The organism is Vreelandella lionensis, assembly GCF_044543515.1.
Classification (GTDB): Bacteria; Pseudomonadota; Gammaproteobacteria; order Pseudomonadales; family Halomonadaceae; genus Vreelandella; species Vreelandella lionensis.
The window spans coordinates 1-56,123 of record NZ_JBITWC010000003.1; the positions used below are offsets into that span (position 1 = coordinate 1).

Genomic DNA, 56,123 nt, shown 5'->3' on the forward strand with positions numbered 1-56,123 from the left:
TGTCCGATAGAAGTGATGAGCGAGCTGATGGCCAAGTACCATGAAAGCCCATCAACCATCCAATGAGTGTGTTGCACTCAGAGTCTGCATCCGCCCGGGTATTTGATGCCTGCGGCGTCAAGCTCCTGGTGCAAATATTGAAGGAAGGCGCTGATAGTGGAGTTTTGGGGGGCTATCAAGCCAGCATGAATTCCACCTGGATAGTGCAAGTCAATTCGTATCGCGAATAAGCGGTTACAGTCCTGACGTGATTGGTTCATGACAAACAGTAATTTCTCCAGATAGTTTTTAATCAATGGTCCCTTCCGACTTTGGAGCAGCATATTTTGATAATAAATATCCCACCATAGCTTTAAAGCAGGATTATCTTGATGGCGTTTACGTCGACGCTGACCAACGTTGTATAGAGCAGTGTTCATGATGATACTCCTAACGCTCACCCACGCGGATGCCCACGGCGTTTAGGCCGTGTTCATGCTCGTAGAGAGGATAAAATGTTGAAAGATGGGCAATGCCGCGTTTAGTGACGCGGCTAGCTTGCCATAACAGGAAATGCCCTAATGGGCGACGATGAGCAACTTAACTATATGGCTAATGCACAGCATTGGTTGAACGCACTATATGAATGTTCCTAGTACGTAAGGCCGTCGGCTTGTAGGCCTCCTCCCCTAAATACTATTCCCTCCCTTAAGTAAGGACATAATAATATTACCGTCACTCAACTATGCCTGAGACCCATTATCATTAAGTGCCTGAACCTGCTTTGCTTGCAGCCTGGAGACAGGCCATGCCTTTGCTGTAAGTTACTCATTTTAATAAAAATAATTCCATTTTTATCAATAAGATAACCAAGAGCCTTGTAGGCTCGGCATCTGCTCAGATAATCATACCGGCCAGTATTTTCTTTCTTAAATAACACTTCCCTGGCATGACCAGCACAAAAAAGCGTGTCAGGCTTACCTAACGATCAATAACTCGTTCCACTGGGTAGTGTATCGCGGGGTACGTCGCTCACTGCGCAGCACCCAGGCATTGCCTTTACGGGGTAGACCCAGCTGTACCGTTCCTTTACCTAGCTCACGATTGAGCTTATCCATCGTCGCCATCAGGCGTTCACTGCGCTTAGCTTCTTCATCGGTTTGCGGGGTTTCGGTGAGGGTGAGCTGTCGGTTAGCCTTGGGTGAAAGGTCGAGCAGCGTCAGACCTGCTTTATGATAGGCATAACCTTTGCGCCATAGACGCCTTAAGCCTTGTATCGCCGCTGCGATGATGTTGCGGCTGTCATCGGTGGGCTTCTCTAGGGAGACGACCACACGCTGTTGATATTGCGGTAAGTCGGTACGGAATGGGTTGGTGCGTACAAACACCATCACCGCACTGGTTACACTTTGCTGTTTGCGCAACTTTTCGGCCGCCCTAGCAGCATGCTGTCTTAAGGCTTCTCGCAAGTCGTGGGGATTGTTGGTTAGCCTACCGAACGAGCGCGACACCATTATCTGTTGCTTGGGTAAACTCATGTCATCAAGCTGGATGGCGGACTGCCCGCGTAGCTCCCATACGATGCGTTCCTGCACCACACTAAAGCGCTGCCTAATACACTTAGGGTCTGCCTCGCGTAGATCCCATGCGGTCTCAATACCCATCACTCTTAAACGTTCACCGGTACGGCGTGCCACCCCCCACAGCTCTGTCACCGGCAACTGCTTTAACAGTGCCTTGGTCGCTTCACTTTCGGCGGTTAGCTTACACACGCCCTGCTGCTTATAAGCGGGGTGTTTCTTAGCCGATTGGTTCGCCACTTTGGCCAATACACGGGTAGGTGCAAACCCCACGCACACGGGAATGCCCGTCCACTGCCGAACGGTATCGCGCATGGCTTGGCCCCGTGCCTCCAGCGTCTCAGGGTCGAAGCCCTGAAACCCGACAAAGCTTTCATCAATGGAATACACCTCCACATGCGGCGAAAACTCGCCTAGCACCTCGGTCACCCGCTGGGACATATCGCCGTATAACGCATAGTTACTGGATAACAGAACAGCTTGGCGTCGTATCGCGAGCGGTAATAAGTGTATGGCCGTTCCCATCTCAACGCCCAGGGCTTTTAGCTCGTTACTGCGGGCGACGACACACCCATCGTTATTCGATAGCACTCCTACCGGTCGCCCTTCCAGCGCTGGAGCAAAGACGCGCTCACAGCTGACATAAAAATTGTTGCAGTCAACGAGTGCAATCACGGTAGTGTCCTCAAGAGGTTGTGAATCACATCGGTCACTACACCCCACACTTGGGATTCGCGTCCATCAAGGGGTATTGGCTTGAAATTAGGGTTGCTTGCTTTGAGGTAGGTACGCTGGCCTACGCGCTCCAGACGCTTGACGGTCATTTCGCCATCGACGCAAATCACCACAATCCGACCAGGCAGCGCTTCTAGACTGCGATCCACCACCAATAAGTCCCCAGGGTGAATGCTGTCCCCGATCATTGAATACCCTTCCGCACGCGCAAAATAGGTCGAGGCTGGGCGTTTAACCACGTAGCGGTGCAGATCAAGCTCGGTATCCAGGTGATCATCGGCGGGCGAAGGAAATCCCGCGCGCACGGCGGTTGAATAGAGCGGCAAGGGTAGTGACGAGGCCATGGTGTCTGCGCGGCCCAGAAGTGAAACGTTCAATGACATAATAGGCTCCCTTTTTTACTGTATTTATGAGGCTATGCTGGCATCTGCTGTTGGTCAGCGCCTATCGCCGCACGAAGCCACGCTTCCTCGGCTGGCCTTGTAGTTTCAAATAACCGTCGCCATGCCAAGTAATTAGGTAAGTACGCTGTCCCCACCCCATGAAAGCGCCCCATCCACCCCTTCAAGCGGCTCATATAGCTGTTCACGTTCTGAATGTGGTATTCCTTGCCGATCACTCGCTGATTTATCGAATACGATGAGTCGATGATGGGCAATGCCGTAGTCGCGAGAGAAGGTTTTATACCAGCTGTGTCCGTCAGAGCATAAAATCGAGTCGCGATCGATGATCGGCGCCAGAAACTCATGAACAGTCGATTTTTGGAGCGCCGGATCAACCAAATCACTGACCTTTCCATTACGGTCTCGCGCAATAAGTACCTGAATTTTTTGTTCTTTTTCTTAACATTGCCTTGTCCCCCACGCTTGCGAGGTTTGCGGTGAGTAATCTGACGCTTTCCTTTGCAGGACTCCAGGAAGAAGGTTTCGTCTACCTCAATGATGCCGGATAGTGGGGTGGCATTGTCTTGAGCACTCGTTTTCAGGAAACGATGACGCCATCGGAAAGCCGTCTTCAAATCAATACCCACTCGGGCCGCTGAGGCGCGCAACGTCAAGCTGCCTCGCATGCAGCGCAGGTAGTCGAACCATTTATCTCGATGTTGCAGCTTGGCTAAGGGCTTGCCTGTAAGGGCGTTGAATGTTTTGTGACACTCGGGATTCCGGCATCGATACCGCTGTAGGCCACCGCTGCGTCCCCACTTAACAGCGTGCTCGCCGCCACAATGTGGGCATGGAAAGTGATGACTTAAGGTATCAATCAGAGTGTCTGCCTGTGAGCTGATTTGCCCAAGAAGTCGTTCCGCTATGTATTTCTTGCGCTCAACAGGAAGGCTGGAAAGTGCCCTCTCAAGGATTTTGAAGTCTGCTTGCTTCATGACGCTCTCCACACGAAGGCTACACATACAGTATTTTATACAGTATATTTAAAGCACATCAACAGAAGATGACAACATAGCCATTTATGAACAGTATCAGTAAAGAGGCTTAATGAAGCAACCACTCATAGGTCAAAGCCAAAAAATTACAGACCTATATCACTCCTATGAATCCTGCACACGGGATCACTTTGACACCTATAGGAGTGTTGTTTATGTCCCCGCCTTGCCTACGCTGTGCAGCCCCATGCACGCTTAACCTTGAAACCGCCCAACGCATCGGCACGGTGGGCAGCAGTCTTGTGGGTGGAGCCATTGGTGCGTGGCGTGCTTCCTCTCAACTAACGTCCCCTTTAACGGTGGCTACCTCCCGCTTCCCGTTAGCCAAACTGCCCGCTGCCGTGATGGGGGCTGTTTCCGGCAGTCAAGCAGGCTCGCGTGCCGCAGAATTGTTTTTCACGCAGAAGCTACCGCCCGGTGAAGGAACGCCCTGGCTGTGCGTATCGTGCGGTCATACCTTCCGGCACTTACCCCGTTCCTTCACCGCACCTCGCTAATCCGTACCCACTAAGCGACATACCCCTTACTTTCCAACCATAAAGCGCTGGCGATTAACGTCAGCGTTTTTTATTGCTAGGAGTTTTCCCATGGCTCATCTCATTGAACAAATGGCTTACGTCGGCGCTACCCCCTGGCACGGCCTGGGGCAACAGTTAACCCGTCAACAACCGCTAGAAGTCTGGCAGCAACAGGCCGGAATGAACTGGCACATTGAAGAAGCCCCGGTGCGCTTTATTGCCGAGGGTGCCAGCCACCTGGGCAGTATCCACTCGTTCCCTGAACAGAAGGTGCTTTACCGCTCGGATACCAAGGCACCGCTATCGGTCGTATCCCAGCGTTATAAGGTGGTGCAACCCGAGGAGATTCTGGAGTTTTACCGCGACCTGACCGAATACGCAGGGTATGAGCTGGAAACTGCTGGCGTGCTGAAAGGCGGGCGTAAGTTCTGGGCCTTGGCACGCAGTGGTTTAAGCACATCGCTGAAAGGCCAGGATGAGGTCAACGACTACCTACTGTTGGCAACATCTTGTGACGGCACGCTAGCCACCATGGCGACACCCACCACGGTGCGTGTGGTGTGTAATAACACACTGCAGATTGCCGTGGATGGCACATCGCAGGCGGTGAAGGTACCCCACCGGTCGGAGTTCGATCCTCGTGCAGTAAAAAGCCAGCTGGGTATTTCTGTTTCTCAATGGAACGACTTCATGTACCGGATGAAGGCCTTAGCGGAACGTAAGATCGACCACCGTGAGGCACAGCAGTATTTTCAGTCGGTGCTCTGCGGTATCGATAAGCCGATAGACGATCCCTCCAAGCTGCCCAATTACCGGGCACTCAACAAGGTCCAGAAGCTCTACCACGGCGAAGGCCGCGGTTCCCACCTCGACACAGCCAAAGACACTGCGTGGGGCTTGCTCAATGCCGTTACCGAGTACGTGGATCACGACAAGCGTGCGCGTAGCAACGATACCCGGTTGGATTCTGCGTGGTTTGGCCAAGGGGCTCAGCTGAAGCAGGAGGCACTGCAAACAGCCCTTGCCCTGGTGAGCTGACATGCTGTTTCTCATCATTTTACTGCTAGTTTTCTTAGTATTTGTCTTACCCCTCAATGGATAGCACGATAAGCCCAGCCCCTAACAGGCTGGGCTTTTTGCTTTTACGTGGAGCACATCATGGCCTCTCTTAGCCCCGATTTAGATATCGCTTTAACCCAGTTGACGGAACGACTGCTCACCCAAGACCAAGCCTTTGCCCAGACCTACGTCATGGCAAAGGGCCAGCTGTATCGCACCGAGCTGCGCCTATGCCCCGTTCCCCCGCATGAACTTCCCGCCGATCTTTAACCCCAATTGAAGGAGCCTTGTCATGGCCACCAAAACTAATGCGGTAAATCACGAGACGTCTGCATCCTCTTTACAAGCCGTTCCTGCAGCACCCACCCCGCATCATGCGGAGAGCACGGCCATTATCCAAGTGATTGAGCGCGCGGCACTCAACCCGGACGTCGATATCGACAAAATGGAGCGCTTGCTACAGATGCAGGAACGGGTCATGGATCGCCAGGCCATGATGGCCTATAGCGCAGCCATGGCGGCCATGCAGACCGAACTCCCCAGCATTGAAGAACGCGGGCAAACCAATAACGGCTGTTACGCCACCTTGGAAGATATCGTCGATACCGTACGTCCCATCATGCAGAAACACGGCTTTGCTGTGAGCTTTCGTATTCAGACGCAGGAGCGCGGTATTGAGGTGACCGGTGTGCTGATGCATAAGGATGGCCACCGTGAAGAAACCAGCATGCTGCTGCCTGCGGATATGAGCGGTAACAAGAATGCAGTTCAGGCATTTGGATCGTCTACCAGCTACGGCAAGCGCTATGTGCTGTGCGCGTTGCTCAACATCACCACTCGGGGGCAAGACGATAACGGCCAGACCAGCACACGAGCAGTCGTGAAGAGGGTCACGGCCTTCCAGGCGGGACAGATTCAGCGTTTGATCAGCCAATGTCCAGCCACCACGCAAGAGTGGTTCAGCGGCAAATACGGCGCTGCGGTTCAGGTGCCTCAGGCAGATTTCGACAAACTCCGCGCATCCCTCACCAAACGAGCCGTGAAATAGCTGCTCAGCCCGATCTCTCATCGCCTAAAGGAGGCGTTATGAAGATACTCACCATGCCGCAAGGCTCGCCGGAGTGGCTGGCGGCGCGTCTTGGGCGCGTCACCATGTCGGAACTCAAGGCATTGCTGGTGAAGGGTAAAGGCCCCGGTGGGTTTGGTACCGGAGCCATCACCTACATGCACCAGTTGATCGGCGAGCGTATGACCGGTGAGCTGGCCGAGCCGTTTCAAGGCAATGCCCACACCAAGCGGGGGCAGGAGCTAGAGAGCGTCGCCCGCTCGCTGTATCGCGATATGACCGGCGCACCGAAACCCAAAGAAGTGGGCCTGATCCTCAACCACGACGTTGGCTATTCACCGGATAGTTTGATTGGGACAAACGGCCTGCTGGAGATCAAAACCAAGCTGCCTAAGTTCCAAATTGAGGTGCTGCTCAGCGGGGAAATACCCGACGAGCACGTGCCCCAATGCCATGGAGGGCTATGGGTCAGCGAACGAGAATGGATCGACTTTGTGAGCTACTGGCCCGGTATGCCGCTGTTTGTGAAACGCGCTTACCGAGACGAGGCTCTGATCCGCACAATTGCCGAGCGGGTTGAGGCCTTTCATGAAGAGATGGAGCGACGCATCAGCCAAGTGATGGCCGCGTGACTTATCCACTGAATCACAACACTTATTCACTACTAACGACATAGATGCCGGGGTCACCACCCCGGCATCTTTATTTTTTTGGAGGTCATCATGCCCCATAGCAAGCTCAAAGCCGGTGAAGTGGCGGGCACCTACTTAGTCACGTCACCGGTCACGGAAACTGACATCATCGCCATGGCCAAGCGCTTCGCACGCCGCAAGCTCGCCAAAGGCCGCAAGATATCCAAGCCCTCGCAAGCGTTTGAGCACCTGCAGCTCCTGCTTCAGGACTATGAGTACGAGGTGTTCAGCATGCTCTTCTTGGATAGCCAGCACCGTGTCATCCGCTTTGAAGAGCTGTTTCGCGGCACTATTGACTCAGCCAGCGTGTATCCACGGGAAGTGCTGAAAGCAGCATTGTCCTACAACGCAGCCGCTGTCATCCTCGTTCATAACCATCCCAGCGGTGATCCTGAGCCTAGTGATGCGGATCGGCGTATTACCGAGCGACTGAAGGAAGCGCTTGGCTTGATGGATATACGGGTGATTGATCATGTGGTGGTGGGTAGTGATGGGTGTAAGTCATTTGCGGAAATGGGGTATTTGTAAGTGGATGCTGAAATAAAATGGAGCTGCCTTTAGGCAGCTCCAGAAATGATGTAAGCTTTATTTTTTTGTTTAAGACGACAAACGGCCAAGACCCGCCCCTACTTAGACTCTGCAATACTTTACGGCGAGTTCAGGGAAGTATCGTTTACGCTTCCTTAGCAGTCAGAGACCTTTCTTAACTAACCATATCAGCCTCCAGGGATTCAAAGCCCTAAGGACGTAACCATACTCTTTTCGTCCACAGGTTCCGGGGTCACCACCGCATCCTTAATCATCAGCTTACCGCTCAGTAGCCGATCAAGATGTACATCGAAGGAATCGAACTGTGGATGTAGCGCTGCTGGCAAATGAACATATACGTCCTTTGTCTGCCCGATCCTGTACACACGATCAGTTGCTTGGGCTTCTTTTGCTGGGTTCCAGTGCCGCTCAACATGGATAACGTGGTTAGCTCCTACCACTGTCAAACCCACACCTGCAGCAACCGGTGACATGATAATAATATTGAACCCAGTAGCTGCTTCGAATTGTTCGATTATCTTCTTACGGGTAAGAACGTCCCGCTTTTTTTGCACAGCTGCGGTATCGCCGTTAATGATGTGAATGTCCAGGTCGTAAATTTGGCTCAGCCAAAGCTTAAGCGTTATTTGTAGCTGCTTGGTGACCATAAAGAGAATCACCTTCTCGCCCTTAGCCTTGATGCGATCAAGCTGTTCTAGGACCACCGACAATTTCGCTGACTCTGCAATCGCCTTGCGCGCCGCTTTTGCTCCGCTCACACGGAGCAGGTCCATGTCACCCATGCGCGGGTGCAGAGAAATAAGGCGCAACTGCTGCAACGCAGAAAGCGCCTGCCCACGCATATCTTCCTCAGCACACTGGCATCGGTAGTTATCCAGCACACTGTCATACGCTTGTAACTGAGTACCTTTCATTACTACGGCCAATTCGGGCGTCCTCTGAAGATTCTCAGCTTCGCTCTGAAGCAGCCCTGAGCGAATGTATTTATTCGGCAAACCTTTAAGCTGCTGCTCTTTGATCCGCCGCAGCATGAATGGGCCAACCGCTTCGCGCAGGGACGAGCCGATCTCAATGCGTATCTGGTCCCGGGCTTCGTCCGTAGCCTTGAAAATCGGAGTAATCCATTTACTCCGGAACTCTGCCCAGTTGCCGAGCAAACCCGGCTGTGCCGTATCCATCAGACACCAGAAATCACCCAGACTGTTTTCAACTGGGGTGCCGGTTGCAAGCAACTTGAAATCCGACTTGAGCCCTTTGGCTGCCCGGGTCTGCAACGTATTAGGATTCTTGATATTCTGCGCTTCATCAAAAATCACAACACCCCAATCAATGACACAGAGCGAAAACTGGTAATCGCGCAAAGTCTGGTAAGTAGTCAACACTACCCGGCTATCCATATCGAGCCGATGAATACCTGCTTCCCGTCCAATCTGCAGTGAGTAACGGATATCCGCCTCGCTCATCGCATCGCTTTCATCTAGCAAATCAGCCAATTGAAGGGACTCTCGTGGGGCATCTTTGATTCGGAACTCCGACAGATCCCTACCGGCTTGCAATACCTTTACATCCCGGAACGGAGAGGACTTGAAGGTTTTGCCTATCTCGTCTTCCCAGTTTTCTAGCAAACTGAGCGGCGCTACCACCAGTATAGGCTTCTGTGTTCTGCCCGCCGCCGCCTGAATAGCCAAATACTCTGCGGCCATCACGAGAGTCATGAAGGTTTTGCCCAGGCCCATATCGTCAGCCAGCAAAGCTCCTTGCAATCGATACATATTGTTATGATCGTCAGCCAAAGCTTTAAGCAACAGATCAAGCATCCAACTGATCCCTTCAGCCTGATGCGGGTAGGGAGAGCGACGCAGCTTGGAAGCATCGACTATCGGCGTTCTGCCCTGCTGCTGCGCCTTGGTCAACAGTTCACGGTTGAGTTCGTCCGCATCTCTTAACAGGAGCGTGACCCGCTCGGTTTCGGGCTGGTCGTCACCTCCCTGTTCCTGTTTTACAGGTTTATGCTCAAAGCCTGCTTCTATGCTCCTAAGGACACTGATGACATTGGCAGGCTCACTGATATCAAACTGCTCCCCTTCAAACTCAACGCTCTGGGCACCTTGTTGCTGGGCTGCGTGTAAACGTTCCTGAAAGGCATCGAGATCTTCCGTACAAGTAATATATTTATGCAACGCTTCAAGAGGCTGAGGGCGCGTTGAGGTCGCAAACCAATCCCGTTTTTTATCATCCAGCGGGCCGAAGTCCATATGCTGCATTTTACCAATGCCTAGTACGCGAACTGAAAACCCCAAATCCAGGTTGACCAGAGACGCATCAATAAAGGCAGAGGGTGTCTTGATAAATTCTTCCACCTTGCCAGCCGGTATGCGCCGGCTACCCAACACCTCACGTACCGCAGCGATCTTTTCAGGTTCTAATAGAACCAACCTTTCCTCTATTCGCAGCACGCCACCATCACGGGTTAGGTCCAACTGGCTCCAGCGCTTATCGAGTTGATCCGGGGTCGAACCATCACCCAGAGAAGGACAAAGCTCAAGGCTGCCATCCGGCATCCGCGTTGCCACAACACCAATACCTTCAGGCACAACCACGTTGAGATTGCTAAATGAGCCAAGCTCAAGATCCATGCCACTGCGCCGTGCTGCTTGCAGTTGCGCCATCAAACGTAAGTTTGCCGCTTCTCCAGCCTCATCAGAAGGCAGGTTGCCATGTACTTCAAGCGCCGAAAATGCGGACAATTCAGCTGGAGTCAAACGGTACGGCTGACTTTGGCCAATATAGAGATAAGGCCCCTTGATGAGGACGGGGTGCTCCTGACCATCAATAGAGGCAAAAATCTGTACTCTGAAACCAGAGTTGCGGGTATGCCCTTTCACATGAGCGACAAAACCATGGGTAAAGCGACTAGGTAAGTGGAGTAAATCTGCTTGTTCATCATCAAGCGCGGCAGCAACACGCGAACTCACTCGATAGCCGTTAGGCAAGGGCTCCGCATCGCCTTGCTCAAGCAACATTTGCAGCACAACCATTTGCAACTGTGCAACAGGCGAGCCTTTGCCTACCTTGAGTTCGGTAATGGTCTGGAGAGATTCAAAAAGTATTAGACCACTTGAGTCTGCTTGCACCTGCAGCGACGTACTCTCAATGTCACTGTCTCGGTCTTGCCGACCGAACATTAACGAATTGAACAGATCCCTGAGGTGGTTCTTCATATGTTCAGGCCACTCCTCGCCTTAATTTAACCGTGGTTACGTCCACCGCCTGCGTGATCGTTTCTTGGGCTGAAAGCTGACAACGGTTCAAGCCGCGTTTTCAGCGGCTTTACATAGGGAATACCAAACCGCCTTAAATAGTTTCTGTAGTCATCAGGGAACATCAACTGTTCAATATCAATAGACACCCCATGGTCGGCCAAAAAGCTGAAAAAACGGTTGTGCCACGTAGAAGGACTATGGGTGATGGCTTCGTATGGCGCATCTACACCGTAAAGTCCCTTATATCCACTTGGGGCACGTATCGTCAGTTCGGAATGTGATAGTTGTTTAGTATTGTAACTATACAATCTCTCCCACGGTGGCCGCAGGTATACCCACAGTTTGAAGTTATGGGAGCCTTCAATCAGACAAAAATCACCGCAATCAATATAGATAACCGCTTTGTCAGACATGCCGTTGGCATTGGAAAGTCTTACGAAGTTTGTTCTTAATTCATCACCAAGAATATTCTTCACCGCGGACGCGGCTTTGGCTCCAAGCATCAGGCGGGTTTTGCGTACCAACTTGAGTCTATCGAGCCCCTCAATAAACCGCTTACGAGCCGGAAACATGCGCTGCATGGCAGCATCACCGCTTTCCTTGCCAAACTGCTCCAACGCGCTAAGAAATAAACGCAAATCCTCCTTGTAAAGCCAGCGTCTCACCTTTTCAATTCGATCTTCGCCCAGCGGCTGCCACCATTCACGGTAGCTCTGTGCAGTACTTGTTATACGTGGATCACCCGCCAGATCCATAATGAAATTCTGCCACTCATCACCCGGTGCATCACCTGCCCGATCAATAAGAATTTCCAGAGCAACATGGCCGATACGCTTGCCGTCCTCAAAGGGAGCTTGGCTGACCGCTGGCTTGAGCAACTCAGCCAGCACTTCGTGATACTGACCAACCGGCAGCTCTCTCAAGGTATTCAAATAATAATGGGCCCGACAGATACTCGCATACCGGCCATCATCGAGCCCTCGTAGCTCGAAGTGCAAGAAGGCCCGGTCAAGCTCTAAACCTTCCTCATACACGTAATCCACTAAGTGTTTGGGCCCATTGATTGAAAGAAGCCATTTCGCTTCGGAATACAGAATGGTCAACAAGTCTCGCTGGTGACTAGAGGATCTGGAATTATGTGCAAAGCGTTTAGACAGCTGTTGCTCTAAGAGGTCTTGAAGTTCTTCTCTGAGGTTTTCCCCATGCTGATCTAGCTCGTCGAACATGCGGAAGTACAAAGCAATCAAGTTCTGCAGCGGAACCACACCTAACTGCCCAAGCTGTTGCTTCACCAAGATATCAAGGATTTTCGGGCTCAGCATTCTGCGGCGAAACTCGGCATCTTCCAACCAAAGCTGAGTAATGACCCTCGCTGTAATGCGTTTGCACATTAAGTCAGCAAGTACACGGCCATCCATGATCCTTGATAGCCGCCTCAAATGCTCGGATGTTTCGTAAAACAAATCGTTTTTGCCAGCAGCTCCGGCCACCCTCTTCAGGTGCTCTGTCAGTCTCGGCCAGCTCTCTAGAGCCCCCTCAGGCCAGTCTATTACTAACAGCTCAGGTGGCGGCAGATTCATTGAATAGCTTCCTCAAGGTTTTCACTAACCCTACGGTACTCTGCACTGCTCGGACGCCTGATGGTAAAGCGGATATCGATTCGTCGGTTCTGACTAAGCTCCTCTTCTGTATCCTGTCGGCTGGTAGCCGGCCGAGTTGGTCCATAGCCACTGACGGAGAAAAGCGGCTGATTATCTTTATTCTCTAGGTCATTTAACGAGAATTGCTCGGGCAGAAGCTCGCCCCATAGCTGCCAGAGCGAGATGGCTCGAAAAGCTGAGAGCCCCCAGTTTCCCTTGCCCATAAAGCCGTTCAGTGGGCGGTTGTCTGTATGGCCTTCAACAAAAATCGTATCTAGATAATCGACTCGATTATCCTTATTAATGACTTCACTAAGCACTCTGCCAATCTCTACAGCTGTGCCCTGATAGTCTGTCCCGATCTCATGCGCACCGGTCCCAAACCCCAGAATATCGTTAGGAATACTCAGTACAGTGTCATTTTCACTCACCGTTACGCGTATGCCTCGTTGTTGCAACAAATCAGCTGCCTCATGCAGGATAGTTCTACGTACCTGCTCCGCTTGCCGTAACTCCTGTATTTCCTGATTGAATTCCTGTTGCTGTTTTCTTAATTCTTCTTGAATTTCCATCAGTTGGATAATCAGCACAACCGACGCCAGGATGAATATGATCAGCAGCGCAGACATTACATCGGAAAAGGACATCCAATAGGGATTTTCCTCGTCCACATTAGCGGGACCCTTTTTTAAAAAGCGCATCAGACCTTCTGCTCCAGATCATCCACTATCCCACTGATCGCACTCACCGTACGCCGCATCTGATCAGCAAACTCCAGCGTGTTTTTGTTCCAGTGCTCCATCCTCTCGCCAACCTGAGTACGCACCTCAGTGGAGTAGCTGCGTAGCCACTCATCAGCCTGTTGCTCGATTCCGCCGACCTGCTCCTTGAGCGCCTGGCCAAGCCTTTGAAACTCAGTATTGATGCCGTCCAGGAACTGCTGTTGATGGTTGGCAAACACTTCAAAGCCTTGCTCGGCAGCCACTGCGGCCTTCTCGAAATGTTGGGTTGCCGTGATCAGTTCTGACTGTAATTGTCTGAGCGTATCCGACTGCAGGCTCACCTGCTCGGCTAGCTCGTGGTTCTGATCAGACGCTCCCGCCAGTGCTTCTGTTACAGTCTGCAAGCGTGCATCCAATACGTCCGCTGCCTGCTTAAGGTTAGCTGACAGCACACCCAACTGGGTGGAGCTGTTGTTCATATGCTGACTGCTGGCCTCAACCGAACGGCTAACCTCTCCCATTTCAGTCATTAACTGCTGGTGCTGTTTGGTCAGTTCAAGCATCTGCTGTTGCGTCTGCTGGACACTCTGAGTCACGGCAGACAGTAACTGCTGCTGTTCTGCCGCAAGCCGTTCGAGCTGGCTATTGAAGCGGGACTCGATAACGCTTTCCCGTTCACTGGCTGCTGCAGTATGACTGCTTATAAGTGTTTGCAGCCCATCCAGTGCCGATTCAAACGCCTGGCCCATTTCGCTCTGCTGTTTAGCCGAGGCTTCGCTAATAGCCTGAATCTGGCCGTTCGATGCGTTATTGAACTGCTCAAGTTGGCTCTGAAATCCGGCCACCATCTGCGTTTGTAATTGCTCTTGGGTGGCAGCTCGGTTGCGCTCATCCTCGGCTGCCTTGTCGAACTGCGCACTGACTTTATGTTCCATCTGCTCCATTAGCTGATTGAAACGTAGCTCCATCTGCTGCTGACGCTGTGCAGCATCTGCGCCCTGCTGTTCAAGCAGTTGTGCGAACTCTCTTGTGGTGCCCTCGGTCTGCTCCCTTGACCTGTTCTGCTGCTCGTCTAATTGCTTGAATAATACCTCCATGCGGTCGGCCATAACCGACACAGCCTGTTGGACTTCTTCAGCAGCATTCTTCATCAGATGACCCTGCTCTGAACCTGCCGTTTTCATACCATCCATAAAACCGGACACCAGCTTCTCCAGCACATCCGTAGACTGCTGATTGGTATTGTTTACCAAGGACTGAATGGCGGGCGCCATCACGGTGTTGATCGCATCTGTAAACGCTTGCTGCATGGAGTCACTCATACCAGATACAGTTTCCTGTAAACGATCGCCGATACGTTCATGCAGTTCCTGCAGGGCTTCCTTGCTTTCATCGGTGGCAGCTGCAATCTGAACCAGTGAATGCTCCGCTGGTAATCGTGGGTACAGAAAGTCGATACGTTGCTGCAGGTCACGGATTTTTGCCAGTGCCCCCCGTTCTACCAGCTTCTCAAACAGGTTAAGCAATAAGCTGAGGGCCACACCCCAAATCGAGGTCATGAAGGCAACAGCCGCACCGTTGATCATCACTGAAATGCCATCTTTAAGCGTTTCGACATCTCCGGCATTAATCTGCAAGCCCTTCAATCCAAGTGTCAGCCCAAGGAAGGTGCCTAGCACCCCGATAGCTGTTAGGAAGGCTGGCGCGGCCGCAAGCAAGCGGCTGGAAGTCAGACCATAGGCCAAGGTGTAATTGTTGAAGAAATGCTCGGCTTCCAGCGTATTGAAGAGTCGAGACTTGTCTGCTGAATACACTAGGCTTTCATCAAACTCCCGCCACAATGGACCAGTGACTTTAGAATCCTGGTCCTGCGCCTTTTGCAGCGTTGCCAAACGGTTATGAGCCAGACTGTCACGATCCTGTCCTTGGATTAGCTGTTGCACTCTTTTCAAACGCCGAGAGAAATGCAACCAATGCCGAATTACAGAGATCATTGATATGACCATGATTATCATCATGAGCAACCAGATCCAGACAGCAATTTCCTCCATTTCCAGACCTGGCGTGAGTATCAACGCGAACTGTGGCGATAAATGACTGATCAAATCGAACATATTTAACCCTATTCACTTTTTTATGCTGGAGCTCGTTGGGCGCCAAGTAATTAGTTCTGGTGGCGTAAGATCCTACACGCACATTTCAATGAGAGGCTCTACTCAGGCAGTGACAGTAGGACAAAACTCTATCCCTCAATGGCTTTCAAGCAACTAGGACAGAATTTATAAAGCGCTTTCTTCAATGATTGGTTGTACGCTTTCAAGACCAACGTAGTAACCACCTAGATACCATTTATACACGACCCCACCCCTCCTTTAAAACACTTAGGACCAATCATACTTTTGCACTATTCATTGGTTGAAACGCAAAAAGCTGCTTTTTAGAGTTTTCGTGACATCAATGACTTTTAACAGCTGCTTCGACAGTCAAATAACAAATGAAAACCTCATTATTATTAGGGTTAAAGAATCCTAAGGCAAGGGTCTATCATCCCTCGTGTAGGTAGATGCATGAAGGATCTGTTGGAGCAACCGAAGGGAAGCAACAAGAAGCCTGAGGAGAGGGGCTACGTCCAGAAAGGTTCAGCTTTGATCAATGGGAGCCAAAACCAAAGTATGGGCTGAGGTATGGGCTGGATAAATTTAAGACACAAAAAAGCCGCTGAAATCAGCGGCTTATTCGTAATACTTGGCGGAGGGACAGGGATTCGAACCCTGGATAGGCTATTAACCTATGCCGGTTTTCAAGACCAGAAAACCAGCCTCAATTTCCCTCTATAAAACAGCAGCTTAGAATACAGCAGTATAACGGTAAGCGGTTATACTCGTGTGTTTTAGCTCTGTTCCCACCTAAATCTATGCCTCTTCAGTTCCCCTATCTTACCACCTTGAGCCTGCCCTGCTAACCAAAATACAACGCGTGCGACATGCTGGAAGCGGCGTTAATGGCGTTGCATTGTCGAGCTTAGTGGCAGTGACGCGTGCCTGCTTTCGTATCCCGGTGGCAACCACTGCCATCAGTACGGCCACCATGCTCCACTACGTCACCGCTGCTAATAGCGGTGGCAGCCGTTACGTTTCCTGCACCTAGCAACATGCCAGCCAGCATTAGAGCTACCAGTACCTTTTTCATTATCGCTTCCTCATTTACGCTGGCTCATCGCCAGCCAAAAGAGATTAGCACTGTCCCTACTCAAGCAAAGCTGACTTTAGTCAAAAGCCTACTTAATTTTTATCAGCAGGTCGCATCAATTGCGAAATTTTATTAGTCTTCCCTCTCACTTGCAGGGATGACCCAAATGAAACAGCTTTCCTACCTTAGTGCCCTTCTAGTTGCCCTACTGCTGCCTGGCCAATCAGTCGCCGATGTGCCTTCTTCTTTCAATGCGGCAAAGCGCATCGCTGAAGAGCAGATTTACTATGATCAGGACACGTCTTTTTACTGCGGCTGCCAGTTCGACTTTGAAGCTGGCCCCAATCTGGACGCCTGCGGTTACGAGATTAGAAAGCAGCCTCGAAGAGCAAGCCGTATCGAGTGGGAGCATGTAATGCCAGCCTACGATTTTGGCCGGCAACGGCAGTGCTGGATAGATGATGGTAGGGATAACTGCCGCCGAACAGATGAGGTATTCAGACGCGCAGAGGCAGACTTGCATAATCTGGTACCGGCGATTGGCGAGGTCAACGGCGACCGGTCAAACATGCGTTTCGGCATGGTCAACACACCTGTTCACGAATACGGTGCTTGTAATGTGGCTGTCTCATTTGAAGAGCGCACCTTTCAGCCGCCACCGCACCGCCGCGGTGACATAGCGCGCACCTACTGGTACATGCGGGACACCTACGGCATTGAGATCAGCCGACAGCAACAGCAGCTATTTACAGCTTGGGCTAACCAAGATCCAGTCGACGAATGGGAGCAAGAGAGAAACCGCCGAATCGCTGCTGTTCAGGGCAATGCTAATCCCTATGTGGGAGATGTTGCTATTCAGCAGGCTGCAGAGCCTGAGCCGGTTAGATCTGCGCCTGCAATACCTCAGCGCTCAAGTAGCGCAGAATTTAGCTGTTCGACTCGAAAGAATTGCGGCGCAATGGCCACTTGTGAAGAAGCTCTGTTTCATTTGAACCAATGCGGAAATGGCCGCTTGGATGGAGATGGCGACGGCGTGCCTTGTGAGTCGATATGCCGATAAATGTAATATCAATAGCCTGCCAAAGTGCCTAAGAATGACTCGCTTTCTTCGCTATGACGCGCTAGCGTTAAGGCGAGTTAATCAAGCAAGGAAACCCATGAAACGTTTTGCTTTGGTGGGCATCGCCCTGTTGTTATCAGGCTGTGCGGCTACATCTACGACGAGTCAAGCGCCTTATTATGATGAAGGGCAAGAAGCCCTTATTGGTGAAGGGTATCCCGCGCCTCGGATAAAGCCACCGGGTAATTTCTCTCTAGTCAAAAGATACGACGATGCGCGAGCTCAGCCCGGGTCAAATGCAATCAACTCACGAGAAATTGGGGCTACTTGGGTAGATAGCGAAGACCTGACTTCTGTGGCCACTGCTTTGTACCAAGGGCTAGATGAAGGCTATCAGTGGGGGGCGGGTGACAATATTGAAGGCACTGAATTTGTTAGCGGCACGCGGTTTGAGTACGCAGCTGGCGATGGGCTTTATCAAGACGTAACTGGCGATATCGATTTTATTCCTAACGGTGCCCCTGAGTGCGCTCAAAGCATAGCGTTGGTTAGCTACTCCGAAGATCGCAGTATGCGCACGGTGCTGACTTATACAGAAGGCTTGGCTTTTTGCGAGAACCGTTTGGTACTCAATCAGCGAACAGGAGATGCGTTGCGTGAAAGAGCCTATCAGGCATTTGGGCTCAGGTAGCCACGCGATGGAATGGAGTAGTATTTTTGGATACTGAAACCCTGCTAGGCACAGCGTTTATCCTGCCGGTGCTTGGGCTGCTGGTGATGATCGGCATGCCCAAGCATTGGCAGAATGTGCAGGGCTGGTTAATGGTGAGCTACCTCGGGATACCGGGGTTGCTTGTCGTTATCGCCCTGCTGGTGAACGTCCCTGTCCTCCTGTTTGGTGCGCTGTTCCTGCTGGGAATTGCGGCAGTCAACCGCTAACGCGCCCTCGCCTCCTGCACCTGCTCGCCCAGCACCCGCTGAATCTGGTTTTTCACCGCGTTCAGCCGGTCAATGCGCTGGCGTTTCACCTCGCCGTCAAGGTTAGAGCGACGGATGATATCGACCTGCTGATTGATCGTATTCAAGCGCCGTTGGGCGCGGTTGAGCGGCAGCCGTAACGCCAGCATATCCCGCTTGCTGGTGGCCACCTCGGCCGCATCGGCCAAGCGCCCCATCTCCCGCAACTCATTGGCGTCTGAGTAAGCACGGTTCGCTTCGCGCAGTCCCTCGTAGAAGATGGTGCCGTACTTGGTGTAGCGGTCTTCGTCTCCCAGGTTGCGATAGAAGCGGCGCACCGGTTGGTATTCGTACCAGCGCTGCGCCGGATTCTCTACGCCAGTCGCTACCCGCCACGCAATATCCCCGCTTGACGCCGCCCATGTGCCGACCTGCCCGAAGTACCCCCCAATCAAATGATCCACTTGCACCGGTGATAGCGCTAACGGGTTTTTATCCGGGTCGCCAATCGCGCCAACGGTGTTATTTAGCGCGCCGGAGATCCACTCGGCGGCTTTGCTGGTGTTCGCCCGTCGGCGCAATTCTGGCGACAAGCGCTCCATGCCCATGCCTTCAATCGGTCGCCCGGTAAAGGCGTCGTAGTTGGCGTAGATATCGAGCGCGGGCTGCATCATCTGCGGCACCGGCGAAAAGCTGAACGTGTCGGTCATCATGTGGCCCAGGCGCTGCGCAAATAGCTTACCCGTAGCTTTATCGTCCACAAACTGCTCGGTCATACGCTCAGCTAGCGTAGCCATGGCGCCGACTTCAAACGGCTTGGGAATAAAGAAGGCTTGATCGCCAGCACGGAAGAACCAATAGGTATCCTTCTGCCAGTCCTCTAGCTTCTGGTATTCCTCATCGTCTTGGTTGTGCAGGTAGAGTGCGATGGTCGCCATCGTCACAGCACCGGTCACGGTCCAGAAGCGGGCGGCTGCCTGCTTGTCGGTGACGTTAGCTTTGCCTTTGCCGAACGCCCCTGCCAGCACGCTGGCCCCAGGCTTCACGCCTGAGCGGTAGATTTTATCCAGACCCTGAATACGTGCGTTAAGAAACGGCACGATATCAATCAGCACGCGAACGGCAGGCCATGCGCCGTGGGCGCTAAAGTCGATAAGGTCGCGGGATTCAAACGCGGCGCGCAGTCCACCCTTGTCTTTATTTTGCGAATAGATCGCCGCACGGTTGAGGTTTTCCGTCGTGTTGTTGACCTCATTCCACCACGACCAGCCAGCGCGCAGCACGTTCGGCACCATCGCAGGGCCATCGACCAGCTTGGCGTTGCGCATGTTACGGGTTAGCTGGGCGCGTAACTCGTCCGGGTTATTGCCGTATAAGTGGCCGAAGTTGAACGACGCACCACTGGCCAGCATTTGTGCCCGGATACGCTCGTCTTTATAGCTGCGCCCACCCTCAATCACGTTCTTAAAGGCGTTCTTGCTCACATCGCTGGTGGCTGATGCCTGCAAGCTGTCGCGAATTAAGTTGGCAATCATGAACTGCGGCGTGGTGGTGGTCAGGTTGGTGAATACACGCTTAAAGCCGCGCATTACTTTCATGGCCATGCTGTTCATGCCGGGGTGAGCGAGTGCCGTCAGCGCGGTGAATACCAGCGGGTCGTCAATCTCATAGTACGCCTTTTTGCCGTTTTCCATAACGAACGTGGAGCGCTTGGTGTCGCGGTTGCTTTCCGGCACTCGCTCGGCCATGCCTAGCTTCTTGGCGTTCTCAATCGCTTGCGTGGCCGCCTGGTTCTTCAAGCTGGCATCCAGTAGATGATGGAAGTTCATCATCGTGTTTTGCAGCAAGTCGTTCAGGTTCTGGCTACCGCCTTTCAGGCGCTTGTAGGCCTGCTGGCGTGATAGGCCGCTGGTGGCCATCATGCCGCTTACCTGCTGGTCATCTTCGGCTAGGCGATAGAACGGAACGTAGAACTCTTCGCCCCACATCTCCCGCTGCTCGCTGGTAATGATGCCACTCTGCTCGGCCACGGCTAGCACATCATCGCGGTACTGCTGGAACTCGTCGAACACTTCCTTATAAAGCTGCTGGCGGTTGCGGCCATCTTCAGTTTGTCCGCGATTCCATGCCTGCATGGCGTTAATGTCGCCTAAGTCGAACAGGTTTTCGCGCCCATCTTGGGCAAGGCGTGCCGCACGGTTACCGGCAATCCAGCCCATGAAGCGCTCGATCTCGGCAGCGCTGCCCAGGCGACCAAGCACCTCGCCCAGACCTTTGGCGTCGCCGTCTTGCATTTCAATAATGCGCTCCTGCTGGTTCAGCTTAATGCGGCCGTTGTGAAGCATGGCATGCAGGGCGCCGTTCGCCGCATTGCTCATACGGGCCAGTACCCAGCTTGAGCGCTGGATGTTCTCGCCCAGCGCCGATTCACCGTATAGGCGCTCGTCCATTTCTTTCAGCGAGGCATAGCGGTCCACCATGCCCTGGCGAATCTTGAGCCCAGCTCGGTCGGCCCTCTCTTTAAACCAAGCCATTGCCCGTTGTGGCGGCGTGCGGCTGCCAATTTTGGCAGCGGCAGCTCGGTCAGCGTCGGTGAAGTCGCTAAACGCATCCTCGAAGTTGGCGCGCTGTTTGGCGCGTAGGGCGTAGCGGATGTCGGGGTTGGTGGGGCCGTAGGCGCCTTGGTTGAATACTGACTTTACCTGAGTCGGCTCAATGACTGCGTAGCTAATACCCTGCTTGCCTTCCGAAGCAATAACGCCATCGTACCCTTGCGAGCGCAGCCAGTTTGCGCCTAATTTTTCCGCTTCCTGGTATGGAATCGGGTTTTCAGTAGAGCCGTAAGGATTCTCCATCTTTATATAAACAGGAATGATGTTCGAGCCCTGCTGGGCTTCTACGAAAACATCCTCGATCTTCTTGGCTATCTCATTAGGCGATGGGTCGGATTCTAGAAACGCCTCGTCAGTGATAACGCTTTGCCCGAAGTCTTCAATATCATCAGGGTCTGCAGCGCGATCCACTCTGCCCGTGTTTACATCCAAGACTCCCGGGTGGTCTTCTGCTGCAACCTGAATAGCAATGAAGCGCTCATTAAATCTTCCAAAGCTGTGAGCTCCGGTTGCAAACTCAGCGGCGACGCCTGTGCTTCCAGTAAAGTAAATCAGCCCGTTGGTTTCGCTTCCTGAGCGAAATTCATTAAAGCGACCATCAGTACCGTGGTAAGCCACCGTTGGCTCGCCATTACTATCCACCATCTTGCTATCGCCAAACCAGCGCTTGAAGTTGCGGCTACTGGTGTCGCCCGCCATAGCAAAGCGTGGTTCTGCTGGCTGCGCTTCCGCCTTCTGCTTCCGTAAATACTCGCGGCTACGCTCACCTAGGGCCAGCGCGTCGGTATACGTCCACGCCACCGAGGGGAATAGCTGACGCAGCAGCTCGCGGATTTTCGCCACAGCGCGCTGCCAAGCCTTGGGGCGATGGCCTTTCTCCAGCAGGTGGGCGACCATTTCCTCGGCAATGGTGATGCGGTCTTTGCGGCTCTCCGGGTCGAGGAACGGGTAGTCGCGGCGCACCTCGCGCAAAGCGTCGCGGCCTTCCTTGCTGTTGGGCAGGTTGCGGTAGAGGTTGAGCATCACGCGGTCGAGGTCGTCGCCCAGCACGGCACGCATACCCTTGTGGCCTACGGCTTCATGAACGGCGGTACGCACGCCCTCTTGTACGTCATCGACGTTGTCCGCAATCACATAGAGCTGATCGCCCACGAATAAGCCGCGCACGTCACGGGGATTCACGCCCTGCAAGGCCATCATCAGGATGGATTGCGGCGGCAGCTCGGTGGCGGACTGGATCACCGTTACATCGGATAGCTCGGGTGAGCTGGCTAACGCGTCGCGGATATCGTTGGCTTGCACTGCTGCCGTGTCGCTGCCGCCTAGGGCGTAGCGCGGGTCGCTTTGTAGGTCGCGGTTAATGGCTCGGCCATCAATGCCCACTATGTCGCCCGCTACGGCAATGCCGTTGGCGGTGAGCTTGCGCTGCCATGCCTTGTTTTTAGGGCTCCACCGAAAACCACGGCTCTTTAAGCGGCTGCGCATTTCATCACTAGGTACACCATCAAACACTAGTCGCACGCGCTGATCTTCTATCGCCAGCTCCATGCGGCCACCTTCAAACTCGTATTCGGTGGCGAGGTTGCCGGTTTTAGCCTCTTGCTCGTTAAGGGCAAGTTGCTCAAGCTCGGCCACGCGCTGGCGGGCTTGGCGGATCGCGGCGCTGTTGTTACGCAACTGGAAAGATGCAAAGCCGGTTTTGCCCATGTAGTCCGGCTCTAGTACGTCACGCGCTTGGCGCTCGGTTAAACCAGCTTCTTCTACCAGGCGGCGCTCTACGTCTTTGCCTGAGCGGATAATTTTATTGGCAGCCTTCATGCGCTCTTGGGCTTCTTCTGCCGCCTGCAAGCGTTGGCGTGCCTGCTCAAGCTCTGTGGCTTGCGTGCCGTCCTCTTTGGCGTTGCGCAGCTTCTTGCGCATGGCTTTCTGTGCGCGCTCATCAAACGCCTGTAAATCATCTAACGCCTTGCGCTCAGCCTCCATGCGCTTGCGGTTGCGCTCTACGGGGAAGTTCGCTGGCCCGGTTACCATGGGGCTCATGGTGCGGCCTTTGCGCTCTAGTGCGGATTTGGTGCGCTGCAAGTAGCCATCGCGGTAACGAGTAAACTCATCGTTGAGTATCTGCTTTTGTGCGTCTGTCTTGGCGTAGCGGGCCATGCTGTCGTAGACGCCTAGCAAATGGCTTACATCGCCATCCACGGTGTAGCGTGCTACGCGATCAGGGCGCATGTGCACACCGCTGGCGGCGCGTTCTGCAAACTCATAGCCGATCATTTCCGGCGTAATGGGCACCGGGTTGTTGCGTGCGCGTTCCAGCATGGCTTGATTGCGAACGTCGCGGATCATCTCGCTAGCGGCGTCCATGCTCAGGCCTGCTTTGCTTAATGCGCCCAGGTAGCTATCGGCGCTCGCAGCATCCTGCATTGCCCGCTGAACAGTCTCGTTATCGGCGTTCGGGTTTTCAGTCACCGCTTGCTCAATCGCTTGGCGCATAGCGGCTTCTGTCGTCCGCCCTTCGTCTGGGCGAATGCCGAGTTCTTCGCGGGCGCGTGAAACGGCTTGAGCGCGCACTTCTGGCCACTGGCTTTCAATGTCGCGGAGGAAGCGGTCAGACGCCACGTTGGTAACGGTCGCTTTATCCAATGCTTCGGCAATCTTGAGCGTGTTGGCTTCGTGGCTGGATTGGCGCTGAGCACTGCCGCTCAGATCTTTGGTGCGCTCAATGTCGGATAAAAGGCTGGCAGTTTCAGTGCCGCCCTGGCTGGTGGGCGTGGCGTCTTGCTCTACCTGCTCGGCGCTTTCGGGTTCACTGGTGCTGGCTTCTTGAATGGGTGCATCTGCCTCTAAACCTGGGGCTGCTTTCTTGGCTTCGCTGAGCGTTTCAAAGGTAGCGAGATTCGCGCCTGCATCAAATGCTGATTGATCGGCAAACACCATAAACATCGGCGTGCGAGTGCCGCCCATGCTAAAGCCCTGGTCAGCAATGACCATGCCGTTACTACCTTTCCATACCTTGCTGTTTTTGGCTCGGCGCTGCCACGTTATGCGCTCAGATTGCGGGGCGGCTGGCTCGCTGGCTTCTGAAGGCGCTACGTCTGACTGTTCGGCAATGCCGAGACGCTGCGCTGCCTCAATGGCACCTCCTGGCCCTGCCATCTGGCTAACGGCTTGACCATCAGAATTAATCACTTCGTAAAGGCTGTCGTTCACCTTAGCGATTCGGAAGTTGCCCACTTCCTGATAGCTGCGCACGCTGCGCTCTTCGCCTGAGTAGCCGGTGTATTGAAGTGGCTTGTTACGGCGCTTTGGCGTGGGCGGTTCGTAGGCTAAATCCTGCTGGACTTGGGCCGTAGGTGAATCAGTGTTCTGGCCGGCTGCAGGTGCTGGCGTGCTGGCCTGGAAGAGGCGATCGCCTTCATCTTGAAATCTAGGCGACTCGACTGCTCGCCTTAGTACCGTCTCGCCACCCTGAGATGAAGGCATTTCTACACTAAAAACAGCGCCTTCATCAGTTTCCCAGCTATATGATGTTGCTCGGTTGCCTTTATTCGTATTAGCGCCAATGTTGCGCAAGTAGGCGCGCAGGCGCTGTCGCTCATTCTGGCTAAGCGGCAGCGACGACTCAGAGTAAGCAGAGTAGCCGTCGTCGGTAGTGTCTTTCAGGCGCGCTTCGAGGCGGGAATAGATGTTAGCGCCTTTCTCTGCTAACTGCTGTTCAACGCTTGGCTTCTCGTTTGTGCGAGAATCGCTAGCTGGCTGTGCGCCAAAAATATCATTCTGCCCGCGTGATTCGGCAATATCGGCAGGCCGGTTGCTGCCGCTGAGTACAAAATCATCGGCTTCCCGGTCTGCCTGGGCGCGCTGTGCCTGCTCGCGTTGCTGGCTGGCCTCGGCTTCTTCGGCCTGCTGCTGGGCCTGCTCGCGCTCGGCTAGCTCTTGCTCGCTGTAGGTGCTGAGTAGCGGTTCGTCGTCTACTTCTTGGGCGGGTTCTGCTTGAGGCCGCTGGGCAGGTTCAGCTTGTCCTTGCCTTTCAGCTCCTTGTTCGCGTCGTTGAGCGCCTGGCTGAACATTCCCTTCAGGTGATCGTTGTTGGGTACGCTGATCTTGATTTTGCCCTTGGAAGCCTGCATCGAAAATGTCCTGGTTGGTGGTGTCGTCTGCGAATAGCGCGCCGTTGGCCTCGCCTTCTGCGCGGTTGCGCACTGCACTACCAATGTAGCGGAAAGCGGTGGTCATTGCTTGGCGGCTGCGCATGCTGTTGTTAATGGCAATGGCGAGTAGTGCGGTGGTTTCTGGCACTGCGTCGGTGAAGGCGTCGGTTTGGCGGGTCAGCTCGCGCACGCTAATGCCATCTTGGCGCGAGCGGCGCACTAGGCGCACAGCGTCGTTAATCGTCCCGATGGCGTCTAGCGCTTCACGGCTGCCGGTTTCTCGGGCTACCGCTAAATCAGCGGCGGCCGCCTGCAGCCCAGCGGCGAGGTTACGCATGTTTTCAGACTGCTCGGTGACCATTTCCACCATATCGGGGTCTTGGTACGCGGCAGCAAACACGGCGCGCTGCATCCGCTGGCCGAGTTCTGGCGTGGCTTGGCCGTCTCGCGTGGTGTAGCGGCTGGCCTCGTTGTTACCCAGGCGCTGCACAAAGCCGCGCTGAAAGCTTCGATTGCTGGCTGCCAGCGGGTCGCCGCTTTCGTCCGGCCCCCATGCCTGCAGGTCAGCTGCGGTTAAGCTGTCGGCGTCGGCTTGCGCCTGCTCGTAAGCGGTCATGCCTGCGACGGTGCTTTCATTGGCACGGCGGGCGAAGTCGGCGCGGTCTACGTTAGTGACGCGCTCTCGCACTAAGACCGGCTGCTGCATCTCGTCCACGGCGCTGGGGTCGATACCCTGGCGCTCCGCTTCGGCGCGCACAAACTCGCGGTAGCGCTGGGCCTGCGGGCTGTTCTGGCTGTAAGCGGTGGTAATGGCCATGGTGCGGCCGTTGCCGGATTCCACCACGCCATCACTGCCAATGATCGGCGCGCCGGTGCCAGCATCGTTGCTGCTGCCTAATCGCTCCGGGTTCAGGCGGGCGGCAATGTTGCGCACTTGCACCTGGCTGTTGGCATTGGTGCGGTCGCGGGGCTGTAGCTCCTGCGGGTAGCGCTGGTTCACGCGGCCATCGGGGGAGTTGGAGGCGGTCAGCTCTGATGCCTCTACCACACGGAAGCGGGTGCGAATCGGGGTGTTGTCGGGCAGGTACGTGGTTTGCCCACGGCCACGGGTGCGAGCCAGCTGCGCGGTGCGCTCGGCGCTAGCTTGCTGCTGGGCGCGCTGGCCTTCCATTGCATTACGTGCGCCCGTATCGGTGAAACGTGCGCGCTCGAAAGGCTGATCGAGGCCGGTGTTGGCGTTGCCTGCAGTGGGGCCATCACCGTAGATGATGCCGCTTTGTGGGATGCGCGGTGCCGTGTCTTGGCGTAGGCGCTCAGGGCGGCGGAAGATCTCTCCGTCCAGCGTTTCGCCCTGGCGGTTGGGGCGCCCGGGTAGCGGGTCTGGCCCTAGGTATTCGCCGTCTAGGCCGGTGTTGCGAGCGGTGCCGTATTGACGCTCAAACGCGGCGCGGCGGGCTTGCTCCTCTGCCTCAACATCGCGGGTCGGGCCTTCGCCGTAAATCACGTCATCACGGCCAATGCTACGGCGGTTGAGCGTGTCGGCTTGCTCCTGCTGGGTGCGCTGGCGGGCGTCAAATTGCGACGGTGATTCGCCGCGAATGCTGTCACCGGTACCGGGAGGGAGCTGGCCTTGGCGGCCTTGCAGCAAGCCTGCGATGGGTTCCGGCTGCTCTGGGTCGGCCAGCTCACCTTCCATGGGGCGCTCGCGGGTGCCTGCGGTGCGTAGGGCGGTGCGTAGGTTGTTGGCGATGTTTTCGGCGCGCTCCATGAGGCGACTGGCTTGCTCTATGTTGCCAGCCTCCAGCGCTGCCTCAGCTCGTTCGGTAATCATCCGCATGTTGCGCAAGCGGGTGCCGCCTTCAAAACTTGAGCCTCGCGCTAACGCTTGCAGGTCGTCAGCGTCGGCCATGCCGCGCTGAATGCGCAACCCTGCCTCGCTCGCCTGCTGCTGGCGTTGGGCGCGCACTTCAGGGGATTGCTCGGCGGCTTGCTGCTCGCTCTGGGCGCGCTGCTCGGCTTGTTGCGCGGCTTGCGTTTGGCCAAGCGGGTCGGCTCCTTGCGCAGCGGCTTCTTCACGCGCCCTGGCGGCTTCTGCGGCCGGGTCAGCTTGCGGTGCTGGCTGCGGTCGGCCCGCTACGGCGCCCATGCCGCCACCCATGACGCCACCAATCAACCCTTCGGATAGACCGGCAGCGGCCACGCCTTCCATCGGGTCGCGGGTAGGGTCTGCGCCGATATCTGCTACAGCGGTGTTAATGCTGTACTGTCCCATACCGCCTTGGCCGGTCTCAGTCACGCCTTGCACGCCTGCTTGGCGAATCGCTGCGCCCAAGCGGCCACTGCCTGCTTTGGTGCCTTTTGTTACCAAGTCATCCAGCACCTTGCCGCCATAACCGCCGAGTACGCCAGTGGTCAGCAGTAGCGCAGGGTCGCGCATCACAAGGCTTTTCGCGCCTTGACCAAGCTGCTCGCGGGCTTGCTGGCGAAGCTCGTCCACACTAGCATCGGGGTTTTCGTCGGCTAGCTGCCAGTACGTCTCTGCGAACGCCTGCGATTGATCCAGCTCCTCGTCGGGCATGGCGAGGATTTCTTGATAAGCACCGTCGGCAATCTGGCCGGTGTTCACGGCGGTTTCGACTGCGCCGTAGGTGCCAAGCTTTACGCCATCAGCCGTGCGTGAAGAGGCGAAGTCGCGCATTGCCTGCACGGCGGCGGCTTGCTGGCCTGCTTCGTCCAGCCCTTGGCGCGCTGCGTTGCGCCGTGCTGTGCGGCCAATCACTTTGCCGGTCAGGCTAAGGCCTACTCGTGAGCCACCGCCCGCCAAGCCGCCGGATGCTACCGCCTCACCTGCTAAGCTAGCGGTTTGTAGCGCAATGGTCAGCGGGTTGAAGCCTTCGCCCAGCTCAAAATCCCACAGGCCGGAGCCGGTGCTTTCAAAAATCTGCTGCTGGATTGCCTCGGCAGCGCGTGGGCTCATCTGCTCTAGCTGGCTGGCCGCGCCTTCCCGGCCAAAATTACCCAGGCCGCGGCCAACGCCGGTGTATTCGTAGGAGAAGTCGCCCAGGCCTTGCGCGACGTTGTACGCGCCCATCTGGGCAGCGTCGACTAAATCGCCCGCAAAGCCGGTCATGGTTTCACTGTTGCGGCCTTCGGTGCTGGCGGAAGGCGTGCCGGTTACCAACGCCTCAAACTGCTCGTCGCTATACGCACGAAACTCAGGTTGAACACGCAGGGTTTGTTTTAAGGTTTCGTCATCGACGTTACGGAGGGCAGGCGCCTGAGCGCGCAGGTTGTCTAGCAGTGACATAGTGGCGTTGTCTCCCGACAAGGCTAGGTAGGCGCTAAGCGAAGGCGGCGAGGTTCCGCCACGACCGCTTAGCGGGCTTTCTTTAGCGTGTTACGCCTGCTTCATAAAGCGCATCAAGGGCGCGTTTCAGCATGGCTTTTCGCTGTGGGTCTGATTCTTGATTATACGCGGCACTAACGCGCTCTAATACTACTTGCGCGGCTTCGCGCTCGGCTTCGGTGTCAATGCCGCCTTGCGTGGCGCTGTTGATTAAGCCGCCGCGCTGAAAACCGCCGCCAAGCTGGTCAGGAATAGTGATCCGCCCAGCGATGCGGCGCGCTTCGGCAGCCAGTTCTTGCACGGCGTCGTCGGCCTCTTGGTCGGCTTGTTGAGCGGAGTCTGCCTCTTGGCGTGCGCCCATATAGCCTTCTGCGGTATTGGGGCGCGGCGGCGGTGCACTGCGAGGCGGCGCGCTTTCTGGCGGTGCTGCCTGTTCTTCGGGTACGGCGTCGGGGTCGATGCCTAGCTGCTCTGTTAGCCGGGTCGCTAAATCGCCGCCGCCAGCGCTTGTGCCTAGCAGCCGCTCCATCTGCGCATTGATCTCGCCCAGCCGCGCCGCCTGCTGGTCGCTGGGCTGGCCCATGCTGGATTCCATGATACTAGTGCGCTCATCGGCCAACGTTTCGATGGTGAGCCTTTCGCGCTCAGTTAGCTCGCTGCCGCCAAAGCTTACGCCTTCTGGCAGGTTGGCTTCGCGGTAGTTGTTCGTCACCGGGTCGTACTGGATATAGCCGCCGTTGCCGTCGGGTACCATCTGCCATTGCGGGCGCTGCTCGCGGCTGGCGGCAATCTGTGCAGCGCTGCGCCGATTCGCTCCGGCTTCGCGCATTTGCAGCAAGCCCATGTCGTGCTGGCGATTCGCTTGGTTCTCGCCCGACGTGAACTCCTGGCCTGCCACGCGCTCCTCGCGGCTGAACTCCTGGCTGGCTTGACGCTCACTGCTGGCAAACTCTTGCCGCATGCGCAGAATCGCGTCATCGTGCATCTGATTGATGCGTGTGCGGGCGTTATCTTGCGCGGCTTCGGCACCGCCTGCCAACGCGCCTCCAATCAGTCCTAGCATTTAAGCGCCCTCCATCATGGGTTGTTGAGGCGGCTGGCCTTGCGGCTGCTGTTGTGGAGGCTGCTGCCCCTGCACGGTTTCGCGCTTGCCGTCCTGAATGGCCGTCACCATTTCGCTGTAGCGCTGCCGCTGGGCATCTTCTAGCCCTTCGGCGGTTTTGCCGAACAGCCCCAAGCCCAGCATAAACGCGGCTTCAATGGCCTCATCTTCACCGGGTTGCAAGCGTCCAACCTCCATCGCCATTTCGCCTACGGCTTTAGCCAGTTCGATACCGGCGCGCACCATCACGTTCGGCGGCACGGTTTTGCCGTCCTGGGCGATCATGTTGTAGGTGGTCACCATCACGGTGCCAATCACCTGCCCCATGCGGCGGGTAATGTCGTCGCCCTGCTGGAGCATTTGCGCGGCTTGCTGCATTCCGTCGCCGTACAGGTAGCCCAGCATTCCCTCTAGCAGCACCTCAAATTGCGGGCCTGCCTCTTCGGGCGTGGCGTTTACGCGGGGGTCGTTAACCTCTTGCGCTGGCTGCCCACTCTGCGGCGGCTGTTGCGGTGGCTGCCCCTGCATCGGCTGGCCTTGGGGGGCTTGTTCCGGTGCGGGCTGCATACCCTGCTGTAGTAGTCCTGCCATGTTGCCTCCTAGGCGGTGCCAAAGAATTGCGCGGCGTAGTCGCTGTAACGGTCAAAGGGGTTGCGGTCGCTGTCCATCGCGTAATTGTCGATGCTGACGTAGCCGCTTTTGGGTGTGGAAGGCGCAGACGCCACGGCGCTGCTGGGTGCGTTCGACATGCCGCCCATGCCGTCACCTCCTGCCGCTGGGCCTTGTGGGCCTTCGGTCGTGCTGTTGGGGCTCATGGCTAGGCCGCGTGCGGTGTTGCCGAGTGTTGCCGCCCCTAGCAGGCCTCCTACAACAGCCCCCGGTACGCCAGCGACACTCATGCCCGCTTTGGCGCCAAAATTCCCACCGACCTTGCTGCCTAACGTACCTGCTGCGGTGCCTACCGCTTGCTGGCCTAGCGCTGTGCCGTAGGAGCTATCGAGGCTGGTACCAAACGCATCGTTGATAGCGCCAATGCTGGCCTGGGCGTTTCTGGCAGCCGTGTGTGTATTGAGTGCGGTGCCTAGCAAACCAGCTACGGGATTAGCAACAGTGGCCGCTAGGCTGAGGCCTCTCGTTAGCGCGCTTGGGCGAGCATCTATCGCCATCTGCTCTGGCAGCCCTGCCACCTGTAGCGCTGACGTTAGCGCGTCTGGGCTAATGGATGGGGCGGTAGCACGCCCATAAGCGCTATCACTCAGCGCCCCATACCCTACGTTCTGGGCACCCATCTGGGCATCTACCTGTGAAGCCCAGCCACCAAACGATGCCTTTGCCTCCTTGGCGGCATCGTCCATGCTCACCATTGCCGCCATGCCGGTCATAGACGAACCGGCGCGGGCATCGGTTGAGCTGCGGGCATCCACGCTATCGCCAAACGTGCCGCCGTAACCGCTGCTACTTCCTCCACCTGGGCCACTGCTACCGCTATCGCCCAAGCCGCTGACGCTGCCATCACTGCCCACGCTGCTATTACCGCCGTGTGCAGAATCTACGCCATGCCCTACGGCACCGCCGTAACCGCCGCCGCCTTTGCCACTGACGCCACCGCCACCACTATTGGAGTCGCCTGCTACGCCGCCGGTATCTGCCTCGCCGCCAAAACCTCCGCCGTAACCCATTTAATCCTCCTGGCCGATAATCAGCCCATTGGTCAGTAGGCCGCCTTTTGCCGTGGCGACGTGCGAGCCGTAGCCGTCCATGCTGCCGGGCTTGATGCGGCGGGCGGCGCGCTCACGCTCCCATTGCTCGCGGGCGAAGCGCTCCTGCTGGGCAAGCTGCTCCTTACTCATCAGGTACTGGCCCACGCCACCAGCCACGCCTGCTAGCAGGTTGGTAGTGGTCGGGTGATCTTCCATCCAGTTGAACGCCTTGGTGGCGTACTCAATGCCGGTATCCCACCAGTTGCTGCTCGCCGCTTGGCTGCCAACGTCCACAGCGGCGCTCACCGCGTCACTGTTGAGCGCGGTGTCCAGGCCATCTAGTAAGTTCATACATCACCTTAGCGGTTGGGGAAAACGCCGGTCTTATCGAGATAAGACGTGCGAAGGTTGTCATAAAGGGACTTCTGGAACTCGATGTCGGTGTCGCGCATCGCTAGCACTTGCTCGATAAGCGCCACTTTATCCTCTTCCTCAATGTCGGGGTTTACCTGGATGCGCTCTAGCTGGGCGGAATACTGGCCGACAATGTCGGTTAGGTTGTTGGCCATAACGCCCCAGCCATTCGCCGTGCTGGTGGCGTAGAGCTGGTTTAGCGTTTGCTCAGCCTCTTGGGTCGAAAGCTGGCTGGAGAAGCCGTACTCGGCTTGCATTCGCCCTATGTCAAACTGGTAACTTTGCTGATTAAGGCCAAGCTGATTCTGATAATTCAGGTTCGCCATGTATTCTTGTTGTTGGCGATCCGCATTGGCCTGGCTGTTCTGGAAGTAGGTTTGCGCATCCTGCTGAGCAAAAGGCGTGGCTCGGTCGATCATGGCCGCTTGCGCGGCTTGGCTGGCCATGCTGCTGTTGAGCAGCCCCCGCGCATTAGCGCGCTGGTTGCCCATCATGGCGGCTTGCTGCATCAGCGGGGAATTGCTATCCAGCATCTGGTGGAGCTGGTACTGCGAGGTTTGTTGTGGCGTGACCTGAGTTTGCGGGGCGCTGCGCGTTGGCCGTTCCGGCACTGGCATACCAGTAATATCGTACAAGCCGCCGGTCACGCTGCGGTAAAGCGTTTGTCCTGAGTCGTCTTGTACGGGTGTGTAGTTGCCGTTTTGCACCATCGCCGCCATGCCGGAGTTCAGTAGCCCGTAATCGGCTTCGTTGCGCGCCTGCTGGGTGGCTATATCGTTGCTGTTGCGGTAGGTAAAGCCACTCACTTGGTCAGGCTTGGCGACGGTCATGCCAACGCCACGATTCTGGTACAGGTTGTATTCGTTATTGCTACGAATAGCCCGCTCCACATAATCCAAGCCGTATTGGTTCGCCTCTTTCGACCAATAATCTAAGCCCGCTCTATCAACGCTACGTCCCAAGTTCTTTTGATACAGATCGTTAATGGCAGAGGCGGCATTGTTAGATGAGCCAGAAGAGCTGCTGGATGACGGGCGGCTTGAGGTAATGCCAGAAAAAACCGAGCTGCCAGATTTGCTGCTTGATCGGCTGCCAGAGCTGGAACTAGAGCGGCTTGAGCTTGCACGACTCTTGGCCTCGGCGCTGTTCGCAATACTGTTGCGAATGTCGCTAAGCGACTGCCCCTTGGCAATATCGCCCATGAAGTAGTCGATGCCGCTTTGCTTGGCATCACGGCCAAGCACCTCGCGGTAGATTTTGTTGATGTCGCTGGCTGTGGCCATAGGAAGCCTCCCGGCTTGCTAGAAGCAAAAAAAGCGCTCTCGGCGCTATGGTAGTGGGTGTGGGGGAGTGCTACCACTGGATCGCTTCTAGCGCCTCCAGCGTCTCAGCCGCCCGCGCTAACTTCGCCAGCCGCTGCCGCTTACCCGTCAATACCTGGAACTCAGCAAACGCGGCTGCATTGCGTTGAACGGCCACGCTCAGCTCATACAGCGTTTCGGTGCCATCCTCGCCGTTGCGGCCTGCCAGGATTTTATCCAGCACCATCATTTGCGGCGGCTCGCCTTGCTGAGTTTCGTGCCATGCCAGGTAGGCTTCCGCGTCCGCTTTTTGCTGATCCCACCCCTTAGTTTCCACCTCGGGGTATTCTTTGATAAGCGGCGCGGCGGCGGTGGTGTAGGCGTTGTTAATCTCGTTCAGCTTCTTCGCTCGCTGCTCTTCCAGCACTTCATCATAATCACGCTCTACCACTGGGTAGGTGTACACCACCTCATCGTTGCTGGCCGTTCGCTCGGGCTGGCCATAAGCCTGCATTACCGTCAGCTCGGGCTTAACACTGCGCACCGGCAGCACGCTGATCGAGCCGATATGGATAGGGCTAATAAAGCCGTTAGGCACTAGCCGGTAGTCGCCGCCCTGGCGCATGATAATGTCGCGGACACGTGAGGCGTCCCAAGGTATAGGGCCTGCGATCAACCGGTCGTTACGCAGAATCTCGATTTGCATAAAAAGACTCCTAGGGAGTTGGGGTAAGGGCAAAAATTAAATGGAAATTCTTTTGACAGGTACCACCCAGAGCGGATCACCTCTGAAGCTGCTTAATAGATTGCCGTCAGTGAATTTATGAGCCATTGCATTGTTCGTAACGTGGCCCAAAGTGGATGACCACACATAACCATAACCATTTGAAGCTGCTGTACCTCCGTTCACTATATCTGCTAGCTTTTTTCCGCCAGTCGTAGTTTCAGAAGAATCAATAATCGCCCTGTTTTGGTAGATCATATCCAAGACTTCACGGTTTGGTAGGTCGTAGCCCATGTCGCGACAGTAGTCGGCGGCTGGAGAGCCTACCGAGCCTATGCCATCGCTGACGCTGTTGTACGCAGGGCTTGTCAGCACGTCAGTGTTATAAGCACCTGTGTTAGGGTCGGGCACAGGGTTAAGGGGAAGGGGAAGGTTAATTCGGTATAACCCCCATTTGCGAAGCGCGCGCTTAGTAGCAGGCGCAACCAGAATCCAGTCGCCTTGATGCCGACCAACGATTATATCGCCGTCAATTACATCTCCGGGGTTTATCACAAAAACATCAAACGATATAACGGGGCTCGTTTGCTCTATCCCAGACTCACTCTCGTAAGTAACGCGGGCGTAAACAGGTTCACTTTCCGTAAACTCGGCACCATTGGCGAGAAAATCATAACTCTCCAAATTAACAGTATCCCGCCCACTGGTATGCAGGATGTTGGTAAAGCCGCTATCACTCGCAAATTCCCAGGTGCTTGCCGCGTGCCCATCGTCAGGGTCAGCAGAGAAGTACAGTGTGCCGGTAATAATGGGCTGCTGCGATACCTGCACCGCGCCATCCATAGGTGCGATGATCTGAGGTGTTGCGATGCCTTGCGTTGCTAGGCTTTCAATTAAAGCGGGGTAGGTGCTGAATACATCGGTTGGCTCTGCGCCTTTGGTGATTAGCGCGCTTTTAATGGCCTGTTTAGTGTTCAGCGTAAGCTGTAATTTATCAGCGATGGTCATCAGACTACCTCCCCGTTAATGGTGTCGAGGATCGTGCCGATGTCACCTATCATCGTGTCTATTTCAGCCTGAGTATAAATTAGTGGCTTGTCGGTCACTTCCTCATAAGCTGGCCACCGCGTTGCTGTCTCAGGCTTCCCGCTAATATCCCCCCAGCTCACCCCATCAATCGTGGCATACGCATTTTCCCACGCGGTGCCTGTCCACTGTCGCATCCCCTCATCACCGGCCACGGTGCTGTAGTACAGCGCGCCCACTTGCAGCGGGTCGCCTTCATTGTCAGTCGTGGGTGGGGCTTCAAACGGGCCTAGATAGCGCTTGAGAAAATCGGCTAGCGTGGCGGCGGCGTTGCTTGCCGATGTTGACGCCTCGCCCGCCTTGGTTGTGGCTGTGTTCGCTGCGGCAGTTGCCGTGCTTGCCGAAGAGGCAGCAGCGCCTGCCGAAGATGACGCCTCTCCTGCTTTAGTCGTCGCTGTACCGGCTGCCGTGCTGGCCGTAGAGGCAGAACTAGCGGCATTACTAGCAGAAGTGGATGCTTCGCCTGCCTTCGTGGTGGCTGTCCCTGCCGCCGTGTTAGCGGTGCTGGCAGAACTGGCAGCGTTACTCGCGGAGGTGGACGCCTCGCCCGCTTTAGTAGTGGCCGTATTAGCGGCTGTGCTGGCTGTCGTTGCTGAGCCAGCGGCGTTACTGGCCGAAGTGGCAGCTTCACTGGCTTTTGTGCTCGCTGTGCTGGCGGAGCCGCTAGCAGCTAAGGCGCTGCTGGATGCCTCGCTGGCTTTTGTCGTCGCCGTGTTGGCTGCCGTGACAGCGGTGTTTTTAATGGCGGTCGTTTCGCTAACGGCATCGTCTTTGATCTGCTGGGTTTCAGCCTTTAGCTGTTCCACATCCTCCACGTTAATCGCTAGCTCAACACGCCCCGTCGTAATATCGGTGCTGAGCGCAGCAGCGCTGGTATGGCGGGTGCCGGTGACGTAGATGTTTTTGGTAGCCGGGTCGCGGAACACATCGTTGACGAAGTATTCCGTTGCGGTCGCCCAGTCGCCTCGCCAATTAAAACCAGTCAGCAGCGTTAGGTTGCCGTCGGCATCAAAGCCGACCACGCGGCGGCGGCGCTGTAGCGGCGTGGCGTTGATTTCTTGGCTTGTTTCAGACGCGGGAAGCTTGAGGCTACGGTCAATATCCCCCTCTGCTTGCTCAAAACCAGCGGCCACTTGGTCGAGCTTGGCGTCTACCTCATCGGCGCGGGCGATTGCGCCTGGCTGGAAGCGCTGCGCGCCATCGCTGTTATCGTAATATTGGCTAGCCACGGCGTAACCTCCTATCGCTGTAAGTCAGGTCGTACCCCAGGATTTCATGGGGTGGGCTAATGCTGCTGGAGTAGATGGCAAAGTTGATTGACGTGCCGCTGCCGGTAATGTCGTGAGCTTCCTGGCCGACGACCGGTGCCGACCATGCAAACTCGTCCCAGCGGGCCACGTCCCATAGGCCACCGCCTAGCAGGAAGCTGAGCGTTTGGCGTAGGTGCGGCGCGCTTTCAATACCGCCAAAATCGAAGTCGGGTCGGAAGGTAATGTCTGCATTGGAGCCAGAGCGCACGTCCCAGAACACACGCCTAAAGCGTTTTCGCTCAGCGGGCTTGCGTAGGTCGGTATAGGCCAGCGTCAGAAATGCCGAGATGGGGCTTCCCGCAAAGCTGTCGGCGTTATTGCCCAGGCGGTACACTTGGCCGTTAGCGTCACCAAACAGCACCACTTCCTCGCCGCTATCCAGCTCGCCGCTATGCGCGACGACCGGCGCATCAGGAAACAGTACGGTCGTTGCCCCGGTCGGACTCATGTACACGCCGGAGCCGTCATCGAAGAACACGCGGTACTGTGCGCGACGTTTGCTAATCACGCTGCAAACCACGCGATCCGCCCAGCCATCCTCGGTAAACAGCGGCTCTAGCATGGCTCCCGCCTGTAGCGGCTGGAAGTCGCCAAACTGGTCGGTCGCCTGCAGGTTGGTAATGCCACGCTCGGCAATGAAGTAAGGCTGCAGTAGGTTTTGGGCGCTGTAGGGTTTTGCTCCACTGTTAGGAATCGTGATCTTTAGCTGCCAATCGGCCGTGCTTGATCCGTACAGCGTTTTAATACTGTCGCGGCATAAGATGTGGAGCGTACCACCGCGCCCGTTAAGCAAGCCGGTGATAGGTTGCCCGACCCCTATTTCCCCCGCCCCCCCAACGGCGGCGTTCCAGCTATTGGGCTTACCAATAGAGGAGTGCTGCAGGCTGCCCGAAGGAAAGCCGATAAAGAGGTGGTTGGCGTGCAAGGCAATAAACTGCGCGCCGCTTTGAGCAGCGGATAACTCATAGAACGGGCTTGCCAGCTCAGGTATGGCTAGCTCTGTTTCTGCCTCCTCCCCTACCGTAAACCGAACATAGCCAATGCTATTAGGCGCTTGGTCCGATAGGTCGATCTCGGCTTGCGTGGTGTCGTCGCCATTGCCGGTTTTGTCGGTACCAGTGGTCAACGATGCGTCAGCTTTATCAAACACGCCCAGGCCGGTAATGTTGCGGCCCTTGGTGTCGGAAATAATCAACTTGTCATTGGAGGCGATATACACCACGCCAGACGGCAAATTGCCGCGCAGCGCCGATACCACGCCGAGAATGCTTTGGTACTCCACGGACTCGCCTGGACTAGCCAATAGCTGAAACGGCTTGCCTCCACCGACGCCATACAGCGCTCGGCCTTTTTCGGTCGCGGTCAGGTTGCCTTCCACAAACTCATAGCGGCCGTTGTGGCAAGCGCCCACGCTGTCCCAAGTATTGGTGTCGCTGTTGTAGCGGTAGAGCGTGGCGGCGTCTGCGCCGGTGTCTTTTCGCACGGCATAGTAGCGATCAGCAAATGTCACTACGCCTAGCAGTGGGCCTTCCCCGGGCACCACTGGCCCTACGGCGGCATAGCCTGCAATGCGGCGATAGCCTCCGCTCACCGGGCACTCGTAGTTGACGGCATAGAGGCATTGGCCGGGCTTCATTTGCCGAGGCGGTGTGACAAGATCAATGCCACCGCCCAAGGGAATGTAGGCATTTTTGTTCATGCCAGCGCCTCGCCGGTGTTAATCGGGGGTAACTCGGTGGCGGCCACGCGCATCATCACCTCCCGGTAATTAGCGTTCGCCTGCTGCACGACTTCGGGGGCATTCTCGTAAAGCCCGTACTGCAGCATGGCGCGGTAAACAATCGCCATGTGATAGCGCGGCGGCATACGCGGCACATCGTTGTTGTTCTCCAATTCCTGCGGGGTGCGCCAGTATTCAAACAGCAGCGTGCCCGAGGTTTTAGGCGCGGCATTGAGGTGAAGCACACCGTTCGGAGCAATCGCCGCGCATGTGAGGTGGTCGTTAGCGGCATAGCGCAGTTCTTCCCACGGCAATACGCGAATCACTTGGCTGCCGAAACGCAGTGTATCCACTACCCAGGCGTCAAAATCATCGGGTAGTGGGTATTGGATATCTTCGGTGGTCAGCTCCACTTGGCCGAGCGACCAATCAAACCGCCAGCGGCGTTCTAGCTGAATTTCCCGCCACGCAGTTTGCACCCAGCCGATCAGGCGTGCGTATTCCCCCGACTGACCGGCCACGTTGGCAGGGCCGTTCCCGGCTGCGCCAACTTCTTGGCGTAGCCGTTGGCACAATTCCAGGAACGTCATGGCTTACTCCACTTCGCGCACGATCTGGAAGGGGTAGGCCAAGACTTCGGTGCGGCTCATATCCTTAGGGTCGTACTCGTAGCGGTTGGCGTTTTTCAGTACCTCGACCACGGACTCAGGCACGATAACGTTTTTGCCGCGCTGAATGGCCCACATCTTGCCGTTCACACCCACGGGCACCGGCTGCTTATCCTTGCCATCGGTTTGAATGATGATCTCAAAGCGCTTTTCTTTGGTGCTTTCAGTGGTGCTTGGTGCCGTATTCAGCTCTGGTGCCGGCGGCTCGCCTAGTGCTTCACGTAGCTTGTTGCGCAGCGTGTCGTCGCTGGCGTTGTGTGCAAACTTAACGCCTAGGTCGTTGGCGGTTTGCTCCAGCGTGGCGCGGTCCATGGTGTTGACGTTGACTTCTGACATTGCGGTTACCTCACGGTAAGCAGAAATAGAAAGCCCCAGCGGATGCCGGGGCTTGAGGGGTGGTTAGGGGTTACGCCAGCTCAGAAGCAGCGACTTCCAATCGGGCAAGCCATGCTTCGTTAAGCACCTTGGCCACGAAGTAGGTTTTCCAGCCTACGGAGCCACGCTGGCCGAGCGGATCGCCGCCACGCGGGGTATCCGGGTTCAGTACCTTGGGTGTGATCGCGTTCTTGCCTTTCAGCGGCACCAGGCCGTAGGACTCCTTGGCGATGTACACTACGGGGTACACGTCCGCGTTGGTGCCAGTGGTAGACACCATGCTGCCTGCAGTGCCGCCCGCGTCGGCGAACTTGTCCAGCACCGGGGAAAGCACGTAGCGCACGTCCTCCACCTTGCCGATCTCATACGGTAGCGCCTTCATGCTGCCGTACTTCTCGGTGGGCACGAAGCCGACCATGTCGCGAATATCCGCTTCGAGGTCGGTGTGTGCGAACGCGATAAACGCTGCATCAACCGGCTCGGTGGAGTAGTTCGGAGAGCCGCCCACCATGCTGGTGACTTTCTTGGCGCGCTGGGCTTTCAGTGCGCGAGTGATAGCGCGCTGCTTAGCCAGGCTGATCTTGGTGTTCACCGCTGAACGGCTAGAACCGTTGGCGTAGAACACGTTGGTGCCTGCGCGAATAGCGCCCCAGGTCTGCACCTCGACGGTTTCCGCTGCTTGCTCGCCGCACAGCATGGAAGCGTCAGACAGCACCGGGTCTTCGGCCAAGTCGTTGACCACATCGGTGATTTCAACCCAAGCGCCCCACTGCTTGAGCTGTACTTCCACGTCCTCGTACTGCATCTGTTGCGCAGTCGGGGTGACGCCTTCGGCCAGCGGGGTGTCAGGGATGTTGAACGGCACCGGGCGGCGGAACTTCGCCGTATCGGCTTTGTTCTTGGGCATCGGCTTGGACTGGCCGAATTTGGACAGCACCAGAATAGGCTCGGCGTGAGCCAGCATTTCAGCGGCGGCCCAGGCAGCGGTACGCTGCGAGATAGAGCCATAGGTAGTAGTAGTCATTGCGTGTTACCTCACGGTAAGAAGGATTAGCGTTGCCGCGCTTTTTTGGCGGCGTAGTGTTCAAAGGCGGCATCAAAGTCGTCTGGCGTACCCCGTTGTTGAGCGGCCCCTCGGCGGCTCACGGTCTGGGCGTTCGCTAGTCGGCTCTGCCGTTTGTCGTGCTGAGTGGCACGGCTGTTATCGCCCGGCATGTTGCCCTTGTAGAAATCGAGGAGCGCGGATGCGTCATCGGCGCTTTCGCTTCCTGCAAGCTGCTGGATAGCCGGGTTCTGGTTTTGCAGCCATGACTGAAACTCAGGGGCATTGACCACATCACGCCAATCTTCATGCCGGCTTTCGAGGCGGGCATATTCAGACTGAAGTTGTTGCTCATGCGCCTGTTGCTGGATGGGCTGCACTGCGGATTGCAGCTGCTGGAGCTGCTGTTCTAACTGCGCCTGCCGCTGCTGGTCTGCTTTCAGACGAGCTTCGAAGGCGCGGGCCATGTCGGGAAAGTCCTCCTTAAAAGCGTCCCAATCGTCGCTACCCATCTCTTGGGCGGCTTCGTCGCGGCGCTCGTCGTCGGATTTTTCCCGACCATCGGCGTGCTGGGTGTGCTGCTGGCGTTGCTGTAGTTGCTGCTGCAGCTCGTTGATCTGTCGTTGGTACGCGCCCAGGCGGCCGCGCTGGCTGGCCTCAGAGTGCTTGAGCTTCTGGTTCTCCTGCTCAAGCGCGCTCAGGCGCTCACTAATGTCCGGCTCTGGCTCTGGCGGATCTTCTCGCTCTGGCTCCTGGTCGCGGTGGTACTCGTCGCGCTCATCGGGCGCCTTGGTCTTGTCGGCGTACTCGTCAAACGCGCTGTCGAAGTCGTCTTGAGTATCCTGCGGCTCTTTATCAAGCGGCTGGTTCTCGGTGCTCATGTAGCGGTTCTCCCGAACGGCTGTGGCGTCTCACGACGCGGTTGGCCTGCGTGCAGGCAATAAAAAACCCGCTCGGTGGCGGGCTGTTAGATGGAGCAATAAATTAGAAAGCGGCAATCCTTTGGCCTAGGATTTCAGAGTATTGCCACATGATATCATTCTGCACCTTCATCCTTTCTTGCTCTTCAGGATCAAGTGTTTCGAATACCGGGCTGTTTCCAATGAAGTCGCTAAGTGCTTTTGCTTTTTTATCAAGCTCGTTCTTTTCATCTACTACACGCTGCTGATGTGGAAGCATTTTATTGATCTCTCGGCTAGTAATCGGTATCAGGTAGCGGCTCTCGCGTGGGCGTGTCGTCCGCGTTAGCGATCAGGTCATCAATGACGCGAATCTCCCCGCGCAGCTTGTCGTCGTTGGGGCTGCCGTTAATCAGCGACTCAACGCACTGCTGGCGGCGATCCTGCAGCCATTGGGTCACGGCTTGCCAAGTGCCTGAGTGGCGGTCGAGGTTATCCATAGGAATCGTACCCTTGAGCCATGTTGTCACGGCGCGCCATACGGTCGTTCTGCCGCTCGGTAAGCTCGGCGGCTTTCACGTCACGCTGGTTCTGTAGCTGGGCGGCGGTCTTGCGCATTTCTAGCTCTAGCTTCTGGCTTTCCAATCCGGCCTGCTGTTCAAGCTGCGCCAGGGTGAGGCCTTCTTTCAGGGCTAGCTCTAAGCGCGCCTTTTCCTGCTCGCTCTGTAGCTGGGCGGCTTTGTACTGCTGCTCGAACTGCTGCTGTTGCGCCTTGATCTGGCTCTCTTGCTGCCACTGCTGGGCTTTTAGCTCTAACTCCTGCTGGCGTAGCTGTAGCTCCTGCATCTTGATCTGTAGCTCGGGCGGTGGGCCTTCCTGCCCCTGGTTCTGCTGCCGCTGCTCCACTTCCTCGTCGGTGTAGGTCACGGTATCCACCGGCACCTGCAGCGTGCGCAGGATTTCTTTATAAAGCCCCTGCCAGTTGGTCAGCTCAGCAAAGATGGGGTTATTGGCCGCCACTTGGGACAGCATCATCAGCTTCTCTTGCTGCTCCTCGCGGGCAATCAAAACGCTGGTACCCTTGGCCACTACGTCGAAGTCGCCCTTTATCTCGGCGCGGTCGGTGTACATCATGTGGTAGTCGTAGAAGCGGCGAACGGTCGGCACGCTAATACCGTCATCGAAGTTCTTCACGGCGCTGCGCAGCACGATGTTGGAGTTGTTCATCAGCATCTGCATGCCGGTGGCCGTTCTGGCACCGGGACCGCCGCTCATGCCCTCACCCTGCAATAGCACCGGCAAGTTGGTTTCGGTGTCGGCCAGCTCTTGCGCCATGTTGAAGATGGCGGCCATATCGGCCTGGTTGTTCTTGATTTGCACGGACAGGAACGCTTGATCGATGGGCGCGTCGCCGCTGTATTCCCACACCTTGTTACTGCGAACTGTCCAATCACCGTCTTGGGGCGTGACGGTGCGCTTGTTGACCACGATCTGCGGGCCAGCGGACAGCCCAGCGTTATCCATCATCATGCGCCACGCGGCGTTGACGACCTTTTGCGGCTGTCGCATCAGGTACGGTACACCAAAGCCGAAGATGGTGGAGCTATCCTCCTCCCAGTTGAATACCGAATAAGGCAGGTCGTCGGTTTCCAGCGGGTTCAGCGCGGCTTTGATAACGTGGTTGCCCACCATCAGCACGCAGCCGGTGTATTCCACTAACGGGTCATCGTCTACCTCGCAGCCGCACGCTTCCAGCTCCTCTTTATCCAGCGGCCCCCAATACTCCCATAGCTCGTAGCGAGCATCGCTCACCACGGTATCCACGCCGGTAATGGCGCGCATCTCGTCGCGGCGGTCGTGGGAAATGTGGTGGCCGTCTTTATCTTCCAGCGCTCGGCGCAGCTGGGGCAGCATCACGCCGGGCAGGTCGGCCAGGTCGCGCAGCTGCTTACGGTTGAGCAGCTTGCGCTCAAACACGAACTCGGCCTCGCTCATCTTGGCCGCTGACATATCGGGGAAGAAGTCCCAAGGGTCTACACGCTCGACCGCTGGCCGAAACTCCTCTTGAATCTCCATCACGCTCTGGCCTGTGGCCGGGTCGGTCGTCCAGGCGCGGCGGGTGCGGTTCACGATGGCTGGGCCTTTCAGAATGCCAGTGCCCAGGATGCAGGCATCCTCGATCACGTCGCGGGTATGGGCGTTGTAGCGACTCTCTGCGAAGTCATCTTCAATCTGCTGCTGCATTTGCCGTGCCGCTTCGTCGGCAATCGCCTGCGGGTCGGGCTGCTCTGGCTGCATGCCCTGCTCTGGCATCATGCCGGGCTGACCTTGCATTTCCGGCGGCGTGCCTTGTGGCATCATTCCCGGCTGCTGCATATCAGCCTTCATCATGCCCTGTTGTTTGCTCATCGCCGGTACGGGCGTGGGCTTAATGCCGAAATTGGTGTCGTCGTTGGGCAGCAACATATCGCTGAGCCGCGCAATCGCCGCGCGCGTCTTGTTGCGCGTGATATTGACGAACACCTGGCTGCCGCCCTTCTGGCGCATCCGGGCAAGCTGATTTTCTGTGTACTTGCCGTTGTACTGGCGTAAATCTTCCAGCCAGCGGGTTTCGATCTGCTCTTTAGCGGCTACCTGCTCATGGGCCAAGCGGTGCAGCTTGGTGCCCAGCATGTTCAGCTCTTCTTCCTGCTGCTGGCGTAGCGCCTCGCGCTCGTCGGCGTCTAGCTCAACGGGCGCTGTGTCTTGCTCGTCTGCCATCTCGGCAGTCGCGGGGTTTTGCATGCTAGTACCCTGTCGTGTAGTCGCCGGGGGCGCTGCCTGCGCCGGTGTTCTGAACGGGGCGCGTGGTAGCGTGGTGGAGCTTCATCACTAGGTAGCGGGTGGCATCCATCAAGTGGTCGTTCTGCTTCACCACGCGGCCTTTCTCGTCGCGGCGGTACAGCCGGTACTCGCCTAACCAGTGCTGCAGCGTGCTAAACACTTTCAGGCGTCCAGTGCTTAACCGGTCCAGCACTTCCAGCAGCCCAGCCTCCACGCTTTTGTCAGCACGAATGAGGTTCAGGCCTTCGTTCTCGTAAAGCGTCATCACGCGCTTGCCGTCGCTCTGGTTCGTGCCTGCGTAGTCAATGATTCCCGGCATCCAGCTGCCACGCATCTTGATTGCCTTGGCGTGAACGGTCGGCTCGGCCTGCCCTCGGTAGTGTTCGCTGGTCAGGTAGAGAATGTCGGTGTCCCGGTCGAGCGCACCCCATATTGCGGCGGTCTTTTTCCAGCCCACGTCGAGGCCATAAGCACGCGCCCACCAGCCGGGTATCTGAAACGGGTCACAGATAATGTCCTCTTCCGGCACCGGGTAGATCGCACCGCTGCCTAACGTTGGGATGCCGTTCATCCGCGCCTCTAGCTGGTGTGGGCTGATCCCCTTGGCCATATCGTCTATGTCCTCCTGCTTGAGGTGCGGCGCATCTTTCCAGCCCGCTTGTACGACATAGCGACTCAACGCAGACCTACCATGAACTGTGCGCCTGCAATGGTCAGCACATCGCCAGTGCTAGCGTGCGGGTCTACCATGCGCGCCACTTTTATTGACAGCATGCCGCCTTCAATGCCGCGCTCTTTCACTAGGTCAGCAATGCGCTTAGCGGCAGCCGTGGTGCGCTCCTGGTACTTGGTGCTGACACTCGCGGCGAGATATTCACCTTGGATGGGGTCGGTCATTGGATGATGTACTCCTTCTCGCTACCTCCTTGCTCTAGGGTGCCTGCCGCCCAATATGTTTCAGCAATCGGGAAGAGATCCAATGGGTCAAAACCGTGAAAGGTATTGGCTATCTCGGCAAGGTTGATAACGTCACCCTTATTTGCATCTTCAATCACTTCATCCAGGAGCTCTTTGGCATTGGCCGCAGAGTTTTTGCGATGCTCTGTTTTTGCTACGGCATGGCTATCCAGCAACTGCCAGTCGTCCCGAAATATAAAGCTGATCGTGTAATCCATATCGTCGCTTTGGCGCATATCCATCACGCCCCCATCGCGAAGATGCATGTTGATGCTCTTTTTATAGTTGTCCCACTGCCAATAACCGCCCCACTCTGGCAAAGCGATAGCGTGGCCGCGCTTCAAATAACTGTAGGCTGCTTGAAATTTCATACCGGCTCCTGCTCATGCTTGGATTCGAGGAACGACACCACCAGCTCAGTCAGGCCAGACAGCGGCGTAAACGTCATCATCACGATGCCGCGTGTTGTCATCGTGCGGATCAGCGCCTCGTCGTATACGTCTTTGGGTACCTCTTCATCGAGCCAGACAACATCCTGCTCGGTGCCCTGGAAGATGCGCCGCCCCTGGTCATAGCTGCGAAGCATCAAACGGCTAGTGCCGCCGCTGGCGTGGCTGACGTTGATCTCTTCGTACAAGTTGGCCACGCCCCTGGCGGGGGTCGGTTTGCCTAGCTTGTCGCGTGGTATCAGACCGCTGCCAAACTCGTCGGTATTCCATAGCCCGCCGAGTAGCTTGCTCTGGATAATGTCGCGGGTGGTTTGGCTGGTATCGCCTGCAGCCAGTGCGGTGATTGGCTTGTCGAACGTGCGGCCTTCCCACCAGTGCGGGTACTCGCCGGTGAGGTGGTAAGTCATCTCGCCGCCACCGGCAATCGTCTTGCCTACGCGGTTACCGGCCATGAATAATCTTTCTTTGTGCTGCTTACCTGCCCGGAAGAACTCTAGGTGCTTGCCGTACAGCTCCCGCCTATACGGGCCTTCATCGGGGAATAGTTCGCGTATCAGGTTGTAGCGTTTGCGCCTCGCCTTTTCTTCCAGCGCTGCCAGTAGCGCCAAGCGGGCAGCGCGGTTATCACTGCTCACCGCCCACCTGCTGCGTTAGCTTGGCAATGCGGGCTTCTAGCTCGGTGTCGGTCAGCTCAGCTTCCGGCGCCTTGTCGTCGCCCTCTTTCAGGTCGAGGCCGTAGTTCTGGCGCTCTAGCTTCACCACGCGCTCTAGCGCCTGTGTGCCAAAGCCTAGACACTTGCCGACATAATCCAGCGACACGTCTACCTCGGTTGGGCCGTCTTTCGTCTCAACCGTTATCGTGTCTTTCGCCACCTGCCCTTCCAGAATCTCGGCATAGCGGTTGGTAATGCCTCGCCAGCGCTCTAGCGTGGTGCGGTGCCCTTTGACTACAGCAGCATTCTCATTCGCCGCAAACTCAATGATGGCGTCATCCTGCTCAGCCATCGCCGCCTGGGCTTCGGGTGGCAGTGAGACGCGGGTAATCTTCTCTTGAGTGCGCTCGCGCACGCGCCCGCTAAGGTCTTTTGTCCAGCCGTACTTCTTGGCGCGGCGGCTGATATTCGAGCGGTTCACGCCATGCCGCGCTTCCAGCTGAGCCAGCGAAAAGCGACCGGTGCGATATTCCCGCTCGATCAGCTCCCAATCGTGTCGTTTCGCCATAAAAAAACGCCGCCATTGCTGGCAGCGCCCTCATAGAATAGGTGCCGGACGCTTCACAGCGTGCGGCGGGGGTGGCGGTGCCTTCACGGCATGGCCTACATGGCGGCGCTTCACAGCGCGACCGGTGCGACGCTTCACAGCGTGGCGTGTCGCCTCACGGCGAGAGGGTTGCTTCGGTATAGCCGTCGTCAAACACATGCTTGGGTGACCATGACTCGTAGTGGTCGACGGTATCCTTGTTGTAAATCACTAGGTAGCCGGGGTCGTCGGGGAAGCCATCGCTGGATGGCTTGGCCATCTTGCTGTGATTGCTCTTTGCAACATGGCGTGAGTATTCGCCGCGACTCATCGGCTCGGCGTGAACTTGCTTGTGGGATTGATAAAGCTTCATGGCTTAGCTCCCGCCTCTAATATTGCCCTGCTGCTCGTGCAGCCGCTGACGCAGCAAGTAACCCTCTAGCTGCCAGACTTGTTCACGAGCCTCGTTATAAGCCTCCTGCTTGCCGCGATCCCAGTCATGCTGTTTAGGGTCGATTGCGCCATAGTTAGTACCAACAAGCTTGGTGCCATTGCGCAGAGTCAGGCAGCACACCGTGACGGTTGTGCCAGGAAATACATGGTAGGAGCCAGCAATAATCATGTCGTCGATGTGTTCGGGCGACAGGCGAGGTGAAGTTAATTGCTTATCTTGAATCTCTTGCTCAATCGCTTGATCGTTCATTTCGACTTCCTCACGAAGTGTTTGCGGTGCTTGTAGTGCCAGTACCCAGACAGCAGGAACACGGCGATAATCCAGCGCAGCCGGAGCCACGCAGATAGGCGTCTATGAATCTTCACCAGCCACCCTTCCCAAAGCGCGATACCGCTGCATGAAATACGTTTGCCACGACCTCGGGCGCGTCGTCATACAGCATCACGGCGCGAAAAGCTGCGTCGGCAAACGTCTTGGTTACCTGGTGGTAGAGGTGACTGTAAAACCAATCGTGTAGTGCGCTGGCTTCCCATGCCGGTGCAAACGATGGCGGGAAAAGCCACCATAGCCACCACGGTATTGAGCTGCCGTTGAAAATGTAGCCAGCGGGTACACAGAACCAAACGCCGTCGATGCACACCCACCAATCTCGCACGACCATCCACTTTGTAGCGCGCCCCTTTAGCCAGGGCGTCTTAACGCCTTTAGGCGCTCGCTCAGTCCGCAAGCGCTCGGGAATATAAATCCGCATCCAGCGCCTCCAGTAGATCAACGCAAACGCCATTAGGCGGCAGCGGCACGCCTGCACGGTGCATCACTGCCAGCGTGATAGCCCGCTTGTACGGGTCGGCGGTGTCGCAGTAGCGCGACTGCAGCTCAAGCGTGGTGCCGGTGAGGTCGCCCACCTGATAGCCGTCATCTAGCGGCGTCTCAATGCTCGCGCAGCCAGCCAATGCCAACAGCGAAGCAACGGTGATAGCGTTACGCATCGTGATCTCCTACGCGGGCAGCCACGACCATGAACAGAATCGTGAAGGCTTGAAGGACATGATCGGGCACGGCAACACCGGTCAAACTGAGTAGCCAAGCGGCGACAATGGCAGCAGCGCCGCCAACGGTTTCAGCACTGCGGCGCGTCTTGGGTCCTGCTTTCACAGTCCACCCTCCAGCGCTGACACGCGGCTGTTCAGGTTGTCGATGCGGGTTTCAATCTGATCAAGCTCGCGGCGGGCGTCGGTAGCTCGGTAGTAGGTGTCACCCCAGCTTTTGAGCTCTTGGCGTAACTCTTGAAGCATCAGACCTTGAGTAGTCAGTCGCTCTTCGAGAACAACCGATTGCTGGCCGAGCTTCACAAGCTGGGTACCGGCCCAAATAATCAGTGCCACCAGCAGCACTTGGATTCCTGTCTGCATATGCCGCTCAAATACGGAGGGTTTCACGTCGCGCTCCTGAGGCATTACGCCGCCTCCCATTACCAGCGTGCCGGGCCATGGGAACGCGTATCGACGTGGGTAAACGTCGCGTAGCGCCCCAGGCTGGCGGTGCGAAAGTTGGCGGCTAGCCAGTCGTACACGTCGCTAGGCTCTACGCCCTGAACGCGGATATCTGCAGCGCGGCCTAGTGTGTGCTGGCTGTTAGGGGCACCGCCTACCTTGGCGTTGTAGTCAGGACAGCGGCAGCCACTATTGATAATCACGGGCTGGCAGAAGTGAGTGCGGACCGCTTCAAGAACTGAGAGCGTGTTTGTATCCACGGTATCGAAGCCGCAACCGCAGTTGCAGGCGAACTCGGTGCGGTGAAAGTGGGTGCTGATCTTGTTGGTCATAGTAGGTACCTGCTGTCTCACGACAGTAGAAACAGAAAAGCCTCGTATGAGAACGAGGCTTCGGTGGAAGTTCAATCAAATTCAGCTGTTCATTCCGGTGCCACTTTTAACCCCTTCCCACCCTAGCTTGATGCCTGCAAGAAGGACGTTTGAAGTAACATCTCGCACACTGTCCCATGCCCCGGCCTCAACGTGCTGAGCAAGCTTGCGGCCCAGTTTTTCGCTTGAGTTATCCAGCGCCTCAACGCCCAAAATATAAAAGCCATTTTGAGTTAAGGTCACACTTCCAGGATCTACGAAATGTGATCTCGAACGCAAATAGCCTTCATCAACCAGCCAGCGGCTGGTGCTTACTACGAAGTCTAGAGTTTCTCTATGCTCTGGATCCTCATATTCTACCTGGCCATAGGCATCTGGTTTAGACTGTCTAAACTCTCGGTCAAGCAGCGTTTCGCATATGGCTTTATCATCCAAAGAAACCGCTCGCGGGAAAGCTGCTAGAGCTTGATTGAAAATCAAACCAGCACAGAGCCGGAAGTCCTCTATATTATTTTTCGGCACTCGCAGGGCCTCATAGCAAAACGCCCCGGCAAAGCCGAGGCGCAGAATTGGATAGTGGGATTAGCTTAGCTATTTCAGGCACACTGTGCAAGACATGTAACTGAACCAAACCCACAAAATCTTATTAGCAGTCAGGCAAGTTATCCAAATTATTAGCGGATGATGCGTCAGCTGAGGTCCTTAGGTGTTTTTTAGACCCCACGGTCACTACGTGAATATCTGCACGGTTTCCCGCTTTATCCTTCACGTAGTAAGTGTTGAAGCCCATCTCAATATCCCTGATAGCGTCTGCTTTGCTACGTGGAGACCACCACTCACCCGACTTACAAAGCTTAGTGATATCACCATCTGTGTCTTTGCCAGTGGCAGTGACTTGACGATCGGTCATCCTGGTTCCCCTTCCTCTCGTTTTAAGTATCCTGCGAGGTCAGGAAACAACAAGATGCTACCCGCTATCAATACGACCCACGTTGTAGGTTAAAGCCTACACTGAAACCCCTACGGGCACTTATAAAGCTATTAATCACAATACATAAAGTAAAAACCCTACTGCAAACCAGTAGGGTTAGAGTTAGTAGCAAAACACTACTTAATTAAATTCTGTTCCGTGACAACTAGGGCAAGGCGGCAACGTATCAGAGTGGTCATCTAATGTGACTTGCTCGCCACACCTTTTGCAAGTGTATGTACCTTTGCCGGGCTTTTCACCAGTAGTAGGCATACATGCTGCTCCTCTTTTTGAGTTATTTACCCTGAAGGGTTCTTTTAACCTAGACCACAAAAATTGAACCAGCAAGCGTATAAGGCATAGCGTTAACGTAAAGCCGAGGAAAGCGTTGAAGTAAGGTTAAAGGAAATTAGTGCAACCACAAACCACAGGTTTTGAACTTCATCATCGTAAATGGTTGACTTCCAGCCCCAAATGAAACATAAATACCCACAGCCACCTCCGAACACATGAGCAAAGCTCTATGGGGGACCGATAGGTGCGGCTCTTCAATTAAAAGCTCAACCATATCCTTTGATTTCCAGTGGGAAACGAGGCATCTGGTTGCAAGTGTTCTGCAGCATTAGCCCTCATAACCGCATTTTTAGCGGCCCGCTGATCTAGAATCAGGAGATGGCAATGAGTTCTTTTTTCCTCAAAAATGGATCCCCTGTCGCGAATGGGGTTGACATAAAGCGCGCTGCACGCAAGTACGCGGCATTACTTTATGAGTTATATGGTCTCAAGATATCCAAGGATCAGGCACTAGACCACATATCGTCGATCAATGGTGCCAGAAATTATCATGACCTTCTCAAGAAAGCCTCAGATCCGGATATAAGCTCATGGGATGCTTCGGCTCTTCAAAACCATGTTTGGCGTGAAGCTATATCAGGTGGTAGCCGTTTCCCCGCTCGACTACCACGCGGTTTCGGAAAGGGTTGGCAAACTAGAGCTGTTGAACTATTCGACAAAGCAGCATCTCTTAGGACCCCCTCGAAGCTTGAGTTCATCGCTCTGGTCGGTGGTGAGGGATCTGGCAAAACGCTCTTGTCTAATCACTTGGCAAAAACGTTGTCAGGAAAAAATGTTGATATTTGTCTATCTCTCAACACAGGCATGGGTTACGAATATCAAATTGGATCGGTCCTTATCTACGACCAGCCTGCTCCATCTAGCGCACCTGCACCGCGTCAGAACACACTAGCAGCCTATAAGCATGAGCGATACAAGTCGTATGCCCCTCGAATTCCTAGAGATGAGCCCTACGATGACGTTCGACAATGGGTGAAAAACAATCCTCATGTGCATTTCGTAGTGTGTTTTGCGAGCGTGAACGATGCAGTCGATGCTCTTGAGAACTCTAGAATCCTAATGAATATGCAAGGTATAAAGCATTCAGCAGAGCTCAACTGGTACCGTGCCCATGTCATCAACCTTGATGACATGACTCTCAAAAGCTACAACGGGCCAGGATTCGACATAGAGCAAGGGCAATATGAGAAGTACCTAAATATCTAAGCCGCTCCGCCCCCTCCACTGCCGGAGGGGGCGTGTAGGAATGTCTCATGATTTTTTCAAGCTGCCCGGTTTATCAATAATGCTACCGGTGCCAGTGCATCACACTCCCAACGATCTAACGTATCCAGCAGTCGCTCCCACACCCCCCTCCAGCAGGTTCGCCCATGTGCTGACCAGCGGCGCACATCGATTTCCTCGCCATGCTCCTGGTCAATCCAAGTAGCAATGCGCCTCGGGCTCTGCAGCCCCGGCCGGTTGTACGGGTAAGTGGTCTCTGCGTGATGGTGGATAGCAGCCGACACAATCCAGCGCAGTTGCCGTGCCGCCTCTGCCGGTGGCCATTCTGCTTGTCCCTGCCCGGGCAACCGCATCTGCATTCCAACGTGCATCAGTGCCGTGTGTATCCACTCCCGATCCTCTGCCAGCTCGTCGCGTGTGAACGGCCCAAAGCAATAGCGGGCTAACGCCTGCAGGTGTTGCGGCTGGCTCTCCACCGCGCTGATCACTTGGCCAGCTTCCAGACCGTGCACGATGCGCCAATCGTTATCAGGGCTGGCACCCTCATTGCTCGACTTCGACACATCCTCAAGTGCGGTTCGCATTTCGGATAAGCGGCGCTCGCTGTTCGCCACTGCCCGCTTGAGCTCATCGAGGTTGTTATCAAATGGCCCGGCATTGCTAAGCGCCTTCACGTTCCGCTTATGCTCTGCCATCAAGCTACGCAGCTTTGCCCCGTTATCGCCTACGCGCTCCCGTATCCGCTTGAGGTTGTCGAACAGGTCAGCGATAGGGCTGTTACCGCGGCGCGTGTGATACGCGTCAAAGATCATCTGTCGTGCTGAGATATATCGCATCACTTCCCCCTACCGTTGCGTTTTCGTTGCGATATTGCGCAACTGTTGCGTTTTGTTGCCTTTCGCGTTGCGATTTCTTCTTTAACTGCTTCATCCCAAAGGGCTTTTATTCGCTCTTCTGTTGCGTGTGGGAAATGCTTTAGCCACTTCTGGTGTACAGCTCTTCTTTGATCTCCCGGTACCGCTAGCATCTGCCGAGCCACAAACATGGCTTCCCGCTCTTGGGCCCACGCGTACCATTCAGGTGAGTAGCCGTTCTCGCCGCCCAGCTTGCGGCCATCAGGCCATTGGGTTGGGCGCTCAATCACGCTGCTATCTCCTCAACCAGCCAGCCGCCGCCGTGCTTCTTCGCTCTGGGAAACGCCACCTTGAACCGGAACGGGTACATCTCAGCGGCTACCTTCATCTTGACCTTGGCATCCTCGGTAAAGACGCCCGGGCCACCCTTCGTATCGTGCAGCTCCATCACGCCGTCCCGATCCATAACGGCGAAGTCCACGGTGAGGAAGGTCTTGTCTGCTAGGCGTAGCTTGATGCCGTCAAAGCGGTACCACTGGATATCACCCGCCCGCTTCAGCGTTTCCAGGTGCTGTGCATAGGCCGCCTCGGTCTTGTTCATCTGGCCCGCTTTGAGGCGCCCGAGCGCGGCCAGCCGCTTGTTGTTGTGCATCATGGTTGGTCGTTCTCCTGCCAGTGGTCTCGGTACTCCAAGGGCTCCCCCTGACAGTCGTAACCGTGCGTGAGGTAGAGTCCCAGGCCAGTCAGGAACAGTGCACCGGCCACGATCAGGCCAACTAGAATCCATGGGCTCATTACTTCACCGCCTTAACCAGGCCGCGCCTGGCGAGTTGGTCGAGTGTCAGCACGATGGCCTCGTTCATCCGCGCCCGGCGCTCTTCGCGGCTCAGGCTCCTGCCATTGTCGATCTCTGCATGACACGCCGGGCACAACGCGGCAGTGAGTGCATCACTCGCCTTTTGCCCTCGGCCACGGTGCTGGTTGCTATGGGCAGCTTGGATGCCCCAGGCGCCGCACAACACGCAGTTCTCAATCTCATGCACGTTGCTGAGCCACTGAGGGCTACGGTGCGGTTTGGTGGGCAGGTAGCACTCATTGGGAAGCATCACGCCACCTCCTTGTACTCATCCGGCTTATAGCCACGCAGGTTGGGATCGGTCAGCCGCATGCCCAAGCTGGTGAAGTGCTGGTATACGGCATCCAGGTAGCGGGTCTTCTGGTCTTTGCTCATCAAACGGGTACAGGGGAAGTCCAACGGCTCCTGCATCAACTCCAGCTTGGCCTCATACGGAAGCGGCTTAACGATGCGGTCGTACTTCTCTTTGAACTCGGGCAGCTCCCAGCGCAGGATCGGTACCGCGAAGTGCAGCTTGCAGAAGCCGCGGTACTCCTCGGCGGTGTGGTCGCCTTGGGCTTCTGCCTCAAGGAGCCATTTGCGTTGGAGCTTGTTCTGGTCGGTGCTGCGCTTTACTTGGCGTTTACGCACCACGATTTCCACGTCACCCCATAGCTGGATAGCGTCGGTGATAACCTTAGGCAGCTTGGCAGCGGTGGCCAGCGCCTCTTGAATGGTGCTGGCCCGGGAGACGAACGGCTTGTTGGCTGGCTTGGTCATGATCCACCTCGCAACATGCCTTTGAGCATGGCAATACCCTGCTCTCCACTCATGCGCCGGCCGAATTGCTCCTCTGCCTGGGCAGCTACCTGCTCAAGACCGTCACGCTCTGCCCGTTGAGCCGCCGTCAGTTGGCCGTCATGGCCCACTAGCCCACGCGCCTCGACTGATCCCCCAGCCATTACCCGGTTAACGATGGCCCGGTACTGCTTGCCAAAGGTCCCGCGCAACGCACGAATCCGGCTTTCGCTGGTGGCTGCAGCAAGATCAAACCAGCCTGTCGCCCTACCCGCCTCGCGCACGGCACCATGAGTCCAGCGATGGCCTGCCGGATTTTGTGCGTGCTTGATGGCTTCATCGAACGCAAGCTCCACGCTAGGCATCCCAAAGTCCTCCGGTTGCGGTTTCAAGCTCGCAATCAGGCGTGCCACACTCGGCGGCCACTCGCTGCCCTCGCCCTTGATCCGCTCCAGCGCTGCATCCAGGCTCTGCTGTGTCGGCAGCACCGACCACTTCGTCATCGATATACCCACTTCCCGCTTCGCCAGCTTCACCATGTCCGGCGTCGAAAATGCACTCCGCCATGTCCTCGGATAGATCGCTTCCAGCCGTGTGAACGCCCGGTTGACCAGCTCCCAAATCTCCTGATTCCTCGTCGGGGAAGAGCCCTTCGATCCAGCTTGTGTCGTTGGGGTCGGAGAGCATTGCTGCGATTTGATCTTGGTTAGCGCGCTTTTCGTCAAATCCTTGGCGGCTGGCATGGCTACCCCCTTTGCGGCGGTTATTGAACTGGATGGCGAGCGCTTTCCACTGCTTGCGTAGCTTGGTCGGGCTCAAGATATTGGATTGCCAGAAGCTGTCCTGGCTGGCCCAGGCAAACAGGCGCTTGATGTGTTCAGGCTCGCGGCCATCCTGTTCGCGCATCAGCCGGAAGGTGTTGGCCCAGCGGGTAAGGTTGCGTTTTTCGCTGCCACCCGGGAGCGCATCGACAATGCCCGCCATCCACTCGGCAAGCTCATGGTCGATAGGCTCGCCCCATAGGCGACGCTTAGCGCTTGAGGTGTTTGCATCGACGTTCTTACTACCGCTAGGTAGTAAGTTATCTATCTCTCTATTGTGTGTCCCTAAATCGGTGACGCTTGGAGTCACCTTTTTGGTGACACTGTCACCATCTGGAACCCCTTTGCGTTGAGGTGCTTTTTTTTCAGGACGAGAACTAAAATCCCATTCGCTGTAGTGCTTGTTGACCCCAATTTTTCTTCCGTCCGGAGAAAGCTTTAATACCTTCATCGCAAGCAGTTGAAGCTTGGCGGGGTTAACCTTTTGGCGCGGAATGCCAGTATCGGCAGCCAGCTGCGTATCAGCTATGTCGTCCATGGTTTTGTTAAAGCCATAGGTCCGGACAATAATGGCGTGTACGATCCTCAAGTGTGTTGCTGTACCAGGGAACGTATGGCGATTATTAATCACCCTGTACAGCTCATCAGCTATTCGCGTATAGCCATCTTCCACTTGTGGCCCCCTGCCAGAGCGTTCTGGCTCCGGCCTATCGACGTCTTCTCGACGTGGAAACTGGAAAATCTCAGCGGTATTAGTCATAATGAACTCGTTATGAATGTGTGAAAGCCCGGCCGCTCCCCAGCGATTTGCCGGGCTTTTGCGTTTCTGTCCTAGCCCTATCAGGGCCGCTTTCCTTCCTACCGCCCTATCAACTCGCTATGCTTGGCTGTGCCAGGGCTGTCACCCCTGGTTGTCGCCAATGACACGGCGGCTAAAGGGCACCGCAACCCGGAGCGCCTCGACTCCCTTGGCTCCTGGCCGCTCGTCTGCGGCGAGCCGCTAGCAAGCCCAGGGAATCCCAGGGTTAACCGCTGCGATGCCTGCTCGCTGATCCCTCGTTGCTAGCGCGATATCAGCAAGCGCTTGGCAAGGCGCTATACAAAACCAGGTCTTCCATGACCTGAGGCCTCAGGTCGCTGACCACGGGGATGTAGCCGTGAAAAAGCGCCTGAATCTGGAAGTCAAAATCGATGTGGCTAAAACGATCTCTGCATTAACGGTGCTGATCGTTGTGCTTAGCCGCCTCTGACTTCCTCAAGCCCTGGCCGGGTGGCAGCCCGGTCAGGCACTTCCCTTAAACAGCCCGTAGCGTGCGCTCTCGACGCATGGCATAGAGCTGATCTTTTAACGGTCCCGCGATAGCAATGGCGTGATCGAGCATCACGTCCTCCACCGCCACTCCGCGCTGTGCGGCTTCCTGTTCCACCACGGCTTGATGCTGTGGCGACATTCGCCGGTACGTTCGTGACAGAGCTGCACGATTCACAGTGACTCCTCGGGCCTTGTTCGGCCCTTCTGCTAGGCGCGTAAGCGCTGCATCATTTGCTCAGTGATGCGGTTTTCTATGAGGTGCGCCATGAGCG

General features: G+C 56.1%; 59 protein-coding genes and 1 pseudogene (1 of these 60 running past the window's edge). 10 read left to right on the forward strand and 50 right to left on the reverse strand.

All coding sequences use genetic code 11. From position 1 onward, the window contains the following. Positions 1–77: 77 nt before the first annotated feature. From ACIGG6_RS01940 to ACIGG6_RS01955, 4 genes are all read right to left on the reverse strand, one after another. Complete coding sequence (locus tag ACIGG6_RS01940; protein WP_399841661.1) at positions 78–419, reverse strand: hypothetical protein; 342 nt, start codon at positions 417–419, stop codon at positions 78–80. 537 nt (positions 420–956) lie between these two features. Continuing rightward, positions 957–2,234 carry a Y-family DNA polymerase gene (locus ACIGG6_RS01945; protein WP_399841664.1) on the reverse strand — a complete coding sequence of 426 codons (1,278 nt, stop codon included), beginning with the start codon at positions 2,232–2,234 and terminating at the stop codon, positions 957–959. Continuing rightward, positions 2,231–2,677, reverse strand: a complete 447-nt coding sequence (locus ACIGG6_RS01950) for a LexA family protein (protein ID WP_399841667.1) — start codon at positions 2,675–2,677, stop codon at positions 2,231–2,233. The genes ACIGG6_RS01945 and ACIGG6_RS01950 overlap by 4 nt, the downstream gene beginning before the upstream one ends. 32 nt (positions 2,678–2,709) lie before the next feature. Then, positions 2,710–3,672 carry an IS1595 family transposase gene (locus tag ACIGG6_RS01955; RefSeq protein ID WP_451923645.1) on the reverse strand — a complete coding sequence of 321 codons (963 nt, stop codon included), beginning with the start codon at positions 3,670–3,672 and terminating at the stop codon, positions 2,710–2,712. A gap of 215 nt (positions 3,673–3,887) precedes the next feature. Here ACIGG6_RS01955 and ACIGG6_RS01960 point away from each other — a divergent pair, with 215 nt between their 5' ends. The 6 genes from ACIGG6_RS01960 (at position 3,888) to radC (ending at position 7,595) form a co-directional block, all read left to right on the forward strand. Further along, complete coding sequence (locus ACIGG6_RS01960; RefSeq protein WP_399841668.1) at positions 3,888–4,229, forward strand: hypothetical protein; 342 nt, start codon at positions 3,888–3,890, stop codon at positions 4,227–4,229. A gap of 90 nt (positions 4,230–4,319) precedes the next feature. Then, positions 4,320–5,288 (forward strand): DUF932 domain-containing protein, encoded by a 969-nt coding sequence (locus ACIGG6_RS01965; protein WP_174788280.1) that lies wholly within the window; start codon positions 4,320–4,322, stop codon positions 5,286–5,288. 120 nt (positions 5,289–5,408) lie between these two features. Continuing rightward, entirely contained in the window at positions 5,409–5,579 is a 171-nt protein-coding gene (locus ACIGG6_RS01970; protein ID WP_399841669.1) for a hypothetical protein, read from the forward strand. Positions 5,580–5,601: 22 nt separating this feature from the next. Continuing rightward, positions 5,602–6,357 (forward strand): ERF family protein, encoded by a 756-nt coding sequence (locus ACIGG6_RS01975; RefSeq protein WP_399841670.1) that lies wholly within the window; start codon positions 5,602–5,604, stop codon positions 6,355–6,357. Between the two features lie 38 nt (positions 6,358–6,395). Further along, complete coding sequence (locus tag ACIGG6_RS01980) at positions 6,396–7,007, forward strand: lambda exonuclease family protein (RefSeq protein WP_399841673.1); 612 nt, start codon at positions 6,396–6,398, stop codon at positions 7,005–7,007. Positions 7,008–7,181: 174 nt separating this feature from the next. Beyond that, entirely contained in the window at positions 7,182–7,595 is a 414-nt protein-coding gene (gene radC, locus ACIGG6_RS01985; protein WP_451923647.1) for a RadC family protein, read from the forward strand. A 203-nt stretch (positions 7,596–7,798) separates the two neighbouring features. On the opposite strand, the gene ACIGG6_RS01990 is transcribed toward radC, so the two are convergent. From ACIGG6_RS01990 to ACIGG6_RS02010, 5 genes are all read right to left on the reverse strand, one after another. After that, positions 7,799–10,837, reverse strand: coding sequence for a DEAD/DEAH box helicase (locus ACIGG6_RS01990; RefSeq protein WP_399841678.1), 3,039 nt, complete (start codon positions 10,835–10,837; stop codon positions 7,799–7,801). Between the two features lie 26 nt (positions 10,838–10,863). Further along, on the reverse strand, positions 10,864–12,459 hold the full coding sequence (locus tag ACIGG6_RS01995; protein ID WP_399841681.1) for an EH signature domain-containing protein: 1,596 nt from the start codon (positions 12,457–12,459) through the stop codon (positions 10,864–10,866). Further along, a complete protein-coding gene (locus tag ACIGG6_RS02000; protein WP_399841683.1) occupies positions 12,456–13,220 on the reverse strand; it encodes a flagellar motor protein MotB in 765 nt (254 codons plus the stop codon). Before ACIGG6_RS02000 ends, ACIGG6_RS01995 begins: the two co-directional genes overlap by 4 nt. Next, positions 13,220–15,355, reverse strand: a complete 2,136-nt coding sequence (zorA, locus tag ACIGG6_RS02005) for an anti-phage ZorAB system protein ZorA (protein ID WP_399841686.1) — start codon at positions 15,353–15,355, stop codon at positions 13,220–13,222. The genes ACIGG6_RS02000 and zorA overlap by 1 nt, the downstream gene beginning before the upstream one ends. A 907-nt stretch (positions 15,356–16,262) precedes the next feature. Then, entirely contained in the window at positions 16,263–16,430 is a 168-nt protein-coding gene (locus ACIGG6_RS02010; RefSeq protein WP_172416156.1) for a YHYH domain-containing protein, read from the reverse strand. Between the two features lie 166 nt (positions 16,431–16,596). Here ACIGG6_RS02010 and ACIGG6_RS02015 point away from each other — a divergent pair, with 166 nt between their 5' ends. From ACIGG6_RS02015 to ACIGG6_RS02025, 3 genes are all read left to right on the forward strand, one after another. Beyond that, positions 16,597–17,490, forward strand: a complete 894-nt coding sequence (locus ACIGG6_RS02015; RefSeq protein WP_399841688.1) for an endonuclease — start codon at positions 16,597–16,599, stop codon at positions 17,488–17,490. Positions 17,491–17,587: 97 nt separating this feature from the next. Next, the gene (locus tag ACIGG6_RS02020; RefSeq protein WP_399841691.1) at positions 17,588–18,181 is read left to right on the forward strand and encodes a hypothetical protein; all 594 of its coding nucleotides are present in this window, start codon (positions 17,588–17,590) and stop codon (positions 18,179–18,181) included. A 26-nt stretch (positions 18,182–18,207) separates the two neighbouring features. After that, the gene (locus ACIGG6_RS02025; RefSeq protein WP_399841692.1) at positions 18,208–18,429 is read left to right on the forward strand and encodes a hypothetical protein; all 222 of its coding nucleotides are present in this window, start codon (positions 18,208–18,210) and stop codon (positions 18,427–18,429) included. Here the strand turns inward: ACIGG6_RS02025 and ACIGG6_RS02030 are convergent. The 32 genes from ACIGG6_RS02030 to ACIGG6_RS02185 form a co-directional block, all read right to left on the reverse strand. Beyond that, entirely contained in the window at positions 18,426–28,517 is a 10,092-nt protein-coding gene (locus ACIGG6_RS02030) for an LPD38 domain-containing protein (protein ID WP_399841694.1), read from the reverse strand. The genes ACIGG6_RS02025 and ACIGG6_RS02030 overlap by 4 nt on opposite strands. An 82-nt stretch (positions 28,518–28,599) precedes the next feature. Further along, a complete protein-coding gene (locus ACIGG6_RS02035) occupies positions 28,600–29,619 on the reverse strand; it encodes a hypothetical protein (protein WP_399841696.1) in 1,020 nt (339 codons plus the stop codon). Beyond that, the gene (locus ACIGG6_RS02040; protein WP_399841699.1) at positions 29,620–30,249 is read right to left on the reverse strand and encodes a hypothetical protein; all 630 of its coding nucleotides are present in this window, start codon (positions 30,247–30,249) and stop codon (positions 29,620–29,622) included. 8 nt (positions 30,250–30,257) lie between these two features. Further along, a complete protein-coding gene (locus ACIGG6_RS02045) occupies positions 30,258–31,337 on the reverse strand; it encodes a hypothetical protein (protein ID WP_399841701.1) in 1,080 nt (359 codons plus the stop codon). Next, the gene (locus tag ACIGG6_RS02050) at positions 31,338–31,709 is read right to left on the reverse strand and encodes a hypothetical protein (protein ID WP_399841703.1); all 372 of its coding nucleotides are present in this window, start codon (positions 31,707–31,709) and stop codon (positions 31,338–31,340) included. An 8-nt stretch (positions 31,710–31,717) separates the two neighbouring features. Continuing rightward, complete coding sequence (locus ACIGG6_RS02055; RefSeq protein ID WP_399841706.1) at positions 31,718–33,055, reverse strand: DUF4214 domain-containing protein; 1,338 nt, start codon at positions 33,053–33,055, stop codon at positions 31,718–31,720. A gap of 70 nt (positions 33,056–33,125) precedes the next feature. After that, positions 33,126–33,779, reverse strand: a complete 654-nt coding sequence (locus ACIGG6_RS02060; RefSeq protein ID WP_399841708.1) for a hypothetical protein — start codon at positions 33,777–33,779, stop codon at positions 33,126–33,128. A gap of 36 nt (positions 33,780–33,815) precedes the next feature. Next, positions 33,816–34,805, reverse strand: a complete 990-nt coding sequence (locus ACIGG6_RS02065) for a hypothetical protein (protein ID WP_399841711.1) — start codon at positions 34,803–34,805, stop codon at positions 33,816–33,818. Continuing rightward, positions 34,805–36,112 carry a hypothetical protein gene (locus ACIGG6_RS02070; protein ID WP_399841713.1) on the reverse strand — a complete coding sequence of 436 codons (1,308 nt, stop codon included), beginning with the start codon at positions 36,110–36,112 and terminating at the stop codon, positions 34,805–34,807. The genes ACIGG6_RS02065 and ACIGG6_RS02070 overlap by 1 nt, the downstream gene beginning before the upstream one ends. Beyond that, complete coding sequence (locus ACIGG6_RS02075; RefSeq protein ID WP_399841715.1) at positions 36,105–37,892, reverse strand: hypothetical protein; 1,788 nt, start codon at positions 37,890–37,892, stop codon at positions 36,105–36,107. The genes ACIGG6_RS02070 and ACIGG6_RS02075 overlap by 8 nt, the downstream gene beginning before the upstream one ends. Then, entirely contained in the window at positions 37,889–38,503 is a 615-nt protein-coding gene (locus ACIGG6_RS02080; protein WP_399841717.1) for a phage adaptor protein, read from the reverse strand. Before ACIGG6_RS02080 ends, ACIGG6_RS02075 begins: the two co-directional genes overlap by 4 nt. A 3-nt stretch (positions 38,504–38,506) precedes the next feature. Then, positions 38,507–38,917 (reverse strand): hypothetical protein, encoded by a 411-nt coding sequence (locus ACIGG6_RS02085; RefSeq protein ID WP_399841718.1) that lies wholly within the window; start codon positions 38,915–38,917, stop codon positions 38,507–38,509. A gap of 70 nt (positions 38,918–38,987) precedes the next feature. Then, positions 38,988–39,980 carry a N4-gp56 family major capsid protein gene (locus tag ACIGG6_RS02090; RefSeq protein ID WP_399841720.1) on the reverse strand — a complete coding sequence of 331 codons (993 nt, stop codon included), beginning with the start codon at positions 39,978–39,980 and terminating at the stop codon, positions 38,988–38,990. Positions 39,981–40,006: 26 nt separating this feature from the next. Beyond that, entirely contained in the window at positions 40,007–40,879 is an 873-nt protein-coding gene (locus tag ACIGG6_RS02095) for a hypothetical protein (protein ID WP_399841723.1), read from the reverse strand. A 103-nt stretch (positions 40,880–40,982) separates the two neighbouring features. Continuing rightward, positions 40,983–41,177 (reverse strand): crAss001_48 related protein, encoded by a 195-nt coding sequence (locus ACIGG6_RS02100; protein ID WP_399841724.1) that lies wholly within the window; start codon positions 41,175–41,177, stop codon positions 40,983–40,985. Between the two features lie 16 nt (positions 41,178–41,193). Then, positions 41,194–41,397, reverse strand: coding sequence for a hypothetical protein (locus ACIGG6_RS02105; RefSeq protein ID WP_399841726.1), 204 nt, complete (start codon positions 41,395–41,397; stop codon positions 41,194–41,196). After that, positions 41,390–43,681, reverse strand: a complete 2,292-nt coding sequence (locus tag ACIGG6_RS02110) for a cell envelope integrity protein TolA (protein WP_399841727.1) — start codon at positions 43,679–43,681, stop codon at positions 41,390–41,392. Before ACIGG6_RS02110 ends, ACIGG6_RS02105 begins: the two co-directional genes overlap by 8 nt. Position 43,682: 1 nt before the next feature. Beyond that, positions 43,683–44,399, reverse strand: a complete 717-nt coding sequence (locus ACIGG6_RS02115) for a phage terminase large subunit family protein (protein WP_399841729.1) — start codon at positions 44,397–44,399, stop codon at positions 43,683–43,685. Next, on the reverse strand, positions 44,396–44,617 hold the full coding sequence (locus tag ACIGG6_RS02120; RefSeq protein WP_399841731.1) for a hypothetical protein: 222 nt from the start codon (positions 44,615–44,617) through the stop codon (positions 44,396–44,398). The genes ACIGG6_RS02115 and ACIGG6_RS02120 overlap by 4 nt, the downstream gene beginning before the upstream one ends. Beyond that, on the reverse strand, positions 44,614–45,048 hold the full coding sequence (locus ACIGG6_RS02125; protein WP_399841733.1) for a hypothetical protein: 435 nt from the start codon (positions 45,046–45,048) through the stop codon (positions 44,614–44,616). The genes ACIGG6_RS02120 and ACIGG6_RS02125 overlap by 4 nt, the downstream gene beginning before the upstream one ends. Next, the gene (locus tag ACIGG6_RS02130) at positions 45,045–45,761 is read right to left on the reverse strand and encodes a terminase large subunit domain-containing protein (protein WP_399841735.1); all 717 of its coding nucleotides are present in this window, start codon (positions 45,759–45,761) and stop codon (positions 45,045–45,047) included. Before ACIGG6_RS02130 ends, ACIGG6_RS02125 begins: the two co-directional genes overlap by 4 nt. Next, positions 45,751–46,347 (reverse strand): hypothetical protein, encoded by a 597-nt coding sequence (locus ACIGG6_RS02135; protein WP_399841737.1) that lies wholly within the window; start codon positions 46,345–46,347, stop codon positions 45,751–45,753. Before ACIGG6_RS02135 ends, ACIGG6_RS02130 begins: the two co-directional genes overlap by 11 nt. Before the next feature lie 154 nt (positions 46,348–46,501). Next, complete coding sequence (locus tag ACIGG6_RS02140) at positions 46,502–46,738, reverse strand: hypothetical protein (RefSeq protein WP_399841740.1); 237 nt, start codon at positions 46,736–46,738, stop codon at positions 46,502–46,504. 3 nt (positions 46,739–46,741) lie between these two features. Beyond that, positions 46,742–47,068 (reverse strand): Gp49 family protein, encoded by a 327-nt coding sequence (locus ACIGG6_RS02145; protein WP_399841746.1) that lies wholly within the window; start codon positions 47,066–47,068, stop codon positions 46,742–46,744. Between the two features lie 112 nt (positions 47,069–47,180). Then, positions 47,181–47,570 (reverse strand): DUF1353 domain-containing protein, encoded by a 390-nt coding sequence (locus ACIGG6_RS02150; protein ID WP_399841749.1) that lies wholly within the window; start codon positions 47,568–47,570, stop codon positions 47,181–47,183. Next, positions 47,536–47,808: a hypothetical protein gene (locus ACIGG6_RS02155; RefSeq protein WP_399841751.1), complete on the reverse strand. Its 273-nt coding sequence runs from the start codon at positions 47,806–47,808 to the stop codon at positions 47,536–47,538. Before ACIGG6_RS02155 ends, ACIGG6_RS02150 begins: the two co-directional genes overlap by 35 nt. Next, the gene (locus ACIGG6_RS02160) at positions 47,801–47,974 is read right to left on the reverse strand and encodes a hypothetical protein (RefSeq protein WP_399841754.1); all 174 of its coding nucleotides are present in this window, start codon (positions 47,972–47,974) and stop codon (positions 47,801–47,803) included. Before ACIGG6_RS02160 ends, ACIGG6_RS02155 begins: the two co-directional genes overlap by 8 nt. Further along, entirely contained in the window at positions 47,971–48,258 is a 288-nt protein-coding gene (locus ACIGG6_RS02165; RefSeq protein ID WP_399841757.1) for a hypothetical protein, read from the reverse strand. Before ACIGG6_RS02165 ends, ACIGG6_RS02160 begins: the two co-directional genes overlap by 4 nt. A gap of 32 nt (positions 48,259–48,290) precedes the next feature. Beyond that, entirely contained in the window at positions 48,291–48,644 is a 354-nt protein-coding gene (locus ACIGG6_RS02170; RefSeq protein WP_399841760.1) for a YcbK family protein, read from the reverse strand. A gap of 81 nt (positions 48,645–48,725) precedes the next feature. Continuing rightward, entirely contained in the window at positions 48,726–49,205 is a 480-nt protein-coding gene (locus tag ACIGG6_RS02175) for a hypothetical protein (protein ID WP_399841763.1), read from the reverse strand. Positions 49,206–49,329: 124 nt separating this feature from the next. Further along, positions 49,330–49,593 (reverse strand): DUF3892 domain-containing protein, encoded by a 264-nt coding sequence (locus ACIGG6_RS02180; protein WP_399841766.1) that lies wholly within the window; start codon positions 49,591–49,593, stop codon positions 49,330–49,332. 201 nt (positions 49,594–49,794) lie between these two features. Continuing rightward, on the reverse strand, positions 49,795–49,926 hold the full coding sequence (locus ACIGG6_RS02185) for a zinc ribbon-containing protein (protein WP_399841769.1): 132 nt from the start codon (positions 49,924–49,926) through the stop codon (positions 49,795–49,797). 405 nt (positions 49,927–50,331) lie between these two features. Here ACIGG6_RS02185 and ACIGG6_RS02190 point away from each other — a divergent pair, with 405 nt between their 5' ends. Beyond that, entirely contained in the window at positions 50,332–51,213 is an 882-nt protein-coding gene (locus ACIGG6_RS02190; RefSeq protein WP_399841772.1) for a hypothetical protein, read from the forward strand. Between the two features lie 56 nt (positions 51,214–51,269). Here ACIGG6_RS02190 and ACIGG6_RS02195 read toward each other — a convergent pair whose 3' ends face one another. From ACIGG6_RS02195 to ACIGG6_RS02235, 9 genes and pseudogenes are all read right to left on the reverse strand, one after another. Beyond that, positions 51,270–52,067 (reverse strand): hypothetical protein, encoded by a 798-nt coding sequence (locus tag ACIGG6_RS02195; protein WP_399841775.1) that lies wholly within the window; start codon positions 52,065–52,067, stop codon positions 51,270–51,272. A 304-nt stretch (positions 52,068–52,371) separates the two neighbouring features. Continuing rightward, complete coding sequence (locus ACIGG6_RS02200) at positions 52,372–52,740, reverse strand: hypothetical protein (protein WP_399841777.1); 369 nt, start codon at positions 52,738–52,740, stop codon at positions 52,372–52,374. Further along, positions 52,737–52,880: a hypothetical protein gene (locus ACIGG6_RS02205; protein WP_399841779.1), complete on the reverse strand. Its 144-nt coding sequence runs from the start codon at positions 52,878–52,880 to the stop codon at positions 52,737–52,739. The genes ACIGG6_RS02200 and ACIGG6_RS02205 overlap by 4 nt, the downstream gene beginning before the upstream one ends. Further along, positions 52,880–53,191 carry a hypothetical protein gene (locus ACIGG6_RS02210; RefSeq protein ID WP_399842084.1) on the reverse strand — a complete coding sequence of 104 codons (312 nt, stop codon included), beginning with the start codon at positions 53,189–53,191 and terminating at the stop codon, positions 52,880–52,882. Before ACIGG6_RS02210 ends, ACIGG6_RS02205 begins: the two co-directional genes overlap by 1 nt. Further along, positions 53,191–53,700, reverse strand: a complete 510-nt coding sequence (locus ACIGG6_RS02215; protein ID WP_399841781.1) for a hypothetical protein — start codon at positions 53,698–53,700, stop codon at positions 53,191–53,193. The genes ACIGG6_RS02210 and ACIGG6_RS02215 overlap by 1 nt, the downstream gene beginning before the upstream one ends. Next, complete coding sequence (locus tag ACIGG6_RS02220) at positions 53,697–54,461, reverse strand: replication protein P (protein WP_399842086.1); 765 nt, start codon at positions 54,459–54,461, stop codon at positions 53,697–53,699. Before ACIGG6_RS02220 ends, ACIGG6_RS02215 begins: the two co-directional genes overlap by 4 nt. A gap of 475 nt (positions 54,462–54,936) precedes the next feature. Then, positions 54,937–55,299: pseudogene (locus ACIGG6_RS02225) on the reverse strand (replication protein); the annotation flags it as partial. Between the two features lie 535 nt (positions 55,300–55,834). Next, the gene (locus ACIGG6_RS02230; RefSeq protein WP_399841784.1) at positions 55,835–56,026 is read right to left on the reverse strand and encodes a hypothetical protein; all 192 of its coding nucleotides are present in this window, start codon (positions 56,024–56,026) and stop codon (positions 55,835–55,837) included. 32 nt (positions 56,027–56,058) lie between these two features. After that, a protein-coding gene (locus ACIGG6_RS02235) for a hypothetical protein (RefSeq protein WP_399841786.1) crosses the window boundary here: on the reverse strand, positions 56,059–56,123 show its end. It continues 265 nt past the right edge of the window; only the last 65 of its 330 coding nucleotides appear in the window; its start codon lies off the right edge, out of view — the gene reads right to left on this strand; the stop codon is at positions 56,059–56,061.

Coding starts and splice junctions, on each gene's coding strand:
- ACIGG6_RS01995 (WP_399841681.1), bottom strand. CDS start 12,459: ATGAATCTGCCGCCACCTGAGCTGTTAGTAATAGACTGGCCTGAGGGG.
- ACIGG6_RS02055 (WP_399841706.1), bottom strand. CDS start 33,055: ATGGCCACAGCCAGCGACATCAACAAAATCTACCGCGAGGTGCTTGGC.
- ACIGG6_RS02085 (WP_399841718.1), bottom strand. CDS start 38,917: ATGTCAGAAGTCAACGTCAACACCATGGACCGCGCCACGCTGGAGCAA.
- ACIGG6_RS01965 (WP_174788280.1), top strand. CDS start 4,320: ATGGCTCATCTCATTGAACAAATGGCTTACGTCGGCGCTACCCCCTGG.
- ACIGG6_RS02155 (WP_399841751.1), bottom strand. CDS start 47,808: ATGCGTAACGCTATCACCGTTGCTTCGCTGTTGGCATTGGCTGGCTGC.
- ACIGG6_RS02015 (WP_399841688.1), top strand. CDS start 16,597: ATGAAACAGCTTTCCTACCTTAGTGCCCTTCTAGTTGCCCTACTGCTG.
- ACIGG6_RS02135 (WP_399841737.1), bottom strand. CDS start 46,347: ATGGCGAAACGACACGATTGGGAGCTGATCGAGCGGGAATATCGCACC.
- ACIGG6_RS02145 (WP_399841746.1), bottom strand. CDS start 47,068: ATGAACGATCAAGCGATTGAGCAAGAGATTCAAGATAAGCAATTAACT.
- ACIGG6_RS02125 (WP_399841733.1), bottom strand. CDS start 45,048: ATGAAATTTCAAGCAGCCTACAGTTATTTGAAGCGCGGCCACGCTATC.
- ACIGG6_RS02040 (WP_399841699.1), bottom strand. CDS start 30,249: ATGGCAGGACTACTACAGCAGGGTATGCAGCCCGCACCGGAACAAGCC.
- ACIGG6_RS02045 (WP_399841701.1), bottom strand. CDS start 31,337: ATGGGTTACGGCGGAGGTTTTGGCGGCGAGGCAGATACCGGCGGCGTA.
- ACIGG6_RS02035 (WP_399841696.1), bottom strand. CDS start 29,619: ATGCTAGGACTGATTGGAGGCGCGTTGGCAGGCGGTGCCGAAGCCGCG.
- ACIGG6_RS02105 (WP_399841726.1), bottom strand. CDS start 41,397: ATGGATAACCTCGACCGCCACTCAGGCACTTGGCAAGCCGTGACCCAA.
- zorA (WP_399841686.1), bottom strand. CDS start 15,355: ATGTTCGATTTGATCAGTCATTTATCGCCACAGTTCGCGTTGATACTC.
- ACIGG6_RS02080 (WP_399841717.1), bottom strand. CDS start 38,503: ATGACGTTCCTGGAATTGTGCCAACGGCTACGCCAAGAAGTTGGCGCA.
- ACIGG6_RS02200 (WP_399841777.1), bottom strand. CDS start 52,740: ATGATGCACAACAACAAGCGGCTGGCCGCGCTCGGGCGCCTCAAAGCG.
- ACIGG6_RS02140 (WP_399841740.1), bottom strand. CDS start 46,738: ATGAAGCTTTATCAATCCCACAAGCAAGTTCACGCCGAGCCGATGAGT.
- ACIGG6_RS02150 (WP_399841749.1), bottom strand. CDS start 47,570: ATGCGGATTTATATTCCCGAGCGCTTGCGGACTGAGCGAGCGCCTAAA.
- ACIGG6_RS02030 (WP_399841694.1), bottom strand. CDS start 28,517: ATGTCACTGCTAGACAACCTGCGCGCTCAGGCGCCTGCCCTCCGTAAC.
- ACIGG6_RS02050 (WP_399841703.1), bottom strand. CDS start 31,709: ATGAACTTACTAGATGGCCTGGACACCGCGCTCAACAGTGACGCGGTG.
- ACIGG6_RS02190 (WP_399841772.1), top strand. CDS start 50,332: ATGAGTTCTTTTTTCCTCAAAAATGGATCCCCTGTCGCGAATGGGGTT.
- ACIGG6_RS01955 (WP_451923645.1), bottom strand. CDS start 3,672: ATGAAGCAAGCAGACTTCAAAATCCTTGAGAGGGCACTTTCCAGCCTT.
- ACIGG6_RS01975 (WP_399841670.1), top strand. CDS start 5,602: ATGGCCACCAAAACTAATGCGGTAAATCACGAGACGTCTGCATCCTCT.
- ACIGG6_RS02220 (WP_399842086.1), bottom strand. CDS start 54,461: ATGCCAGCCGCCAAGGATTTGACGAAAAGCGCGCTAACCAAGATCAAA.
- ACIGG6_RS02180 (WP_399841766.1), bottom strand. CDS start 49,593: ATGACCGATCGTCAAGTCACTGCCACTGGCAAAGACACAGATGGTGAT.
- ACIGG6_RS02195 (WP_399841775.1), bottom strand. CDS start 52,067: ATGCGATATATCTCAGCACGACAGATGATCTTTGACGCGTATCACACG.
- ACIGG6_RS02120 (WP_399841731.1), bottom strand. CDS start 44,617: ATGACCGACCCCATCCAAGGTGAATATCTCGCCGCGAGTGTCAGCACC.
- ACIGG6_RS02090 (WP_399841720.1), bottom strand. CDS start 39,980: ATGACTACTACTACCTATGGCTCTATCTCGCAGCGTACCGCTGCCTGG.
- ACIGG6_RS01980 (WP_399841673.1), top strand. CDS start 6,396: ATGAAGATACTCACCATGCCGCAAGGCTCGCCGGAGTGGCTGGCGGCG.
- ACIGG6_RS02020 (WP_399841691.1), top strand. CDS start 17,588: ATGAAACGTTTTGCTTTGGTGGGCATCGCCCTGTTGTTATCAGGCTGT.
- ACIGG6_RS01940 (WP_399841661.1), bottom strand. CDS start 419: ATGAACACTGCTCTATACAACGTTGGTCAGCGTCGACGTAAACGCCAT.
- ACIGG6_RS01950 (WP_399841667.1), bottom strand. CDS start 2,677: ATGTCATTGAACGTTTCACTTCTGGGCCGCGCAGACACCATGGCCTCG.
- ACIGG6_RS02060 (WP_399841708.1), bottom strand. CDS start 33,779: ATGCAAATCGAGATTCTGCGTAACGACCGGTTGATCGCAGGCCCTATA.
- ACIGG6_RS02210 (WP_399842084.1), bottom strand. CDS start 53,191: ATGCTTCCCAATGAGTGCTACCTGCCCACCAAACCGCACCGTAGCCCT.
- ACIGG6_RS02065 (WP_399841711.1), bottom strand. CDS start 34,805: ATGACCATCGCTGATAAATTACAGCTTACGCTGAACACTAAACAGGCC.
- ACIGG6_RS02205 (WP_399841779.1), bottom strand. CDS start 52,880: ATGAGCCCATGGATTCTAGTTGGCCTGATCGTGGCCGGTGCACTGTTC.
- ACIGG6_RS02110 (WP_399841727.1), bottom strand. CDS start 43,681: ATGCAAAACCCCGCGACTGCCGAGATGGCAGACGAGCAAGACACAGCG.
- ACIGG6_RS01970 (WP_399841669.1), top strand. CDS start 5,409: ATGGCCTCTCTTAGCCCCGATTTAGATATCGCTTTAACCCAGTTGACG.
- ACIGG6_RS02095 (WP_399841723.1), bottom strand. CDS start 40,879: ATGAGCACCGAGAACCAGCCGCTTGATAAAGAGCCGCAGGATACTCAA.
- ACIGG6_RS02100 (WP_399841724.1), bottom strand. CDS start 41,177: ATGCTTCCACATCAGCAGCGTGTAGTAGATGAAAAGAACGAGCTTGAT.
- ACIGG6_RS02075 (WP_399841715.1), bottom strand. CDS start 37,892: ATGAACAAAAATGCCTACATTCCCTTGGGCGGTGGCATTGATCTTGTC.
- ACIGG6_RS01960 (WP_399841668.1), top strand. CDS start 3,888: ATGTCCCCGCCTTGCCTACGCTGTGCAGCCCCATGCACGCTTAACCTT.
- ACIGG6_RS01990 (WP_399841678.1), bottom strand. CDS start 10,837: ATGAAGAACCACCTCAGGGATCTGTTCAATTCGTTAATGTTCGGTCGG.
- ACIGG6_RS02170 (WP_399841760.1), bottom strand. CDS start 48,644: ATGACCAACAAGATCAGCACCCACTTTCACCGCACCGAGTTCGCCTGC.
- ACIGG6_RS02215 (WP_399841781.1), bottom strand. CDS start 53,700: ATGACCAAGCCAGCCAACAAGCCGTTCGTCTCCCGGGCCAGCACCATT.
- radC (WP_451923647.1), top strand. CDS start 7,182: ATGGCCAAGCGCTTCGCACGCCGCAAGCTCGCCAAAGGCCGCAAGATA.
- ACIGG6_RS02010 (WP_172416156.1), bottom strand. CDS start 16,430: ATGAAAAAGGTACTGGTAGCTCTAATGCTGGCTGGCATGTTGCTAGGT.
- ACIGG6_RS02185 (WP_399841769.1), bottom strand. CDS start 49,926: ATGCCTACTACTGGTGAAAAGCCCGGCAAAGGTACATACACTTGCAAA.
- ACIGG6_RS02000 (WP_399841683.1), bottom strand. CDS start 13,220: ATGCGCTTTTTAAAAAAGGGTCCCGCTAATGTGGACGAGGAAAATCCC.